The 57,671-nt window shown below is 51.5% G+C and carries 43 protein-coding genes; 25 read left to right on the top strand and 18 right to left on the bottom strand.

The window, feature by feature from the left end:
- Window positions 1-243: 243 nt before the first annotated feature.
- The 3 genes from H6G21_RS18645 to H6G21_RS18635 all read left to right on the top strand — a co-directional run bounded on the left by H6G21_RS18645 (window position 244) and on the right by H6G21_RS18635 (window position 5,018).
- The gene (locus H6G21_RS18645; protein ID WP_190574918.1) at window positions 244-2,478 is read left to right on the top strand and encodes a glycoside hydrolase; all 2,235 of its coding nucleotides are present in this window, start codon (window positions 244-246) and stop codon (window positions 2,476-2,478) included.
- A 172-nt stretch (window positions 2,479-2,650) separates the two neighbouring features.
- Complete coding sequence (locus tag H6G21_RS18640; protein ID WP_190574917.1) at window positions 2,651-3,541, top strand: pantothenate kinase; 891 nt, start codon at window positions 2,651-2,653, stop codon at window positions 3,539-3,541.
- Between the two features lie 184 nt (window positions 3,542-3,725).
- A complete protein-coding gene (locus H6G21_RS18635; protein ID WP_190574916.1) occupies window positions 3,726-5,018 on the top strand; it encodes a PRC-barrel domain-containing protein in 1,293 nt (430 codons plus the stop codon).
- 236 nt (window positions 5,019-5,254) lie between these two features.
- Here H6G21_RS18635 and H6G21_RS18630 read toward each other — a convergent pair whose 3' ends face one another.
- Together H6G21_RS18630 and H6G21_RS18625 are read right to left on the bottom strand one after the other, a co-directional pair.
- Complete coding sequence (locus H6G21_RS18630) at window positions 5,255-5,491, bottom strand: hypothetical protein (protein ID WP_190574915.1); 237 nt, start codon at window positions 5,489-5,491, stop codon at window positions 5,255-5,257.
- Between the two features lie 254 nt (window positions 5,492-5,745).
- Window positions 5,746-6,444 (bottom strand): pirin family protein, encoded by a 699-nt coding sequence (locus tag H6G21_RS18625; RefSeq protein WP_190574914.1) that lies wholly within the window; start codon window positions 6,442-6,444, stop codon window positions 5,746-5,748.
- 199 nt (window positions 6,445-6,643) lie between these two features.
- On the opposite strand from H6G21_RS18625, the gene H6G21_RS18620 reads away from it, so the two are divergent.
- Window positions 6,644-7,978 carry a site-2 protease family protein gene (locus tag H6G21_RS18620; RefSeq protein ID WP_242041928.1) on the top strand — a complete coding sequence of 445 codons (1,335 nt, stop codon included), beginning with the start codon at window positions 6,644-6,646 and terminating at the stop codon, window positions 7,976-7,978.
- 20 nt (window positions 7,979-7,998) lie between these two features.
- Here the strand turns inward: H6G21_RS18620 and H6G21_RS18615 are convergent, their stop codons facing one another.
- The 4 genes from H6G21_RS18615 to H6G21_RS18600 all read right to left on the bottom strand — a co-directional run bounded on the left by H6G21_RS18615 (window position 7,999) and on the right by H6G21_RS18600 (window position 12,779).
- Window positions 7,999-8,847: a fatty acid desaturase gene (locus H6G21_RS18615; protein WP_190574913.1), complete on the bottom strand. Its 849-nt coding sequence runs from the start codon at window positions 8,845-8,847 to the stop codon at window positions 7,999-8,001.
- Window positions 8,848-8,993: 146 nt separating this feature from the next.
- Window positions 8,994-10,082, bottom strand: coding sequence for a photosystem II q(b) protein (gene psbA, locus H6G21_RS18610; protein WP_190574912.1), 1,089 nt, complete (start codon window positions 10,080-10,082; stop codon window positions 8,994-8,996).
- Between the two features lie 369 nt (window positions 10,083-10,451).
- A complete protein-coding gene (hemN, locus tag H6G21_RS18605) occupies window positions 10,452-11,849 on the bottom strand; it encodes an oxygen-independent coproporphyrinogen III oxidase (RefSeq protein ID WP_190574911.1) in 1,398 nt (465 codons plus the stop codon).
- Window positions 11,850-12,023: 174 nt separating this feature from the next.
- Window positions 12,024-12,779: a heme oxygenase (biliverdin-producing) gene (locus H6G21_RS18600; protein ID WP_190574910.1), complete on the bottom strand. Its 756-nt coding sequence runs from the start codon at window positions 12,777-12,779 to the stop codon at window positions 12,024-12,026.
- A gap of 325 nt (window positions 12,780-13,104) precedes the next feature.
- Between H6G21_RS18600 and acsF the strand changes: the two genes are divergently transcribed.
- Window positions 13,105-14,172: a magnesium-protoporphyrin IX monomethyl ester (oxidative) cyclase gene (gene acsF, locus H6G21_RS18595; protein WP_190574909.1), complete on the top strand. Its 1,068-nt coding sequence runs from the start codon at window positions 13,105-13,107 to the stop codon at window positions 14,170-14,172.
- A gap of 149 nt (window positions 14,173-14,321) precedes the next feature.
- Here the strand turns inward: acsF and H6G21_RS18590 are convergent, their stop codons facing one another.
- From H6G21_RS18590 to H6G21_RS18575, 4 genes are all read right to left on the bottom strand, one after another.
- The gene (locus H6G21_RS18590; protein ID WP_347278040.1) at window positions 14,322-16,472 is read right to left on the bottom strand and encodes a penicillin-binding protein 1A; all 2,151 of its coding nucleotides are present in this window, start codon (window positions 16,470-16,472) and stop codon (window positions 14,322-14,324) included.
- A 520-nt stretch (window positions 16,473-16,992) separates the two neighbouring features.
- Entirely contained in the window at window positions 16,993-18,000 is a 1,008-nt protein-coding gene (chlG, locus tag H6G21_RS18585) for a chlorophyll synthase ChlG (RefSeq protein WP_190574908.1), read from the bottom strand.
- A gap of 74 nt (window positions 18,001-18,074) precedes the next feature.
- On the bottom strand, window positions 18,075-19,154 hold the full coding sequence (locus H6G21_RS18580) for an ArsA family ATPase (RefSeq protein WP_190574907.1): 1,080 nt from the start codon (window positions 19,152-19,154) through the stop codon (window positions 18,075-18,077).
- 270 nt (window positions 19,155-19,424) lie between these two features.
- Window positions 19,425-19,619, bottom strand: a complete 195-nt coding sequence (locus H6G21_RS18575; RefSeq protein WP_190574906.1) for a cytochrome b6f subunit family protein — start codon at window positions 19,617-19,619, stop codon at window positions 19,425-19,427.
- 229 nt (window positions 19,620-19,848) lie between these two features.
- Between H6G21_RS18575 and H6G21_RS18570 the strand changes: the two genes are divergently transcribed.
- The 3 genes from H6G21_RS18570 (at window position 19,849) to H6G21_RS18560 (ending at window position 22,669) form a co-directional block, all read left to right on the top strand.
- Complete coding sequence (locus H6G21_RS18570; protein ID WP_190574905.1) at window positions 19,849-21,363, top strand: DnaJ domain-containing protein; 1,515 nt, start codon at window positions 19,849-19,851, stop codon at window positions 21,361-21,363.
- A 91-nt stretch (window positions 21,364-21,454) separates the two neighbouring features.
- The gene (gene hisF, locus H6G21_RS18565; protein WP_190574904.1) at window positions 21,455-22,222 is read left to right on the top strand and encodes an imidazole glycerol phosphate synthase subunit HisF; all 768 of its coding nucleotides are present in this window, start codon (window positions 21,455-21,457) and stop codon (window positions 22,220-22,222) included.
- A gap of 135 nt (window positions 22,223-22,357) precedes the next feature.
- Complete coding sequence (locus H6G21_RS18560; protein ID WP_190574903.1) at window positions 22,358-22,669, top strand: hypothetical protein; 312 nt, start codon at window positions 22,358-22,360, stop codon at window positions 22,667-22,669.
- Window positions 22,670-22,890: 221 nt separating this feature from the next.
- Here the strand turns inward: H6G21_RS18560 and H6G21_RS18555 are convergent, their stop codons facing one another.
- A complete protein-coding gene (locus H6G21_RS18555; protein ID WP_242041927.1) occupies window positions 22,891-24,057 on the bottom strand; it encodes a peptidoglycan recognition family protein in 1,167 nt (388 codons plus the stop codon).
- A gap of 342 nt (window positions 24,058-24,399) precedes the next feature.
- Entirely contained in the window at window positions 24,400-24,606 is a 207-nt protein-coding gene (locus H6G21_RS18550; protein WP_190574902.1) for a hypothetical protein, read from the bottom strand.
- Window positions 24,607-25,227: 621 nt separating this feature from the next.
- Between H6G21_RS18550 and H6G21_RS18545 the strand changes: the two genes are divergently transcribed.
- From H6G21_RS18545 to glgA, 7 genes are all read left to right on the top strand, one after another.
- Window positions 25,228-25,896: a MotA/TolQ/ExbB proton channel family protein gene (locus H6G21_RS18545; RefSeq protein ID WP_190574901.1), complete on the top strand. Its 669-nt coding sequence runs from the start codon at window positions 25,228-25,230 to the stop codon at window positions 25,894-25,896.
- A 514-nt stretch (window positions 25,897-26,410) separates the two neighbouring features.
- Window positions 26,411-27,841 carry a form I ribulose bisphosphate carboxylase large subunit gene (locus H6G21_RS18540; RefSeq protein ID WP_190574900.1) on the top strand — a complete coding sequence of 477 codons (1,431 nt, stop codon included), beginning with the start codon at window positions 26,411-26,413 and terminating at the stop codon, window positions 27,839-27,841.
- 135 nt (window positions 27,842-27,976) lie between these two features.
- Window positions 27,977-28,369, top strand: a complete 393-nt coding sequence (locus H6G21_RS18535) for a chaperonin family protein RbcX (RefSeq protein ID WP_190574899.1) — start codon at window positions 27,977-27,979, stop codon at window positions 28,367-28,369.
- A 35-nt stretch (window positions 28,370-28,404) separates the two neighbouring features.
- Window positions 28,405-28,752, top strand: coding sequence for a ribulose bisphosphate carboxylase small subunit (locus H6G21_RS18530; protein ID WP_190574898.1), 348 nt, complete (start codon window positions 28,405-28,407; stop codon window positions 28,750-28,752).
- Window positions 28,753-29,061: 309 nt separating this feature from the next.
- The gene (locus tag H6G21_RS18525) at window positions 29,062-29,721 is read left to right on the top strand and encodes a Coq4 family protein (protein WP_190574897.1); all 660 of its coding nucleotides are present in this window, start codon (window positions 29,062-29,064) and stop codon (window positions 29,719-29,721) included.
- 184 nt (window positions 29,722-29,905) lie between these two features.
- Window positions 29,906-30,619: a hypothetical protein gene (locus H6G21_RS18520; RefSeq protein WP_190574896.1), complete on the top strand. Its 714-nt coding sequence runs from the start codon at window positions 29,906-29,908 to the stop codon at window positions 30,617-30,619.
- A gap of 174 nt (window positions 30,620-30,793) precedes the next feature.
- Window positions 30,794-32,242: a glycogen synthase GlgA gene (gene glgA / locus H6G21_RS18515; RefSeq protein ID WP_190574895.1), complete on the top strand. Its 1,449-nt coding sequence runs from the start codon at window positions 30,794-30,796 to the stop codon at window positions 32,240-32,242.
- Window positions 32,243-32,337: 95 nt separating this feature from the next.
- Here glgA and H6G21_RS18510 read toward each other — a convergent pair whose 3' ends face one another.
- Window positions 32,338-33,348, bottom strand: a complete 1,011-nt coding sequence (locus H6G21_RS18510; protein WP_242041926.1) for a M23 family metallopeptidase — start codon at window positions 33,346-33,348, stop codon at window positions 32,338-32,340.
- Between the two features lie 922 nt (window positions 33,349-34,270).
- Here H6G21_RS18510 and H6G21_RS18505 point away from each other — a divergent pair.
- From H6G21_RS18505 to H6G21_RS18495, 3 genes are all read left to right on the top strand, one after another.
- On the top strand, window positions 34,271-35,230 hold the full coding sequence (locus H6G21_RS18505) for a glycosyltransferase family 2 protein (RefSeq protein WP_190574894.1): 960 nt from the start codon (window positions 34,271-34,273) through the stop codon (window positions 35,228-35,230).
- 261 nt (window positions 35,231-35,491) lie between these two features.
- A complete protein-coding gene (locus H6G21_RS18500) occupies window positions 35,492-36,076 on the top strand; it encodes a 2OG-Fe(II) oxygenase (protein WP_190574893.1) in 585 nt (194 codons plus the stop codon).
- A 69-nt stretch (window positions 36,077-36,145) separates the two neighbouring features.
- Complete coding sequence (locus H6G21_RS18495; RefSeq protein WP_190574892.1) at window positions 36,146-36,730, top strand: hypothetical protein; 585 nt, start codon at window positions 36,146-36,148, stop codon at window positions 36,728-36,730.
- Between the two features lie 38 nt (window positions 36,731-36,768).
- On the opposite strand, the gene H6G21_RS18490 is transcribed toward H6G21_RS18495, so the two are convergent.
- Window positions 36,769-39,366: a U32 family peptidase gene (locus H6G21_RS18490; RefSeq protein ID WP_190574891.1), complete on the bottom strand. Its 2,598-nt coding sequence runs from the start codon at window positions 39,364-39,366 to the stop codon at window positions 36,769-36,771.
- A 321-nt stretch (window positions 39,367-39,687) separates the two neighbouring features.
- Here H6G21_RS18490 and H6G21_RS18485 point away from each other — a divergent pair, with 321 nt between their 5' ends.
- The 3 genes from H6G21_RS18485 (at window position 39,688) to H6G21_RS18475 (ending at window position 46,041) form a co-directional block, all read left to right on the top strand.
- Window positions 39,688-40,263, top strand: a complete 576-nt coding sequence (locus tag H6G21_RS18485; RefSeq protein WP_190574890.1) for a hypothetical protein — start codon at window positions 39,688-39,690, stop codon at window positions 40,261-40,263.
- A gap of 114 nt (window positions 40,264-40,377) precedes the next feature.
- On the top strand, window positions 40,378-42,324 hold the full coding sequence (locus tag H6G21_RS18480; RefSeq protein WP_190574889.1) for an SIR2 family protein: 1,947 nt from the start codon (window positions 40,378-40,380) through the stop codon (window positions 42,322-42,324).
- Between the two features lie 21 nt (window positions 42,325-42,345).
- Window positions 42,346-46,041, top strand: coding sequence for a hypothetical protein (locus tag H6G21_RS18475; RefSeq protein ID WP_190574888.1), 3,696 nt, complete (start codon window positions 42,346-42,348; stop codon window positions 46,039-46,041).
- On the opposite strand, the gene H6G21_RS18470 is transcribed toward H6G21_RS18475, so the two are convergent.
- The 3 genes from H6G21_RS18470 to H6G21_RS18460 all read right to left on the bottom strand — a co-directional run bounded on the left by H6G21_RS18470 (window position 46,008) and on the right by H6G21_RS18460 (window position 49,223).
- Window positions 46,008-46,433: a hypothetical protein gene (locus H6G21_RS18470; RefSeq protein WP_190574887.1), complete on the bottom strand. Its 426-nt coding sequence runs from the start codon at window positions 46,431-46,433 to the stop codon at window positions 46,008-46,010. The genes H6G21_RS18475 and H6G21_RS18470 overlap by 34 nt on opposite strands.
- A 217-nt stretch (window positions 46,434-46,650) precedes the next feature.
- Entirely contained in the window at window positions 46,651-47,574 is a 924-nt protein-coding gene (locus tag H6G21_RS18465) for an isoaspartyl peptidase/L-asparaginase family protein (RefSeq protein ID WP_190574886.1), read from the bottom strand.
- A 20-nt stretch (window positions 47,575-47,594) separates the two neighbouring features.
- Window positions 47,595-49,223 carry a transglutaminase domain-containing protein gene (locus tag H6G21_RS18460; protein ID WP_190574955.1) on the bottom strand — a complete coding sequence of 543 codons (1,629 nt, stop codon included), beginning with the start codon at window positions 49,221-49,223 and terminating at the stop codon, window positions 47,595-47,597.
- Between the two features lie 407 nt (window positions 49,224-49,630).
- Between H6G21_RS18460 and H6G21_RS18455 the strand changes: the two genes are divergently transcribed.
- Window positions 49,631-49,864 carry a DUF2283 domain-containing protein gene (locus tag H6G21_RS18455; protein ID WP_190574885.1) on the top strand — a complete coding sequence of 78 codons (234 nt, stop codon included), beginning with the start codon at window positions 49,631-49,633 and terminating at the stop codon, window positions 49,862-49,864.
- Between the two features lie 206 nt (window positions 49,865-50,070).
- On the opposite strand, the gene H6G21_RS18450 is transcribed toward H6G21_RS18455, so the two are convergent.
- Window positions 50,071-50,292, bottom strand: a complete 222-nt coding sequence (locus tag H6G21_RS18450) for a DUF4327 family protein (RefSeq protein WP_190574884.1) — start codon at window positions 50,290-50,292, stop codon at window positions 50,071-50,073.
- Window positions 50,293-51,109: 817 nt separating this feature from the next.
- On the opposite strand from H6G21_RS18450, the gene H6G21_RS18445 reads away from it, so the two are divergent.
- The 3 genes from H6G21_RS18445 to cphA all read left to right on the top strand — a co-directional run bounded on the left by H6G21_RS18445 (window position 51,110) and on the right by cphA (window position 57,481).
- Window positions 51,110-53,251: a TIGR00300 family protein gene (locus H6G21_RS18445; RefSeq protein ID WP_190574883.1), complete on the top strand. Its 2,142-nt coding sequence runs from the start codon at window positions 51,110-51,112 to the stop codon at window positions 53,249-53,251.
- Window positions 53,252-53,791: 540 nt separating this feature from the next.
- Window positions 53,792-54,607, top strand: coding sequence for a cyanophycinase (locus H6G21_RS18440; protein ID WP_190574882.1), 816 nt, complete (start codon window positions 53,792-53,794; stop codon window positions 54,605-54,607).
- A gap of 147 nt (window positions 54,608-54,754) precedes the next feature.
- Window positions 54,755-57,481 (top strand): cyanophycin synthetase, encoded by a 2,727-nt coding sequence (gene cphA / locus H6G21_RS18435; RefSeq protein ID WP_190574881.1) that lies wholly within the window; start codon window positions 54,755-54,757, stop codon window positions 57,479-57,481.
- Window positions 57,482-57,671: the final 190 nt, after the last annotated feature.

Raw genomic sequence — 57,671 nt, 5'->3', positions numbered from 1 at the left:
GGAAAATTCATGGGGTCACATCCCTCGCATTCCGGTTCCTGGTTAATAGTCTATCGCTCAGTCTATCGCTCCGGCGTCCCCAGGCTGGACTCTCTCCAATTTCACGGCCATCATTCCCAGCACCACAAATTAAAACAACCCATAGATCATGGGAACCGTCACCATTGAGCTGTTACGATCGCAGGAAAGTAGCACAATAGAACACAGCACCTTATTCATTAACGTTTCGTTGCTCACATTGCCATGCCACATCCTCTCTACGTTGCCTTCATTTGGCACCAACACCAACCGCTCTACAAAAGCCGTGCCGCTGAAGGGGAATACCGTTTGCCTTGGGTGCGCTTGCATGGCACCAAGGATTATCTAGATTTGATCTTATTACTAGAGAAATATCCGAAATTGCATCAAACGGTGAATCTTGTGCCGTCGTTGATGCTGCAAATTGAGGATTACGTCAAAGGCACAGCGCTCGATCCCTACCTAAAACTGACGCTGACGCCCACGGAGCACCTAGCGGTAACCCAAAAGGAATTTATCATCGAGCATTTCTTCGATGCCCACCACCGCACGATGATTGATCCCCACCCGCGCTACTCCCAACTCTACGCCCAGCGGCAGGAAATGGGTCGGGGCTGGTGTTTAGAAAATTGGCAAGATGCAGATTACAGCGATCTGCTGGCTTGGCATAACCTGTGCTGGATTGATCCCCTGTTCTGGGGCGATCGCGACATTGCCGCTTGGTTGGAGCAGGGCAAGGGCTTTACCCTGGGCGATCGGCAGCGCATCATCAGCAAGCATCGGGAAATCATGGCCAACATCATCCCGCAGCACAAGAAAATGCAGGATGCGGGCCAGTTGGAAGTGACCACCACGCCCTACACCCATCCCATCATGCCGCTGCTGGCGGATACGGATGCGGGTCGCGTGGCCGTGCCCGAAATGAAGTTGCCCAATGCCCGGTTCCAATACGCTGAAGATATCCCCCGCCACCTGCGCAAAGCTCGGGAAATGTACGAAGAGCGCTTCGATCGGCCCCTGCGTGGGTTATGGCCCTCGGAACAGTCCGTGAGTCCCGCGATCCTGCCCTACGTCGCCAAGGAAAATATTCGCTGGATTTGTTCCGATGAAGCGGTTTTGGGTTGGAGCATTAAGCACTTTTTCCACCGCGATGAAACGGGAACGGTGCAGGATCCTGAACTGATTTATCGCCCCTACAAGCTGGAAACCCCTGCGGGGGATATTTCGATCGTCTTCCGGGATCACCGGCTGTCTGACCTGATTGGCTTTACCTACAGCGGTATGGAACCCAAGAAAGCCGCTGCGGATTTAATCGGGCATTTAGAATCGATTTCCCGTGCGTTGAAGGATAAGCAGGACACGACTTCCACCACCTTGGATGAACCCTGGCTCGTTACGATCGCCCTAGATGGTGAAAACTGCTGGGAGTTTTACCCCGAGGACGGTAAGCCGTTCCTAGAGGCGCTCTATTCCACCCTGAGTGCAACCTCGGATATTGAACTCGTCACCGTCTCGGAATTTATTGAAAAATTCCCCACCACTGCCACAATCCCCGCCGCAGAACTGCACAGCGGCTCCTGGGTGGACGGCAGCTTTACCACCTGGATTGGCGATCCGGCTAAAAACAAAGCCTGGGATTTACTAACAGCAGCGCGGGACACCCTCGCCCGCCATCCCGAAGCCACGGAAGACGCGAATCCGGAAGCCTGGGAAGCCCTCTATGCGGCGGAAGGGTCGGACTGGTTCTGGTGGTTTGGCGAAGGGCACTCGTCCAACCACGATGCCATCTTCGATCAACTGTTCCGAGAGCACCTGGTGGCGCTGTATCAAGCCTTGGATGAACCGGTGCCGGAAGAGGTGCTGCGTCCCGTGGAAATCCATGCCGCTGCGGGCGATCGGGCACCCCAGGGCTTCATCCATCCGATCATTGATGGTCGGGGAGATGAGCAGGATTGGGATAAGGCGGGTCGCTTTGAAGTGGGGGGTGCGCGAGGGACGATGCACCAAAGCAGTGCCATCCAACGCCTGTGGTATGGGTTTGACCACTTGAATTTCTATCTCCGCCTCGATTTCCGGAGTGGCATTAAACCCGGCATTGACTGCCCACCGGAGTTTAATCTGTTCTGGTTCTACGCGGACAAGCCGATGTTTAACAGTCCGCTGCCGTTGGTGGAACTGCCGGACGAAGCGCCGTTGACCTACTTCTACCACCACCATTTGGGAGTGAATTTGTTGACGCGAACCCTGTGGTTCCAGGAGGCTCAGGAACATTTGCGCTGGCAAAATCGGGTGAGTCGCGCCCAGGTGGAAATTGAGCAGTGCTTGGAAATTTCCATGCCTTGGGTTGATTTGCAAATGGAGCCGGATTCTAAATTGCGGATTTTGGCGGTGATGTCCGATGGGGGGCGCTATCGTCAATACCTACCGGAAAATGCCCTGATTCCGGTGACGATTCCGTAGTGGAGATCCCCCTAAATCCCCCTTAATAAGGGGGACTTTGAAAGCGAAACAGGAAATTTTACAAAATTCCTAATTCTTATTCCCCCCTTAATAAGGGGGGCTAGGGGGGATCGAATCTGGGGCACGATCGCGTAAATTTCGATTCTCCGACTTTGACTCTCTAATAATTTTTGTGTCACAGGTATTTGAACAACTTGCGATCGAGAATCCCGATCGTCGTGCTTGGTTGGCGTTGGCGATCGGAAATTCTCGGTTGCATTGGGCTTGGTTCCAGGCGGGGGAATTACAACAGGTTTGGGATACGTCGCACTTGAATTTGCAAGAGATTCAGCATTTGGTTAGCCATGGATTTAATTTCCAGGAATGGGCTGGCCAGATTGATTTAGATGTATCACCCTCGATTCAATCGAGTATTTCCGATTCTGCTGATCAAAATAATCTAGAACTATGGTTGACTTCTGTTGTTCCGCAGCAAACAGATGATTGGCAGAAATGCTATCCAATCTACTCGATCGAACGTTCTCAAATTCCCATCCCAGGACTCTATTCAACCTTGGGCATCGATCGAATTGTAGCGTTGTGGGCCGCAATGGAGATTTATGGCTCCCCAGTGTTAGTCATTGATGGCGGAACTGCGTTAACCTTGACCGGGGCAACGGTCGATCGAACCTTTGCAGGGGGCGCGATTCTACCCGGACTGCAATTGCAATTTCGATCGCTAGGACAGTCCACGGCAGCATTGCCGAAATTGGATGCGGTGCAGGCTGCGTTACCAACCCGCTGGGCGCACAATACCCCCGACGCGATCCAGAGTGGCATTCTCTACACCGTGCTGGCGGGTTTGGAATCGGCTATTCAGGACTGGGATCGCCAGCATTCTACCCAGGGTAATTGTGCTACCCAGAGTCATTGCGCAATTTGCTTAACTGGGGGCGATGGAGCGGTTCTAGCCAACCTGTTGCAGCAACGTAACCCCCACTGGCACGATCGCCTGCATTACGATCGCGCTTTAATTTTTCGAGGGATGCAACTTCTACGCGATCGACGGTCTGGGATGCGGTAGGCCCGATCGGCCAGAAATGCACGATCGGTAGAGTCGGACAGGAGAGTCTGACGGGAGAGTCGGAATCCCGATCTGTCCGAAAGGATCCTAAAGTCTCTACAATGAATGCAGTCTCTTCGACCACCGGAGAGGCTAGCCTGGTTACGATTAGCCCCTTCTGATTGGCATACCCTCCGATCGTCCTATGACTGCACAGCCCGATTACATTAAGCAGAGCGAATTGTTGGATCAGTTAGTTCTCGATCGCGCCAGCATGGAAGAACTGGGGCGGGTGGAGGTGCTGTGGAGCTACCCGAAACTCCATCGGGTATTGGGATTTATCTGTAAGTCGGGGTTTATGGATCGCCGCAAAACCGCCTTCAATCTGGATCAACTGGATCGGTTTGGCACCAATGGGGTGTTGGTGAATTCCGCGCCCGTGGAAACCGATCGCGATCGGGTCCGCCAACTGGAATCGCTGATTAATTGCGAAGTTTGGACGGATGAAGGCAATAAAATCGGCAAAATTGTAGATTACATGTTTGACCTGAAAACGGGGAATATTCGCCAATACTTGATGGCGGGAAGTGGCCTCCAGGGTCTGACGGGCAAAATTTATGCGTTGTATCCCAGCCAAATCCTCAGTCTCGGCAGTACGCGCGTCATGGTATCCGAGGCGATCGCGGATGGTCTAGATCTTTACAAACCGGGCTTAGAGCAGAAGCTTGAGGAAAAACTGAAGCGGGCCAATGAGTTATTAACGGAAGAGAAATCCCAGGCGAAGGAAGGGTTACAGTCATTATTCCAAAAGGCGAAAACGGTGACTTCCCAAGTCAAAGACCAGGTGACAGATCAGGTCAAGGAACGGGCCAAGGATCTGCGGGAAGTGACGGAACAAGTGCGGGAAAAGGCTCAGGATCTCTTAGAAGAAGTGCCGCCGCTGCTGGATGAGTTGGAACCGCAGATCGATCGCTGGCGATCGGGGACGCGGGGTACTCGCTCTGAGGGCAATGAACGGTACGAAGCAGGTTCTCGGTATGGAGATCGAGACGATCGCTCTGAAGGTCGATATCCTGATCAATATGACGATCGGCGAGACGATTTTGAAGACGAGATCGAATTTGATTTTGATGCGTGGGTTGAGGAAGAACAACAGCAACGACAACCGATTCCCCAACGGCAACCCTCACGCCAGCAACCACAGCAACCCTCCCGTCAACAATTTAACCCGCAATCTGAACCGCAATCCTATCAACCACCCCAGCGACAACCGTCTAAGCCATCGGATCAGCAATCGAATCCGCAACGGCGAGAAACTGCTGCACCTACCCAAGGACGATCGGATCAGCAGTTTACTGCCCAATCTCGATCGAATACGGAGTCAACGTTTACCGCCCAACCCAGACCCCAATCCCAAGCCTTTACTGCAAAACCGCAACCTAGACCCGATCGTAAACCGGATGCTTGGGATGATGACGATTCTTGGTTAGATGATTAATTGCTGCTTTGACGCACAAAAAACTCATTTGTCAGAATCAATACGCCCTCTTTTCCCTAGGTTCTGCGGAAGGCATTTTTTTGTTGCAAAAACTCACAAATCAAAAGCCCCTTCTCTCAAACTGAGAAAAGAGGCAGGGCAAGCGGTTGCCCTCAAGTTATGCGTTAAGTGAATCGTCACTGGGTCGTAGCCTTTCGGCGAAATTTCGCACGATTATCGCTGCACGTTTGCGGCAACTATTGCCCCGTGAAGAAGGTCGCCAGAAGGACACCACTCACTCCGATCGCGATCAGCGCATTGGTAAAGAAGCGGCCAATTTCGGGATTGAAACCGAGGGCCTTATCTTCCTGACTGCCGGTGAAAAAGAGCGACCAAGCTTGGGCGGCATTGATTTCTTGGAAAGCGTTGAATTCGGGACGGAAGACAACGGGGCCAAAGAGTTCGGGACGACGGAATTCTAAGTCAGTTCTCATGATTGTTACCTGTGGATTGATTGAGATAAACGGTTGATTGAGATTCAAAGGTTGGTTGAGAGAGGGCGTTACATCAAGTTAGGTGCGTAACCAGGAATGCCTTGCTTCAACCACCCTTGATTAACAATGTAACGAAATATTGCGAAGATGTAAACATTTGTTACGTCGTTTTAGATTCGGATGTCCCTACAGTTCTCTGTCGTATCTCTGTCGTAGGGAAACTTACTTAGGTCAGATCTCAGGTCAGATCGAACTTAGGCCAGATCAAAAACTAGGAATTCCGCGTCGGCCTGGGCGATCGCGCCGAGGGTGGTTACGTTGTCGATCGCGGCAGCATCCCCCGCCTCAAGGACTTCGCCATTGATTTGCACCGTGCCTCGCGCCACCTGTACCCAGAAATGCCGATCGGCGGAAACAGGGTGTTGGATCTGCTCCCCAGCCTGCAAAAGAGCCGCATAGAGGTTCATATCCTGGTGCACAACAACGGAGCCATCCCGCCCATCCCGTGATGCAATCAGCCGCAATTTGCCCGATCGCGCCTCTGGGGGGAAGTATTTCTGTTCGTAGCTGGGTTCGAGGTTGGCTTGTTCCGGCAGAATCCAGATTTGTAACAAATGGGTCGGTTCTTCCGCCGAGGGGTTGAATTCGCTGTGGACAATGCCAGTCCCTGCGGTCATGCGTTGGACATCGCCCGGTCGCATGATGGCTCCATTGCCCAAGCTGTCTTTATGTTCCAATGCCCCTTCGAGGACGTAGGTCACAATTTCCATATCCCGGTGGGGGTGGGAACCAAAGCCCATGCCTGCGGCGATGTAGTCTTCGTTGATGACGCGCAGGCTGCGGTACTGCATGTGGGCAGGGTCGTAGTAGTTGGCGAAGGAGAAGGTGTGGTAGGAGTCCAGCCAGCCGTGGTTTGCGTGGCCGCGATCGTGGGAACGGCGAAGGGTTAACATACTCAATCCTCTTGCTTTAGAAAGGTACTAACTCGAACTTTCTGGAAACATTTTAACATTCTCAATGGTTTGTGTACAAACAATTTTCGGGGGCAAGCCCTACAGGTTCCTGCGGGGTTTCCGCCTGAGTTTCCGCCTGAGTTTTCTCAAGCCGCCGTTTACACTAGAGAAAACAGCACCTTAAATCCCCCGAAATCCCATGCAAACTGGTTGGCGCATTGGCTCTCTCTTTAAAATTCCGCTTTACATCGATCCCTCTTGGTTCCTCATTGTCGGGTGGATCACCTTTCGCGATGGCCTCGTTTGGCAGCAGAGCCATCCGAGTTGGAATGCAGGGGTTGCCTATGGCGCAGGATTTGTCATGGCGTTGTTGCTGTTTGGCTCTGTCCTGCTCCATGAATTGGGCCATAGCCTCGTCGCCAAGTCCAAGGGCATTGATGTCACCTCGATTCGCCTCTTTCTCTTTGGGGGCGTCGCCTCGATCGAACGGGAACCCGCCAAACCCACGGACATGTTGCAAGTGGCGATCGCGGGGCCGTTGGTCAGCTTTGGACTTTGGCTAATTTTCACCGGGGCGGGATTATTTTTACCGTTCTCCACAAACCCGCTGTGGGTGGTGCTGTCGATCGTGCTGTCCAGTCTCGCCACGCTGAATCTCACCTTGGTGATGTTTAACCTGATTCCGGGCTTGCCCCTCGATGGCGGCCAAATGCTGAAAGCGATCGTGTGGAAATATAGCGGCGACTATCTGACTGGGGCTCACTGGGCTGCCAAAACGGGGCTGTGGCTGGGCTGGGTGATCAGCTTAGTGGGCTTTGCCGATGTTCTGGGCATTACCGCAGAATTAGGATTGCCCTCCGTCATCGGCATTTGGGGAATTTTAATTGGCTGGTTCATGCGCCGGAATGCCTTGAATGCCGATCGCTTTACCGATGTGCAGGAAACGTTACTCAAGATCGAAGCGCAAACCGTCATGACCCGTGATTTTCGGGTGCTGGATGCAGACATGAACCTGCGGCAATTTGCGGAGGAAATGGTCTTAAACGAAAATCCCAAAGGCATGTTATTTGCGGCATCCGATGGGCGATATCGCGGCTGGGTCAGTGCCGATATGCTGCAATCGGTGGAACGGAGCCAATGGGATCACCAAACCCTGCGGGACATTGCCATTCCTCTGACGACGATTCCGTCAGTAACCGAAAAAACATCGCTAGCAGAAACGATTCACAAAATGGAAACGCAATCACTGAACCAAATCACGGTTCTGACGCCTGCGGGGGCGGTTGCGGGTGTGATCGATCGCGGTGATATCACCCGAACCGTGGGAGAACGGCTCGGGTTTGCGGTGTCTCCCGTGCTGATCAAGCAGGTGAAATCGTCGGGAACCTATCCCCCAGGGCTGCCCCTAGGGGCGATCGCGGCCACGGTGATGACGCTGCAAGCAGAGCATCAAGTGGGCGACAAAGTGGATGACCAAGTGGGCGACAAAGTTGCCGATCGCCCCGCCGCAGATTCCACCGAAGAACCGCACTAGTGGATTTTTAGCAATCACCCTTAGCGATAACGGTTGTAAACCGGCGGCATAACAACTTTTTGCGCGAGTCCCAATCCCCGCAGGACTTGGATGACCCACCAAGTGGGATCAATTTCCCACCATCGCCAACCGGCTTTGGCTACGTTGGGATAGGCGTGGTGGTTGTTATGCCAGCCTTCGCCATAGGTGAGAATGGCCGCCCACCAGAGGTTACGGGAATTGTCTGCGGTATTGAAGGTGCGATAGCCCCAGCAATGGGTTACGGAATTGATAAACCAAGTGCTATGCCACAGACAAACTGCACGAACAAACACGCCATAGATGACAAACGGCCAACCCCCTAGCCAATACAAGCCGATCGCGAAGGGAATTTGCAGAAGAATGTAGTAGCGATCGAGCCAGCAATAGAAGCGATCGCGGGCGAGATCTGGGGCAAAGCGTTCGTACTGACGGTTTTCAAAGAATTCTGGACGGGGGTATAAGATCCACAGCATATGACTCCACCAAAACCCGCGCCGTGCGGAGTAGGGATCCTTCACCTCATCTTCCGTAAAGGCGTGGTGCAGACGGTGACCACTGACCCAAAAAATCGGCCCCCCTTGCAGGGCTAAAGCCCCAATAAATCCAATGAGATATTCCAACCACTGCGGCACTTGAAAACTACGATGGCTCAGCAGCCGGTGATAGCCCAAACAAATACCAACACTGCCTAGCAGCCAATGTAAGAAGATCAGCAGTCCCAACGCCTGCCAAGTGAAAAACCAAGGGGCCAGCAAAGCCACCCCATGAACCGCCGCAAAGAAAACCACCGCCCGTCGATCGAGCTTTAGGGGTTTTTCCGGTTTTTCCGGCATTAATTCTGCGGTCATAACAACTCCTCCACACCTTGAAAATTAATGAACAACAACCACCGCAGGAATGCGAGTTGATACCGAAATACCAACTCGCGGGAGTCATTAGGTAGTTATCTCGCCAAACCGATAACCTAAGGAAACTCAACGTCAGAAGCAATCATCTAGGAAACACTAATCGTTGGAGCAGACAGCGCGATCGGTTCTCCAGATCCCGTCGCCGCTAAATCCAAGGGGAAGTTGTGGGCATTGCGTTCGTGCATCACTTCAATTCCCAAGTTGGCACGGTTTAACAAATCAGCCCAGGTATCCACGACTTGACCCTGACTATCCAGAATCGAAGCGTTGAAATTAAACCCATTGAGGTTAAAGGACATGGTGCTGATCCCGAGGGATGCGAACCAAATCCCCACCACGGGCCAAGCCGCTAGCAAAAAGTGCAGCGATCGACTGTTGTTAAACGAAGCGTATTGGAAAATCAAGCGACCGAAGTAGCCATGGGCGGCCACGATATTGTAGGTTTCCTCTTCCTGACCAAATTTGTAGCCGTAGTTGAGAGATTCCACTTCGCTCGTCTCACGAACTAGGGAAGACGTTACCAACGAACCGTGCATTGCAGAGAACAACGCTCCCCCAAACACTCCAATCACACCCAACATATGGAACGGATGCATCAAAATATTATGCTCCGCTGTAAATACGATCATGAAGTTAAACGTCCCGGAAATGCCTAGCATTAACCCGTCGGAAAAACTGCCTTGACCGATCGGATAAATCAACAAGACCGAGGTTGCTGCGGCCAAGGGGGCAGAGTAAGCCACTGGAATCCAAGGCCGCATTCCCAAGCGGTAACTCAATTCCCACTGCCGACCCATGTAAGCATAGATGGCAATCAGGAAGTGAAACACAATCACTTGGTAGGGGCCACCGTTGTACAGCCATTCATCCAAGCTGGCCGCATCCCAAATGGGATATAAGTGCAACCCGATCGCATTGGAAGACGGAACAACGGCGGCAGTGATGAGGTTATTTCCCCCCAGGAGAGACCCCGTGACGGGCTCCCGAATCCCGTCGATATCCACGGGAGGGGCTGCAATAAAGGCCAGAATAAAAACAATGGTTGCAACAAGGGCGGTTGGAATGAGCAGAACCCCAAACCAGCCAACGTACAGTCGATTTTCGGTACTGGTCACCCAGTTACAAAACCGATCCCAGAAACTTCTCTTCTGGAAATCATTGAAAGTGGTTGTCATGATTTCTGTGCTCGTTGAAGTGAATTCAGCCTGAAAGTCGAAATTGCAAAGAGTGCAATGGCTGGGGTCCGCAGTGATGGAGGCTCTTGTACTGCCAGCCTACGGCTTCAATTCGTGGATCTGTGAAGGGATTCGATGGCTGCAATCTGGACGATCGTGTTTATCGAAATCGCAATCACAAACTCAGCTTTTTGGAGAGGATCGGTCATGAAGGAAGGGAATGAATTGAAGACCGCAGTCGCTTCAGACTGAATATATAACTATTTAACGATATAACACATTAGAAGTCAAGATGGCTGATGGTTAATTTGCAGGGGCGTTAGGGGGCTGCTACGAGTCTGCGCGATCGCGACTGCTAGATCGCGTTTGCTAGATTGATCGTGAGAAAGCCGCCTTATTCTGACGACGCAGGTAGGCATCAAACACCGATGCGACATTGCGAATCAACAGCCGTCCCGCTGGGGTGATTTCCAAGTGGTTGGCCGATCGCACCAACAGGCCATCGGCGGCGAGGGCATCCAGTTCTGCGCTTTCCTGGGCAAAGTATTCATCAAAGTCGTGGTCAAAATGCAGGCCGTATTTTTCCTCTACAGCCACCTTGTCTAAGCGGAACTGACACATCAATTCCATGATGATCGCCCGCCGCAGGACATCATCCCGATCGAGGGTGACGCCCCGTTCGATCGGCAGTTCCTTGGCATCGATCGCTTTGTAGTAATCTTTCAGTCGCTTGTGGTTTTGGGCATAGACATCATGCAACATGCTGATTGAGGTGACCCCAAAGCCCAACAGATCGGATTCCGGTTTGGTGGTGTAGCCTTGGAAATTGCGATGGAGTTGGCCATTGCGCTGGGCGATCGCCAATTCATCGTTGGGTTTGGCAAAGTGATCCATGCCTAGGAAGACATAGCCCTGGTGGGTGAGCTCATCGATCGTCATGCGCAGGATTTCCAATTTTTCCGCTGCCACGGGCATGGCGTCCAAGGGCATCCGCTTTTGAATGGGCTTCAACCAAGGCACATAGGCAAAGTTGAACACTGCAATGCGATCGGGGTTGAGTTGAATGGTTTTGGCGATCGTTTCCCGGAATGTCGCCAGGGTTTGGAAGGGCAAGCCGTAAATTAAATCAATATTGACACTCTCAAACTGCGCTTCCCGCATCCAGTCCATGACCTGGAACAGCATTTCTTCCGGCTGCACCCGGTTAATGGCTTCCTGCACCTGAGGATTGAAATCCTGAATGCCAAAGCTGATACGGTTAAAGCCCAGCGCTTTTAAGCCATGGATATAATCCCGATCGAGGTAACGGGGATTGACTTCAATGGAAACTTCCGCTGCCGGATCAAAGGAAAAATGCTCATGCAGCGCATTCCACAGCCGTTCAACTTGATCGAGGGACAAATAGTTCGGCGTGCCACCGCCCCAGTGCAATTGCTGGACCCGTTGTTCGCCTTTGACCAGTGCTCCCGTTTGGGCGATGTCGCGAATTAAGTAATCCAAATAGGGTTCAGCAACGGCTTTGCGCTGGGTGATGATGGTGTTGCAACCGCAGAAGTAACAAGGGGTTTCACAAAAGGGAATGTGACAGTAAATCGATAAAGGGGATTGTTTGTGATTACCAACGGCGATCGAAGTTACTAAGTCAATGGCATTAAAGTCCGTATCCAATTGCGTCGCGGGTGGATAGCTGGTGTAGCGGGGTAGGGGTCGATCGTACTTCTGGAGTAGGTTGGCGTCGAAGGTGACATCTTGGGACGTAAGCTGCATTGGACTTAATGTTCTCCTTTCTGTGACTATAGTGAGGGGATGAGCGATGTTATAGGCGAAGGGAATAACATCACTCAAGGCAATTCCCTAAGGTGGTGAATTGAAATGGGTTTACCGTCGATCGTAGGTTTTCGATCCCCCTAAATCCCCCTTAATAAGCAGGGTGGGCACAAATTATTCCGCTGTGACCAGTTCCGGGGCCGCATGACCTCTGGGATGGGCAGCGGTACTCCCAGGCCGATCCTGGCGCGTCAACAGTTCAAACACATGGTCACCAATGGCCGCTTTGACCTCGGGTTCCAGCTCATGGAAAATGTCGCGGTTGAGGCTAAAGGCCAGAATCGCTTCGTTGACGATTTGCTCTGCTAACGCTTCATCCACGGGGAGCTCATTCAAACGATCGCGGTAGGTAAACTTAAAATTGCGCCGCGCCTCCACCGTTGGCAGTGCTTTAAATTCATGCAAACTGGTGCCCCGATCGGCGGGTAAATTCAGGGCCGATCGAATGATGCTCTTCAGCCCTTGCCCCCCGGATAGATCCCCCAGGTAGCGCACATAGGCATGGGCAACTAATAGCGCAGGTTCGGAATTGGAGACTTCATAAATGCGGCTGACGTAGGTTTGGGCAGCAGGGGAAATCCGGATCTGCTCCCACCAGTTTTGGCCGTAGTAAAACGTCAAATCCTCTTCCAAGGCCGCTTGACGGTTCAGCTCTGAAAACTGGATCAACCCCACGATCGGATGCTCCGCGTGCTTTGCCAGCTCTTCTTCCAACGCAGAATAAACAAAATATAAATCCGACAGCAACTTACGCAGGGGCTGAATCTCCACAATGCCCTTCAAAAAACATTTCATAAAGGCTGAGTTTTCGGCGGCGGTATGGGCTTGTTGGGTTCCTTCCCGCAGGCGTGAGGCAAGATCAACAGTCATGGCCATTCCCTTAGTATCAGGTAAAGTTCTATAAACGTTTCATTACCATATGGCGATTAAAGGATTAAATAAAGAGGGTATTCTCATAACTTAACAAATGGCTGACAAATGGCCCGGAGGTGAACTTTTGTAAGAGGATTGCCAAGTCCTTGAAAATCTGAGAAAGTTACTAACTTGAAGGGATTGAGCGACTGTTGACCGCACTCCTGCCAAGACTCTCTTTAACTCTTTCGTTAAATCACGATATTGTTGTCTGACCCTCTTCTAGTTGTCCGACTCTCTTTTAAACGCTTCATAACCCTGCATTTATTTTTTTGAGGAAACCATGGTTGAAACACCCACCAAGCCGATCGCAAGCAGTCGTGGCTATGCTGAGATTCAGGAAAATCTACTGACCCCTCGCTTCTACACGACGAACTTTGATGTCGCAGCTCAGTTGGATCTCTCCGCCCAGGATGAGGAGATTCAGGCCATGATTGCGGAAATGCGGGCGGACTACAACCGGCACCACTTCGTCCGGGATGAGTCCTTTGAGCGATCGTGGGAGCATCTGCAAGGGGAAGATCGGCAGGCGTTTCTGGATTACCTGGAGCGATCGTGTGTTTCGGAATTTTCCGGCTTTTTGCTATTTAAGGAACTGTCCCGCCGCTTGAAGGATCGCAACCCGGTCTTGTCGGAAATCTTCCATCTGATGGCACGGGACGAAGCCCGCCACGCCGGATTCCTCAACAAGGCCATGGGCGACTTTAACCGATCTATGGATTTGGCGAAGTTAACGAAGGCGCGCACCTATACGTTTTTCCCGATCGAATGGGTGATTTATACCGTTTACCTATCGGAAAAAATTGGCTACTGGCGCTATATTCTGATCCATCGTCACCTGCAAGCCCATCCCGAAAATCACTTCTACCCCCTCTTCCGCTACTTTGAACCCTGGTGTCAGGATGAAAATCGCCATGGGGATATTTTTAAAGCCTTGCTGCGATCGCAGCCGCAGTTGTGGCAGACTTGGCAATCGCGGCTCTGGAGTCGGTTTTTCCTACTCACCGTCTTTGCCACCCACACGTTAACGGTGCATGAGCGATCGGGGTTCTATGGCCTTTTGGGTATTGATCCAACGGCGTTTGATGAAGATGTGATCCGGCGGACGAATGAAACTGCCGCCCGCACGTTCCCGTCAGTGCTGGATACGGAACATCCAGAGTTTTTCCAACGCTTGTCTGAATGTTCCGAACTCAATCTCAAGATCACCGAAGTCAACCAGTCCAACCAACCCCAATGGGTAAAAGCCCTGCGCAAGCTACCGTTGCAACTGGGGATTTTGGGGCACCTGTTGAAAATTTACCTGCTAAAACCGATCGATGCGGAAGCCCTACGGGGGACGGTGCGTTAATCCCCAGCCACTTCGTGAGTTTCACTAGACTTGAGCGATCACCAGGCATAGCAAACGCTATGCCTTTTCTTTTCTACCCCTTTTCCTTCTGTCTTGCTCTTTGAACTCAGTCCTTTGAACTAAGGTGTCTGAACTAAGGTGTCGAAGAACTAAGGTGTCGAAGGAGGCAAGGGATCGGGTTCTGCCGGTGGGGGTGGATCGGCTGGGGCGGCTGGGGGAGCAGCCTCGATCGGATCAGGCTCCGGCGGTGGATTGTAGGGCGCAGGAGCCTCATAGGCCGAGGGCGGTGGAATATCATCCGGTGGGGGAGGTGCGTCCTCCGCAGGTCTCGATCGATTGTCCTGCGAATCCTCAGGGGTGCTCTCCTGCCGATCGCGCCAACGATCGGATTCCTTTGGATCCGGTGCAGTTCCTTTAGAATAGGCGCTGTTCGGCTCCACGGGCTTGGCTTTGATGCTGCCTTTCCGGGTATCGATATTCTTGGGCAGGTCTGGAAACTTCTCGACAGGTAAGTCCTTGGCCACCACCTTCATGAATTGCTTCCAAGTAAAGGCAGCGGTGCCACTACTGCCTCCCGTCGGGTAATTGTCATCATTACCTAACCAAACCCCGGCCACCATCTGGGGAATATAGCCAATAAACCAGAGATCGCGAGCCTGTTCAGAGGTTCCCGTTTTCCCCGCCACTTGGCGATCGGTCAATGCAGCCGGAGAACCCGTTCCCTTGGCAACGACATTTTCCAACATCCAAGTCATGATCGAAACGGTGCCGGGATCGAGAACTTTGCGGGATTTAAAGTCAGATTTATATAACTCCTTGCCCTTGTTATCCGTCACTTTCAGAATGGCGTGGGGAGGTGTGTATTCCCCATTATTTGCCAACGGGCCATAGCCACTGGTGAGTTCTAGTAGATTGACTTCGTAGGCTCCTAAAGCCAGGGAGTAGGTATCTTGGAGGGGCGATTTAATCCCCATTTCCTTCGACAATTTGATGACGGGTTCAAACCCCACATCCATCAAAACCTTCACCGCCACGACGTTGAGGGATTTAGTCAGTGCGGTACGCATATCCACAGAGCCAGAATACTTATTGCCAAAGTTTTTTGGCTCGTAACCATCTACGACATAGCGCTCATCCACGTAGCCACGATAGGGCGAAAACCCTGCGGCGATCGCGGCGGCATAGACGAATACCTTAAAGGTCGATCCGGGCTGCCGTTGGGCCTGAGTGGCGCGATTGAACTGGCTTTCCTTGTAGTAATCCAAGCCCCCAACCAAGGCCCGAATGGCTCCATTCCGAGGATCGATCGCCACCAAAGCCGCTTGCTCAAAGCCCTGGGCTCGACCATCAATTTCGACCGCTTCTTTCACCGCTGTTTCTGCGGCTTTTTGCCACTTTGCATTCAGCGTTGTTTCGACCGTTAGCCCACCGTATTCGATCGCTTCCTTCGAGATATATTGGGCCAACTGTTGCTGGACAAAGGAGGTGAAGTAGGGACTGGCACTGTAGAGGTTTTTAGGAATCGCGGGTTTCAACGCGATCGGTTCTGCTTTGGCTGCATCAGCTTCACTTTGGGAAATAAATCCCTGTTCTGCCATGCGTTCCAGGACAATATCCCGCCGTTGTTGCGCTTTCTTGGGATCAACTAAGGGCGAATAGAGACTGGGGGCAGGCGGCAACCCCGCGATCATCGCCGTTTCTGAAAGGGTTAAGTCCTTGACGGATTTGCTGAAGAATACCCAGGCGGCATCGGTCACGCCGTAGGCTTCCGAACCCAGGTAAACCAGGTTGAGATAGTTTTCTAGCAGTTTATCCTTGGATAATTCCCGCTCCAGCTTTTGTGCCAGCATCGCCTCGCGAATTTTGCGCACGAGGCTGCGGTCTTGATTGAGGAAAACCATGCGGGCCAGCTGCTGGGTAATGGTGCTGCCCCCTTCAACCATTTCCCCCGACGTGACGTTGCGGGCGGTGGCTCTGACAATCCCCCAGTAGTCCACGCCGCTATGTTGATAAAAGCGGCGATCTTCAGCGGCAATAAAGGCGTCTTTGACTCGCTTCGGCAATTCATTGATGGACATGCGCTCGCGGGTGGCCGGCCCACTTTGTAACAGAACGGTGCCATCCTCCGCCTTGATGGTCAAGGTTCCAGGCCGCACAAAGATGCCCAGCGTAGACACATCCGGAAGTTCGCGCTCTAGTCTGACATACCCGATCGATAACCCAATCGCGGCCACGCCGACAGCCGCTAGGCCGAATTGATTTCTCCGTCGTTTCAGCGGCGCAGGTATCCGTTGCGTCATCCAAGTCCATTGCGCTGAGACCTGATGACCTGCACTCACTAAAACATGACGCAGTTTGGGTGGGAGTTTAACCCTGCGTTGCTTTTCTCTTCTACGCGGCGTCTGTTCCTCCTGCTTACCTGTCATGGGATCCATTCCAGGAGGTTTGGATGGTTTCGATCGCCGGAAGCCATACTTAGCCACACAAGAAGCCTCTTTAAGTATCTAGCGGGAATTGCCGAGCCATGGAAGTGTCAATTGTTGAACCACTCCAACGGTTTACATCATAAGGTGCACCCAGAGCCTGAACGGTTCGCGTAGGTTAGAACCACGGACTAACCAAACCATAGACTAACCCAGAAGTTAATCGAACAGTTTACAGGAAGGATGGGGAAAATTTGTAGTCTTTTTAGAGTTTTTTCGTTCAAACTGTGCGATCGCTGGTCTTTTGCCATTCTCAGATCGCCCGGACGATCGCACAGTTGACTATGATTAGCGGCGATTAGCGGCGATTAGCGGCGATTAGCGGCTTCTTGCCGACCTAGGACAAGCCGGAATGCCCTAAGGCAATCCCTGTGATCAACATCCCCAGCACCAGGAACGGTTGGGCACTCGCTTGGTATTTCACATCATTTTTCAGCGGATCCCGCAGGAAATACATGTCCTGGAAGGTGATTTGAGGAATCACAAACAGCAACAGAATCGTCGCGTAGAGATTTTGGTGGATCGACATTAAGTAACCCGCCACGCCGATTTGAAAGATGTCAATCATCAAGACGCAAATCCAAGCGGCGGTGGTAATGCCAAACATCACAGGCAGGGACTTCAGCCCCAAGGCCCGATCGCCTTCTACACTTTTGAAATCGTTAACCACGGCAATCCCCAGACCCGCCAAGCTATAGAACAGGGTCAGCACCACGATCGTCGGATTCAAATCGCCAAACAAAGCATGACCTGCCCACCAAGGCAGCGCAATGTAACTCGCCCCCAAGGCATAATTCCCCAGCCAACCGTTTTGCTTGAGCTTGAGGGGTGGGGCGGAGTAGATATAGGAAATGAAGGAGCCGCCGATCGCCATGACGGTAATCGTCGGAAAGGCATGGCCCGCCCACTGATCCAATAGGTAAGACACCCCAATGCCCGCCGCCAGCAAAATCAAAATCTGCGCTTTGACTTGGCCGAGGGAAATGGCCCCGGAGGGAATGGGACGATAGGGTTCGTTAATGGCGTCGATTTCCCGATCGTAGTAGTCATTAATCGTTTGGGTGTAGCCCGTCAGCAACGGCCCCGACATCAACATACAAGCCAGGGAAATCAAGACATTTTCGATCGACCAGGTGTAGTTGCCCGAGGAGGCCGCCCCACAGAGAACACCCCACATCAGGGGAATCCAGGTGACAGGCTTCATCAGTTGCAGCCGAATTTTCCAAATCGACTTCTCCTCCACCTCTGCCCCTTTCATGCCCAGCAGTTGGCGGGCTTTGGCCGATCGAGTCTCTTTGTCTTCAACGGGTTCAGTCAAAATTTCCGTAGATTTGGATTCTGTCATAGGGTTAGGTGCAGGTGGATATTAAAGGGTAAATTTCAGGGAAAGGGGCCGCCACCAGAGCGCCCACCGCCCGACTAAAACGAAATGACCAGGGAACTGTTTTGAAATTTGGCCCCTTTGACGGGTAAACCACTCAGTTCCGGCGGCAGAAAAATATTCCGTCGCTGATCGCCCGCCTCGATCGTGATTTCGGGCCCGTACTGGGTTAGCTTAACTTGCTTTTTGTCAAAGCTGGGTAGAAACAGCGTCACGGTGCGATCGCCCACGTTAATCGTAATCGGACGGGGGGCCTGTACCGCTTGACTAAAGTCGGGCAAGGCTTCCATGAGGGTTAGCCAGTCCTCCCCGATTTTTCGGGGTACCGAGGTGATGGATAACGGATGGAAGGCATCCCCGGCATAACGGCTTTGGTTGGCAATCACGCCCCCGATCGTCAAGCCAATCTGCTGGGCACTGCCCCAGAGATACTGCGCCGTACTGACCGCTAAGGGATCATCCGTCGTGACCAGGTAAGCCACGGTGCGCTGGGGATCTGCGATCGCGGCTTTGCCTTTTTCCAAGAGACTATTCATCTCGGCGGTGGGCTGGGCAAAGTTATCCGCCGCAAAATTGACACTCAGGATGGCCGTGGCGATCGGTGGGATAAAGGGGGCGAGGGTTTTGCCCAGGTCAGAATCGATAAACACCTGACGGAAACGCCGAATGTACCAACTAACGATTTCTGGCATTCCCAACATCCGCAGGGTTTCGGGACTACTGCCACTGTCGTAGACAATCACGTCATAGCGGCTGTCCCATTGCCGAATCGCATTTAAGGCCAGGGCGCTGTCCATGCCCGACAACACCCCTAATTCCTGGCCATAGACATTGCGAAAGAACGGGGTACGGACATACTGGGCTTCCAGTTTTTTCAATTCTTCCCAAGCCCGCTCTAGCAATACAGCGGTGTGGAGTTGGACGGCTTCTAGGTTGTGGGCGATCGTGGTTGGATCAGGCCCTACCTCAGCCCCCAGAGCAATCCCCAACGCAGGACTACAATCCTGGCTGGCCAGCAGCACTCGTTTGCCCTGGGCCGCCAATCGCTGGGCAGCGGCGATCGCTAACGTTGTCCGCCCTGTGCCGCCCTTGCCTAAAAACGTCAGAATAAACGCCATAGTAAATTTGCTGTGACTCCGATGCCGGGTTTACCCATTCAATTTATCGAGTTCCTGCCAAGATTGCTGGCGCATTAAACTGCTCAGAAAACTGCTCAGGTTCCTATCCAGACTATTGCTCAGCCCATTCTGCGCTCCACCCAACGATCGGCCCCAAAACAAGAAGGCAGTCAATGATTAACTCACTCACTGCCTCACTCAAGCTTTCCATCGCAGATGCTAGCGCACTAACTAGCTCACTAATTACTAGATGACTCAGTTACTAGCTGACTAATTAGAGGCTTCCAGTTCGTCTTCAAAAAACCAGGTGGCATACTGGTCATCGAACTGAACGAGACGGCCTAGACCTTTTCCATCTACGACTTTGAAGTCCTTGACGGTACCGACTTTACCCAGCTTACTGACCACTTCTTGGGGAACGCGATCGCGCAGACGACGGACACGCACTTTTTGACCGATTTCCATCACAGCAACATTGATACAGACCACTTCAAAGTGTACCAGCAGTTGGCTCGTGGGATCGCAGTGGATTTGTTCCGTAGTGGAGTATCAAGGGCATGTTGAAAAAGTAAATGTGGGCGAACCTGTGTAGGCGAAACCTGTTGAGGTGGAACCTATTGGGGGCGAACCCTGTGGGTGCCCAATATTAGGAATCGCCAGAATTTAACGGTTTGCGGGAAGCGTCACGAATTCAATGAGGCATTACTACGAAATCCTAGGACTGGAATGGGGCGCTTCGCCGGAAGCGGTCAAGCAAGCCTACCGTAAATTGGCCAAGACCTATCATCCCGATCGCTATCAAGATCCCGCAGAACAGCAAGCGGCGAAGGAAAAGTTTCAGACCATTCAGACCGCCTACGAAGCGCTAAAGGGATTTTCCCCCAGTTCCGCGCGATCGACGCAATCAGAGGCTCACCCTTCAGGGGTTTCCATCCGCACAAAATCCCGGCGAGAGGCAGGCCCCCGCAAACCCTCAGAGGCAGAAATTGCCTTGAAAAAAGGCATCGAACAGTTCCAAGCCCAGCAGTACATGGCCGCCTTGGATTTCTTTTCCTTTGCGATTCACCTCCAACCAGATTTCGCGGAAGCTTACTGGTACCGGAGCCAACTCAGACAGGCCAAGGGCTGGACAGCCTCTGCCCAGGAGGATTTAGCTAAGGCCAAGCAATACGGCTGGGTTCCTAAGCAAGAGCCATCGCAGGCACAACAGGCTCAGACGCACCCAACTCAAACCCAACAGGCGGCGCGATCGACCCAATCGACCCAATCGACCCGCTCTACTCACGCCGCTTCAACTTCTCCATCCTCCGCAACGTCCGGTCATTCTCCCTCGACTTCCTGGAGGTTGCACCAAACTTGGCAGAGCCACGGGGAAGCGATTACGGGCCTAGGTTGGGCTAAATCGACTCTGATTAGCATTAGCACTGATACAACCTTGCGATTATGGCACTGGCCCACGGGTGGGGAAGCGGTTTTGACCAGCCATCGTGTGCCCATTACCGCAATTTCGGTGGCGGCTCAGCGTGGGTTGCTGGTCACGGGTGGTAAGGATGGGCAGATGAAAATGTGGAACCTGTCCAATCAGCGGCTGATTAGAACCGTGCCCCTTCACCAAGGAGCCATTCAAGCCTTAGCGATGGACGCTACAGAACAGTTACTAGCCAGTGCCGGGGCAGATGGCCAAGTCAAGCTGTTTCGGCTCAATCCAGCCACGCTGTTAAAAACCTTGATCCATCGATCGATCGTGTGGTCGGTTTTGTTTAACGCCAGTGGGACTCAGCTCATCACCACCAGTGCGGATCAATGCCTGCGTCTGTGGCAATGTCAAACGGGTGAACTGCTGCGGGAAATGGCACTCCCTTCGCCCTGTTGCTACAAAAGTGCCGTCAGCCCCGATGGACAAACGTTGGTAGTCAGCGACGATCAGGGTAATTTGCATCTCTGGTCGATCGGCGGGGACTGGTTAAAAACGATTCCTGCCCACGGGGTTGGCGCGATCCAGGGCCTGCAATTTAGTGCCTGCGGAACTTTACTCTTTACGGGGGGAACCGACGGTGAAATCAAACTCTGGGATGCTCAGACCTGGCAGCGCATCACCCATTGGTCTGCGGAACAGGGGGCCATCCAAGCCTTCACCTGGATTCCTGACGCAAACTGGTTAGTCAGTGCAGGCAGTGATGGGTCGATTAAAGCTTGGCAAGCTGAGTAATTTGGCAAGCGCACTAACTTGGAAAGCCCTGTAAATAGCGATATACTACGGCGTCTACGGTTCTTTGTGTTATCCATTCTGAGTTCAGCCTATGCTCGCAAAACGAATTCTTCCCTGCCTAGATGTCAAAGCTGGTCGTGTGGTCAAAGGCGTGAATTTTGTCAATTTGCGGGATGCGGGCGATCCAGTGGAGATGGCGCAGATTTATAACCAAGCGGGGGCGGATGAGCTTGTATTTCTGGATATCACAGCCACCCACGAAGACCGAGACATTATCTATGACGTGGTGTACCGCACAGCGGAACAGGTGTTTATTCCCCTGACCGTCGGGGGCGGGATCAGTAACCTCGACACCATTAAAAAATTGCTGCGGGCCGGGGCCGATAAGGTCAGTATCAATTCTGCGGCGGTGCGGGACCCGGATTTCATTAACCAGGCCGCGCGGCAGTTTGGCAATCAATGCATTGTGGTGGCGATCGATGCACGGCGACGCACTGACCCGGCCAATCCTGGTTGGGATGTTTACGTGCGGGGGGGCCGGGAGAATACGGGCATTGATGCGATCGCTTGGGCTAAGGAGGTCGTCAGTCGGGGAGCAGGCGAATTACTGGTCACCAGCATGGATGCCGATGGAACCCAAGCGGGCTATGACTTAGACATTACGCGGACGATCGCGGAAACGGTGGATGTCCCGGTGATTGCCTCGGGGGGTGCGGGTAACTGTGAGCATATTTATGACGCCTTGACAACGGGGAAGGCGGAAGCAGCTCTGCTGGCCTCGTTGCTTCATTACGGACAGTTAACCGTCTCTCAGATAAAGACATACTTAAGCGATCGTAGCCTAATTGTGCGTCAATAAGCGGCTCAAGCCCTTTGCTAATCAGTCTTCCAGATGACCGCCCTGGGGAATTTGGGGCGGTATAGTTAAGTTATCTTGCGATTTTTGCCTCGCAATGGGGCACTTTTAATAAGAATCTGTTACAATCTTTAACATATGCTAATAGTAATTTTGCTATTTGTAATTGCTTTGGTGGCGTGGGCCTTGCATCTGATGCAAGAGGCTGTGACGCGGCAGGAGTTCTCCCTGATGTTGGCAGGGACGCTAGTGGCTTCTGCGGCGGCAGGACTTGTCTCGGTCTACTGCATCATGGGGAATTACATGGGATTTATTACCCGGATGGATCGCGATCCGGAGGTTTTAGAGCAGGTTTATCGATCGGTGCAAAGCTATCTAGAAGCGGAAAGTTTGGAAGCTAGTCAAGTTTACCTTAGTGATTCTTCGACCACTCTGTCTAGCAATCCCTAGCGATTCGATGCAGTTATAGGAAATCTGTAGCTGGGCCATTGCTTCTGTGAGTTGACCACTATTTCAGGGTTGCTCGTTTAGAAATAGATTTGTGATTTTAAGCTGATTGATCAAACTGATGCCTGCTTTACTCTTCCAATGAAGTTGATAGCGTCTAATTTTGATCTGAACTAATTTTGCGTCAACTGATTCTGGCTTGACTGATTTAAGTTTTGGGTGCTTTAAGTTGTGGGTGAATTGGCTGGATTTCCATTGCCGGGGATGGTGCATTGAATCGAAATCTCTGTGGTCAGTGGGTATTGGCTAAATCGATCGAGAAAATAGCGCACGTTAAAACTGCGAGGGTCAACCCGCTCCCCAGACCGATCGACCAACTGATGGGTGGTAATGCGATCGGCGGTAACCCCTAGCTTGGAGATCAACCAGGCCAACGATTCGTATTGTGCTTGAGAATAACCACTATGGTTTCTGCGGCGACTGCCCCGACCATCACGGGGGGTGACTAAGGAGATGTGGTAGGCAAAGTTATTGACTGAGGGCGGAAACTTAGGATTGGTTTTCACCGCTTCCTTTTGTCGATCGTTGTTGACAAAGACCGAATTTCCGGCCCCAAAGGCTCGCTTGTCCGGTGGAACAATGTAAATCACTTTGCCATCTTCCGCAATCAAGGCATGGTAGCTCACTTGATCGTCATCGTTGGCGTGGGGCGTCTGGAAGAAGTTCAACGTGGACTGACCGGAAGCATCGGTTTCATGGAGCACGACGATCGGGGCATTATTGACAGGCTGTCCTGCAATGTCTTGCAGAAAACGATCGCCAAAATTGGTGGGATGGGCTAGGGCAACCACTTCCGTCGGTGCCTTGGCATCGGGCTGATTCGCGGTTGGGCGAAATCGGGTTAAGGGCAAAGAATCTCGTAACTGGGCTAATTCTTGGCGAGTGGGACGACGAGGTTTGGGATCGGGCCGGAGGGCACAATCGGTAGACAGGCGGGGATCGTTGGTGGCCGATTGCGCAATCGCCGGAGGAGTCCGCTGCTGGACACTTGGGATCGCTTTTGAAGCGGTAGTCTGTGACGCAGGTTTTTCTGAAGCGGACTTTTCCACTCCCAGGGTTTTGGCCTTAGCTGGAATGTCGGCTGCTGCTGAAGCGGGTAAAGGTGCCTCGCTTGCGTCCCGTTGATCGAGCCGGGAAATGGCTGAGGGGTGATCCGATCGTGCAATCGGTCGGCCTTCAATAAACTCAGCATCACTATTGCCAATACTGGCAAACAGCGCGATGACCCCGGCGGCAAAAATAGAGAGGGCGACCCAAAGTTGCTTTTTCATGCGGCTGAGTTGGCAATGAGCGATCGGACGAGGGGGAATCCTGCGAGGGGCTACTCGCATACCCTCTACTCAAGCTTAAATAATTAAGCCTCAATCATTTAGTCTTGAATTTTACTGTGCAGAGCCTTCATCCATCACAATCTTTTATCACCAATTCCAGAATTTTCAGCAGAAACACGTTGAATCTAGAGGAATTCGACCGTTGTTTCGACAGTTGTAAGGTCGGCAAAACTGACTAATGACCTGGGCTAACAGGCAGGATGCCTTAACAAGTCCTGGAACTACTGAAGGCTCTGCTTGGCGTTGAGCTAGTTGGGATTGAGCTGCTAGCTTGCTGAATCGTGGTTCGCCCTGCATCGGAACTTGCCTTAAGCCTTGGCCTGCTTGATTCTCAAGCCTGCTTTATTCTTTAGAAACTCGAACGAGGCCCATTTGCAAACGTTGCATGACCTGATTAATTTTGTCCTGCTCCTGAAAGCTCAAGGTACTATCCGAACAACCCATTTGCATTAAATACGTTCGATCGGCCAAGGTAATCCGCCCCGTTGCCAGAATTCGATCAATCACCACATCCAATCCCTGGGGGGAAGAAATATTGGACTTTAGCATAAGTCAATCAATCCCATTTCCTGAGAGAAATCTGGTAGTACAAAAGGGTAGATACAGCACCGATTCAATGAGTTCAAATCAATGAGTTCAAATAGATCGCTTCAATGACATCACTTCAATGGGTCGTATCGCATCATGGTCATTATGCTTGACCAAATCCGGAGATATTCTGAGGTGAATACCCTGATTTGTCATGAACAATGCATCTACTTGATTTGAAGCTCACAAGAACTTGAAGCTCACAAGAATTTGAAGCCCAAATTTGAAGCTCAAAGTATCTTAATTCGATTATTGAGTAGCGTATTCTCCGTATCTTCGCGTAATCCGAAAAAAATGGTCAATTACATCTCCGTTTTTTTACGGAGATTTCGGAATCATAGAGCTGGAATTTACGGACTCCTCATAAATCAAGTCCGGGCTTCCCCTTAGACCTTGTCTATCGGCTGGAACCCTAAGCTCTCTGAAACCTTCCTTGCCCGTGCTGATAGGCCATTCCGTTCTCCCACTTCATCCCCATTTACGGATCCAATTCCCCCATAGGATAGATTGACCTGATATGCTGGTCGATCGATTAATGATGACGTTCGATGGGATAGGCATTACACGATGGCATCACAGTCTATGGCATCACAGTCTACTGACTGGTTTTCTGCGGGGGGAGAGGTCATGGTCCCCCTCCTGGGATTCTCGATTCTAGGAATTGCACTAGTTTTGGAGCGCTTAATTTTTTGGGGAAAAGTCCTCAAGCGAACCGATCGCCTTGTGCAAGAAACCTTACATCTCTATCGACGTAACCCCCGCGCTGCCTTTGGATTATTGGAAAAGAATTCGGATATTCCGATCGCCCGTATTTTCCTAGCGGCCCTGGAACTGGAGCAGGCGACTCCGGAGGAATTTCGTCTCGCCCTAGAAAGTTCTGCCCAAGCTGAAATTCCGCTGCTCAAGCGATTCAACACAATTTTCGAAACCATCATCAGCCTATCGCCGCTCCTGGGGCTTCTGGGAACCGTCTTGGGCTTGATTCGATCTTTCGCGGCATTGCAGCCGGGAAACGTGGGGGGTACGAATACGGCCAATGTGACCGGGGGGATTAGTACTGCTTTAATTTCTACGGCGGCAGGGTTAACCGTTGCGATCGTCACCTTAATTTTTGCCAACAGTTTTCGCGGGTTGTATCTCCGGCAATTAGCGTTAATCCAAGAATACGGTGGCCAGCTAGAACTCCTCTATCGGCGACGGTTTGAACGACGGATGGGCACCTATATCCCCAGCAATGAGCCTCACCCTTGACCCAATTTCTTCACCAAATTTCTTAATTCAATTTCTTAACTCAACTTAATCTTTCGATCTTCGACACCCCACCCCACCCCGCTAACGCTTCAAACTCCAAGGGGCCGTGGGTTCCAGGGTATCGTGGGCTTCAGGATGTACTGGCCCCGCGCTGGTTTCAGTGGCCTGAAGCTGGATCTGATTTCAGCTTGCTTTTTTGCAGCATCAATGCATTTCAGCCTAGGTAAAGCGCTGCTTAAGCATTCCTTTAGATTTCGCTACAAACCATAACAAGGATTAATCATTCGCTACAGGATCTCTAAAGTAAAGCTTATTGAGATCCTGATATTATGCTTAAGAACTCGTCCCTGGCTCGCGAGATCAAGCAAATTTGTTAGCTTTGCTACAGTCGAAGGTAAGCAGGTTTTGTGGACCTCAGCGGGTTTGGACAACAGATTGTACTCCGGAACTTCAGAGTTTTTCTGGTCTTCTGGAACCGCTCGTGAAGATTTTCACATTTCACAGGAAGGGAGATATGTCTTACGCGCAAGCTAGAACCCAAGCGAAAGCTGGGTACGACGCAGGGGTAAAGGACTACAAATTAACGTATTACACCCCTGATTACACCCCCAAAGACACGGATGTCTTGGCGGCGTTCCGCATGACTCCTCAACCAGGCGTTCCGCCGGAAGAGGCTGGGGCAGCAGTTGCGGCTGAGTCTTCTACCGGTACCTGGACCACCGTGTGGACGGACCTGCTGACCGATCTCGATCGCTACAAGGGACGTTGCTACGACATCGAACCCGTTCCCGGCGAAGATAACCAATATATCTGCTACATCGCTTACCCCCTCGACTTGTTCGAGGAAGGTTCCGTGACTAACTTGCTGACTTCCTTGGTCGGTAACGTGTTCGGGTTCAAAGCGTTGAAAGCTCTCCGTTTGGAAGACTTACGCATTCCTGTTGCATACCTGAAGACCTTCCAAGGGCCTCCCCACGGTATCCAGGTTGAGCGCGACAAGCTGAACAAGTACGGTCGTCCGATGCTGGGTTGCACCATCAAACCCAAGCTGGGTCTGTCTGCGAAGAACTACGGTCGTGCAGTGTACGAATGTCTGCGCGGCGGTTTGGACTTCACCAAAGACGACGAAAACATCAACTCCCAGCCCTTCCAACGCTGGCGCGATCGTTTCTTGTTCGTTGCGGATGCAATCCACAAGGCGCAAGCTGAAACCGGCGAAGTTAAAGGTCACTACCTGAACGTGACCGCTGCGACTTGTGAAGAAATGCTGAAGCGGGCTGAGTTCGCAAAAGAACTCGAAATGCCGATCATCATGCATGACTTCTTGACCGGTGGTTTCACCGCCAACACCTCCTTGGCGCACTGGTGTCGTGATAACGGCGTTCTGCTGCACATTCACCGTGCAATGCACGCGGTGATTGACCGTCAGAAGAACCACGGGATCCACTTCCGCGTCCTTTCCAAGTGCTTGCGGATGTCCGGTGGTGACCACATCCACACCGGTACCGTTGTAGGGAAACTGGAAGGGGACAAGGCTGTTACCCTCGGTTTCATCGACCTGCTGCGCGAAAACTACATCGAGCAAGACCGTTCCCGTGGGGTTTACTTCACCCAAGACTGGGCTTCCATGCCTGGTGTGATGGCAGTTGCTTCCGGTGGTATCCACGTATGGCACATGCCTGCGTTGGTGGACATCTTCGGTGATGACTCCGTCCTACAGTTCGGTGGTGGTACCTTGGGTCACCCCTGGGGTAACGCGCCGGGTGCAACGGCTAACCGGGTTGCCCTGGAAGCTTGCGTCCAAGCACGGAACGAAGGTCGCGACCTCATGCGTGAAGGCGGCGACATCATCCGTGAAGCTTGCCGTTGGTCTCCTGAACTGGCTGTGGCTTGCGAACTGTGGAAGGAAATCAAGTTCGAATTCGAAGCTCAAGACACCATCTAATTGCGCTTTGTGTCCTAATCCCCTTCTGTGACGGATTGTGAGGGATGGGTGACTCAGGGTGAAGAAATTTAAATCCTGGGTTAATCTCAGATTAACGTCTTCACCTTTCCCGTTCCTCTTACTTCCACGCCAGATATGGATCTCAAGCAGATTGCGAAGGATACGACCAAGACGCTGATGAGTTACTTGACTTACCGGGCAGTGCGGGTGGTTTACGAGCAACTCGATGAAACGGAACCCAAACGCGCCTACTGGCTTCATCAGTTTGCCTCTCGCGAAAGCATTAAAGATGGTGAACTGTTTATGGAGAAGCTGTTTCAGGAACGGCAAGATTTAGCCTTCCGGATCCTGACGGTACGGGAACACTTGGCTCAGGAATTGGCCGAGGGGTTGTCCGATCGCCTGTTAGCGGAAATGCAGCAAGCGAATCTCAAGCAGCGATCGCAGCAATTGGAACGTATGACCCGCGTGAGTGTGGAAGGAAACCATCCAGAGCAGCGAGAAATTTCTGAGTCAGAAGACTCTTAATTAGAATTCTTCACTCAACGATTACTGAGGAAACCATGAAGACTCTGCCCAAAGAGCGTCGTTACGAAACTTTTTCTTACTTGCCTCCCCTTACGGATGCGCAAATTGCTCGTCAAATCGAGTACACGATGCAGCAAGGCTACTTCCCCTGTGTGGAATTTGACGAAAGCCCCGACCCCGCTCAGTCTTACTGGACAATGTGGAAGTTGCCCCTGTTCAAGTGCAACTCTCCCCAGGAAGTGTTGACCGAAGTGCAGCAATGTAAGTCGGAATACCCCAACTGCTACATCCGCGTTGTGGCATTCGATAACATCAAGCAGTGCCAAGTGATGAGCTTCATCGTGCACAAGCCCAACCAAAACAACAGCGGCTACCGTTACTAAGTTGGAAGCGTTTGATTAGATTCAAGGATAGGGTGAGCGATCGCTTACCCTATTTTATTTTTTAAATTTAAAAATATCCTATTTGTGCGTGACTGCTGACGTTTGGGTTAGACGTTTGGGTTAGACGTTTGAATTGAATATAAAAAGTTGCTTTGAATTTGCGATCGCAATGCATGGGGGATGCGTTTCAAAGAGTTATTGGCGATGGCTGTTTGCGATCGAGATTGCATTGATTGCCTTGCTCATCGCGATCGCCCCCCATTATCCTCGCTAGAATCCTGGTGTTGTTATTGGAACCATCTACCCACCATGCCCCACCCTCCCATCGATCTGGCTCCCCATCTGCTCCAAGCGGCCCAGGGATTTATCAACCTCGTGAATAATCCGAGTCAGACCGAAGCCGTCTTTGACCTGGCCGATGGTCTACGACCGACCGACCTTTACCAGCAGTTTATCGACTATGCCTACGCCCAGCCGGAAGTCGCCGCGATCGTGCAGACTCGCTACAAACCCCCTGCGATCGATCTGGAACAACTCCTAACCTATTCTGCTGACTCCTTAGGGTATGGCTATGCCTCAACCCTCAAGGCCATGAACCTCGACCCCAATTTCTATCGCCAAATTCCGATCGAAGATGACTATAGTTACCTCGCGATTCGGATGCGGCAGACCCATGACATTTGGCATCTGATCACCGGATTTGGTACCGACTTAGCTGGAGAAATGGGACTCCAAGCCTTCACCCTGGCCCAAACCCATTCTCCCCTTTCCGTCACGATCCTAGCGGCTACCCTGCTGCATACCCTTAAAATGACTGGCCCCTTGAATCAAGTAGTCGAAAGTTTGCAAAGAGGCTGGCAGATGGGCTTGCAAGCGAAACCCTTTCTGGCCCAAACCTGGGAAACCCAATGGGAAAAATCGATCGCGGACTGGCGATCGGACTTGAACATCACCCTTCCCTGTGGCTGAACCGGATCAGATTCAGACCCCTCAGAACCAGTGGACTCACCCAAAATTGGCACAGAATTCCCCCTGTCCTCGATTGGGCCTGGGCTATCTTAGGAAGACTGTCCGTCCTATAACCAGTTCACAATCAGCAACCTCAGATTCACTAGGCAAAAGGCTCTGGGGTTTGCGAACCAAGGAGACTCCGATGTCACAACAGGTCTTAGAACTCGCACAACAGGGAAATGCAGACGCGATCGCTTTTCTGCTGAACCGTACCCTGAAGCCCCAAGGGATTGAAGCCAAAGTCGCCAACAGCGATGCTCGCCTCCAAATTCTCTTGGAAGGACTCGATACTCCGGACGAAACCCGTATGGTCAACCTGGTGACCCAAGGGGTACAAAAACTGCAAATTGCCACGATTAATCAACTTCATATCTACGGGAAACAAACAGGTGTCAAGGAAGCGGCTTGGAAGCGATCGTTTCAGCAGCAGGATATGGGTTTAACAGAAGTCAGCCTCGGAGAAGCCGCCACCGATGATTTTGGCCAAGGGAATCTACTGGCCCTCGCCCGTGAAGGCGATCGGACTGCGTTGCAAACCTATGTTGAACAGGTGGTGACTGCACTGCTCACCCAGGCTCGGGAACAACGGCCTGCCCCTCTGGAAGGTGAAGAGGTGATTGTCCATGCCGATCCTCAGGTCTTTCTGGAATTACAGGAAACGTTGCTCAAAGTAACGATCGAAACTACGGAATTCCTGGATGGCCCTGCGTTTTCCGCTGACTTAGGCAAAAAGTTAAACCTAATTGCTTCCCCTACGGTCAAAGCCTTTGAACTCTACAAACGCAAACATGCTGCGGCTCAGCCTTTCTTTATCCAGCGGCTAGTCCTCGATCAATCGCTCCAGAGCCGTCTGTAGGACTGGAATTTGGCCTAATTTACCGAGTGGTTGATGTCGAATCAATCCAAGCCCGAAAAATTGATCTTTGGAGGGAGATTGACAATCTGACCAATCTGCCAAAATCGACACTGCTCCGATCCCCAAAGTCGGTATGATGGCTCTTATGTCAGCCTGACCAGGATAGCAAGCAGTATGCGGATTCTATTTGTCTCAGCAGAGGTAGCCCCGATCGCGAAAGTCGGAGGAATGGGCGACGTGGTGGGTGCATTACCCAAGGTGCTTCGGCAAATGGGCCATGATGTCCGCATTTTCATGCCTTATTACGGCTTTTTGAACGATAAATTAACCATTCCCAAGGATCCCATCTGGTCGGGCAGTGCGATGTTCAATCGCTTTGCGGTCTACGAAACCCAGCTGCCCGGTACCGATGTGCCCTTATATCTCTTTGGCCATCCGGCCTTTGATCCGCGCCGCGTCTATGCTGGGGAAGATGAAGATTGGCGGTTTACCTTTTTCTCCAATGGTGCAGCGGAATTTGCTTGGAATTACTGGAAACCTCAAATTATCCATTGTCACGACTGGCATACGGGGATGATTCCCGTGTGGATGCACCAGGACCCCGATATTTCTACTGTTTTCACAATTCATAACTTAGCCTATCAAGGTCCCTGGCGCTGGAAATTAGAAACCATGACCTGGTGCCCCTGGTACATGCAAGGTCATAACACGATGGCCGCCGCCGTGCAGTTTGCCGATCGCGTCACCACCGTTTCTCCCACCTACGCTGAGCAAATCAAAACTGCCACCTACGGGGAGACGTTAGAAGGATTATTGTCCTTCATCAGCGGCAAAACGTCTGGATTGTTGAATGGGATTGATACGGAAGCCTACGATCCTGCCGTTGACAAAGCGTTGGCTCAGCCCTTTACGGCTGAAACCTTGGAAGATCGCGTTAAGAATAAAATTGCGCTTCAGGAAGAAGTGGGCCTAGAGGTCAATTCCCAAGCCTTTATGATTGGTATGGTCTCCCGATTGGTTGAACAAAAGGGGTTAGATCTTGTTCTGCAAATTCTCGATCGCTACCTAGCCTATAACAATGCCCAGCTAGTGGTCTTGGGTACGGGCGATCGTTACTATGAAACGGCCCTCTGGCAACTGGCGTCCCAATATCCTGGACGGATGGCCACCTATCTGCTCTATAACGATGCCCTGGCTCGCCGGATCTATGGCGGGGCCGATGCCTTCTTAATGCCTTCCCGCTTTGAACCCTGTGGCATTAGCCAAATGCTATCCATGCGCTATGGTTGTGTGCCGATCGTCCGGCGTACCGGGGGACTCGTGGATACCGTATCCCACAATGATCCGGTGGCAGGGGTGGGTACAGGGTACTGTTTCGATCGCTACGAGCCCCTAGACTTGCTGACCTGTATGGTGCGGGCCACGGAAGCCTATCGCTTCAAACCCCAGTGGAGACTGCTCCAGCAGCGGGGCATGATGCAGGACTTTAGCTGGCGAAAATCCGCCCTCGCCTATGCCAAGCTCTACTGTCAGTTGCTGGGTTTGCCGGAGGAGGCAGCCATTGCTCAACCAACGTCCCAGGCAACTTCTCAGTCTGCGTCTCAGCCAACTACGGCAGCGTAGTCTAGGTGTAGGTCTAGGGCACAGGTAAAGGGCGCAGGTCTGGGTCAGCCTGGGTTAGCCAGTGCATTCATGGCCCAGTCTGGTGGATTGGACAGCTATTTGGGAGGCTGTAGGTAATTCGTGGGGTTTTCGGCCACCCACCCTAGTTTTGAATTCGATCGCACTTCAAAATGTAGGTGAGACTGGCTGGAACTCGGTTTACCCGTTTGACCTACAGTGCCGATCGTGGTGCTGCGTTTAATCTGCTGTCCTAGTTTGACTTGGATGCGATCGAGTTGAGCATAGCGGGTTTGATAGCCTTGGGCATGGTTAATCACCACCATATTGCCAAACGCGCCCTGACTTCCTGAAAAGGCGACGGTGCCATCCGCCCCCGCCAAGACTGGTGTTCCGATCGGAGCCGCTAAGTCCACTCCACTATGGGGTGTGACGGTTCCGCGATCGCGCAACTGGAAGCCAAAACCCATGAGGACTGCGCCCGCCTTGGGCAAGGGATAGGCGATCGGGAACTGGGCGGTGGTTCCCGTCGTCGGTTGGAGTGGAGTCCACACTATACCCGGTATAAAGGCAACGGAGGGTGCAGATTGACAACCATTCACCTCAAACAAAACATCCGATCGGACTTTGTACTGTGCAGCTAAATCCCGCAAGCTTGTTCCCGGTGGGACGTCCACTCGAATGCCATTAAACGGCGGAATGACAATGCTTTGACCCACGGGGGCTTGACGATTCCGCAGGCTTGGATTCAGCCCCATTAATGTCTCAGGTAGCAGGTTGTATTGGCGGGCAATACTCTCCAGGGTTTCCCCAGCCGCAATGCGATGGGTCGTCATTTCCTCAAACACAGACGGACAGAGGCTGTTATTCGCTGATGGGTTAGTTGATGGGTTAGCTGATGGGTTGGCTGATGAATTGCCTGCGGATTGCACCATCAGGAATGAATGCGGCTCTAACGAAGGTGACACATCGATCGCAGAACTTTGCCCGTGGCTCAGAATCCCACAACTGAGGCCCACACTGGTTAGAACCCCGATGATAGGCGGCCAGCGGCGGGAAGATTGCCCCGATCGAGGCGACTGGCAATGGGATGTTGGAGCGGTTGACATGACTGACCACCTATTCAAAGACACCATTGCTATCGTGAAGGATGAAATTAACCGATGGCAACAAGATTTAAGGCGAGTCCAACTCGATCGCCGTTAAATTTAAGTAGATAAAAATTGAAATTTGTAAAAAAATCTAGTTTAGATTTCGCTGGATTAATTGAAGTACATTGTACTAAATTATGTACTAAATCACATTGTTCGCACTAGTAACTTGACCGCTAATATGGAAGGGAAAAATCATGATTTCATCAATTTCTTGCATCTAAATTTCTCATATCATTGGTTCTATTTATTGCAACTTAAATACTCCTTTTGGGTTGTGCTGATAGGGCAAGATTCCAGTGCTTTCAGAAAGTGATTTCTGAATAGATCTTTGGTGCTCTCAATGGTATCCCTTCAGTGATTTCGATCTCTATCTTTCCATGCGCCTAGAGATAGAATCCGAGGTAGGAGAGTTTTATAACTTTATGATGATTTCATATGGCGATTTCAGTCGTACAGTTATAGGGGTATGCTCCAAACATAGGTCGGATATATAAAAATTAATCTAGTAATCAAATAATCTGGGTCCTTGATTGAAGTAGAGCTATCCCTACTTGACTAATTACATATTTAGATGAGGGCTACTGCTATCTCTGACAGCGCTTGCCATAGCAAGTTGGTGTTCTACAGACTAGTTAAACAGGCTAGTTAATCTATGGAGGAGCAGGTACAGCTACCAGTTTATGAAATTAGTTTGGTGCGCCGGAATTTATCTAGCCTTCACCCAGATCTTAAACTGGCATTTATATTCTTTCGCTCTACTAATTAGGTGATATATAACTAAGGTTTATGAAGGTTGCGATAGTGCAGCCTTGCGTTTGGATGCTGTGTTTCCTAGCAATTGATCTAGGTTGTCTGCTGTAGAGAGAGTTTAATAGTCATGAAAATTGCTGCGGTCGTTACTTGCTACAACCGAAAAGAAAAGACCCTGCGGTTCTTGAGATCCATGCAACAGCAGACCCATCCAGGTGTGGACGTGATCCTCGTTGATGCCAGCTCTAGTGATGGAACGGCTGAGGCTGTTCATCAACGCTTTCCCAAGGTGCGAATTCTACAAGTCGATGATCAGTGTTATTGGTCAACCGCAACCAATTATGGGGTGCAAGCCGCTCTGAAAGCAGACTATGACTATATTCTGACGATTAATGATGACTGCACGATCGCTTCGGATTATGTAGAACAGTTAGTGGACATCGCCCAACGGAATGATGTCAAAATTCTCGCGAGTCGTATTGATTATCTGGGTGTTCCTGGGTTGATTTGGGCCTTGGGGACTCAAGTTTCCTGGGGGGTTCGGATTCTGCAATTAGCTTGGCATGATGTACAGGCGGCTGATTTACCGACGGCCCTCCGCACCGCTGAGGTGATTGATGTAGATGCAGCTCCAGGAGATGGTGTTTTGATCCATCGGTCTGTGTTTGAGCAAATTGGTTTGTATGCTGCTAAATTTCTGCCCCACTATCATGCTGATTCTGAGTTGATTATGCGGGCACGTCAGGCAGGGATTCGGGCTTGTGTGACGCCACAAGTCGTAGTGTATGACGATTCTCCTCACCCAGAAATGCAGCGTCGTAATGCCCAACAAGCCTTTACTCGACCATTATTATCAGAATTTGCCTATACCTTTTTCCATCAACGATCGAGCTGGTTCTTACCGACCCGGGTTTATTTGATTTGGCAGTACTGTCCCTTCCCGCAGAAGATCCTGGCCCTGTTCAAAGTAACGATCGTGGCAATGGTGGGATGGTTAGCCAAACGGCAACTAAGATTTCTCATGCTGGTCATGGCCTCTCTTAAATCCAATTCCAACAAAGTTGCCAAACTGCTCGGTATTGTCTAGTTGGTGCTGTCTAGTCGTGCTTGGGATGAGAACTGAGTACCATAGACGATTTGACGATGTGCTTCTACCACAACCCTGTTGAAGGCTCGGTCTTCTCTGTCTTCTCGTACATGCTACGCTTTAGGTGGTCTAAGCTTTGGTTTGTCTATTCCTTGGAGAAAAGCCCCAAGTGGACTGCGGCATATTTTCTCTCTCCAGCATGCTGTTCCAAATTCAAATTTCTGTGGAACGATAGAAGAGCTATGGGTTGGGATTGCTGCTGTGACTTATTCTATTCGGGATTTAGGGGCTGATGTTCTCCTCATTGAGAACCTGGTAGAACTGGAGCTCTGCACACAAATTATTGATGTCGCAGAATTTTGTCACTTTGAGTCCGCTACCATCCTACTCAGTGCGATCGACTCTGATGTGCGCAACAGTGGTATTTTGCCCCTTGATCTCCGCAATCCAGTCCAAAAATCGACAAATGACTTGTTAGTCAAAAAAATTGAAATTGTTCAGGAAATGCTGTACAAGACCTATGGTATTCGGTTTCCCCATGCTGAAACCTGCTCCATTTTGCGGTATTCCCCGAGCCAACAGTACAAACGTCACGTCGATAATATTTTGCTCGCGAGTCGCTTCCAAGAAGTGGATCAAGGAATTCCCACCCGTGATGTCAGTATTGTTGGTTATTTAAATGAGGATTTTCAGGGGGGAGAAACCTTTTTCGATCGCCAAAACATCAAAGTAAAACCTAAAATGGGCAGCGCGATCGTCTTTCCAGCCTACTATACCCACCCCCATCAAGCTCTCCCAGTAACCCAAGGCCGTAAATACGCTTGGACTAGTTGGCTCTATCATTGAGCAGAATGAGCCAGGATAGCGCAGTTGCTATATGATGGCTTCTAGCGATCGCTATTTTACGGGCTAGAGATGCAAAAAATCGCTCAAGTCATTTCTGATATTTTTAATCCCTTAGTCATCGCATCGATGACATTTTTTTTGTTGGTGACCGCCAGTAGTGAATTGAATTGGTTATTGAAAATCTTAGCGTATGTCATTACGCTGCTATTTTCTAGCTTAATTGTCTTTGGCTATGTCTTTTATCTCAAGTACCTTGGCGTTGTGAAGTCTACCGAACTCGTCCAGCGAGAAGAACGGATCATTCCGCTGACGGTCGCCCTCCTGAGCTATGCCCTCGGCTATGTGCTGTTGACGATGCTCAAGATGCCTTTGATGCTCCGGGGGCTGATGTTGTGTTACGCGGCTAATACATTAATGATTTTGATCATTACTCGTCGCTGGAAAATCAGTCTTCATACCACGGGAATCGCAGGCCCGATCGTGGCATTGACCTATCAATTTGGCCTTGTGATGATACCGTTCTACTCACTCATTCCTCTCGTTGGCCTGTCCCGTATTGTGTCCCAACGCCAGCAAGTGCCCCAGGTCGTTGCGGGCGGATTGCTGGGTTTAGTGATGACTGCGTTGCAATTGCACTTTTTCCTAGGACGGTAAGCTGCTAGGACGGTAAATTGCTCGGGCGAGGATCCCGATTACTGCACCATCACACCCGTTTTTTCCAGGGAACCGCGAGTGACCCCCAGTTGATTTTGCAGTTTCAATTCACGCCACAGTTGCGCCCCTGTAATGTCACCCTTGAGAAGTTGCTGATAGCATTCGATCGTCCGTTTAACTTGTTTCGGTGATTCGTTGACAAATTCAATGCGGAATCGCTGGACGCCCAGATCCATGAGGTGGGTTACGTATTCTGCCCCCGTCTGTGCTGTGCCGTTAAATACGGTATTGCGACACCCCGCATCGGCTTGCAAAATATGCTCGGTACCGACCCGATCGCGCAACTTGACTGAGTGTTTTTCGCAGGGTCGTCCGCAGTTGGTAAAGTCGGTGCCTTCCGAGAGGAACGCGCAGAATACACAGTGCTCCATATGGAACATTGGCATATGTTGGTGAATGGTGACTTCCATCCACTCCGTGGGCACTGCTTGCAACAAATCCTGTAACTGTTGCACGTTGAGGTCGTAGGATGCAGTTAACCAAGCTAGATTAAATTGCGTTTTGAAATAGTTGGCTGTAATGGGATTGGCTACATTGAGGGAAAAGTCACCCACACAGAACCGATCGACAAAGTATTCCAACTGATCATAATTACGAATCAGATATCCGTCAGCGTTAGATTTCTGTACCTGTTGTAGAATCCAATTTTCGCTCGGTTTGGTAATGCGAGGTGGCGCAACTAAAAGCCGGGGTGTCGTGACCTGTTCTCCGCGATAGACTGTGACTAACTGCATCGCATCCTGGTATTTACAAGGATCTTCAAATTCACAATATAGCGTTGTAATTCCAGATTCTAATGCAGCTTTTAGCTGCTCTAAATTACGGGAGAGAATGATTAACTCTGGTGATACTTTCTGTGATGGTTCAGCCGACAATTTACCGTGATCTTTTACGGATTGGTAGACAAATTTTGGGGTTCGATCGCGCGTACTCTCTGGCAGTAATTCATGCCACTGGGCTGAGGGATGTAATTGCCAGCGCTTCGGTTGAGCCCGCAGAGTTTCTAACTGTTCCACCAGCGATCGTCGTAACCGATTTAGCTCACTGACGGGAAGCATTGTGTCTCCCACGACGTGATTGTCTAATCGATCGAGCTGAAAGGGCGTATTCCCCAACCGTGCAAACTGTTCCTGGAGGCGTTCCGGGGTCAGTGGCTTGCTGTGGGCGGCTACCAGCGCCATGGTGGATTCCACCTGCACCGTATGACCTTGCTGATCTCGCCCGATCGCCACGAGCGTTTCCCCTACCGTTCCATGGAGCTCGATCGTGATGGGTTGCTGAAATTGGTATTCTTTTTCGTAGCTTTGCCGTACCTGTTTATCAAATTCTGGATCGCTGGTTTTCCACACCCGATCGCCCACATACACGCGCCGAAAATTCACCGCATCCCGACCAAAGGTCAGCGTGGCTTCCTTGCCCTTGCGGTCTAAGGTGTACACCCGTCCGCCCTCTTCCTTGCCCGCCGGATGGCCATTGTCAAACACCACCCCATTCCCCGGTTTCAACGGGGCCTCTAACCGCACCGTCACGCGATCTTTCTGCACCCGAATCACATCGCCTAAATACACCCCGCGCTTTTTCCCGAAGCGAGCATGAACCAGTTCCTGGTTATTAATGCCCTCAAACCAACCCGTGTAAAGTCCGCGCGAAAAGGACATTTCCAAGCTGTAGCGATCGCGATCGCTCGCAAGGGTCTCCAGGGTCTGGGCCATTACGCGATCGAGGGCTTCCCGATAGACCCGCGTCACACTGGCCACATATTCCGGAGCCTTTAAACGACCTTCAATTTTCAGACAACTAATGCCCGTTTGCACCAGTTCCGGCAATACGGCTAAGCCTGACAAATCCTGGGGACTGAGCAAATATTGCCGATCGCCCAAATCCACCCGCTTCCCATCGGCAATCAACTCGTAGGGCATCCGGCACGCCTGGGCACATTCACCGCGATTGGCCGATCGGCCCCCCAGGGATTCACTGGTTAAGCATTGCCCGGAATAGGCCACGCACAACGCCCCATGGACAAATACTTCCAACGGTAACGCCACTTGCCGATCGTGGATTTGGGTTTGGATTTTACGAATTTCCTTTAGCGAACATTCCCGCGCCAACACCACCAGTTGACAACCCAGCTTTTGCGCAAATTCCACCCCAGCGGCACTGGTCACCGTCATCTGGGTGGAAGCGTGAATCGGAAAATCCGGTGACAGGTGACGAATTAACCGACAAATCCCGATATCCTGGACAATCACCGCATCCACGCCAGCGCTAATCATGCTGCGGAGATACTGGCTGGCGTCGGCGAGTTCCTGGGGGAAAATGAGGGTATTCAGCGTTACGTAGCCCTTGACGCCACGACGATGGAGATAGGCCATGAGCTCCGGCAGATCGGCTTCGGTGAAGTTCTGCGATCTCATCCGTGCGTTAAATCGATCGAGGCCAAAATAAATGGCATCGGCTCCATTTTCCACCGCTGCCCGAGCGCATTCCCAATTGCCCGCTGGAGCCAAGAGTTCTGGCCTCTGGAGGGAACCCGATCGCTCAGAGGTTGGCACAGACTGGGAGGACGACTGGGACATAGGAGGAGTAGCAGGGGAAGAGTAGCGGGAGTTTACCCAGTCATCATAGCTCGTTGATTTACGCGCCTCAACCGGCCATCACTCTCTGTCTGCGCACCTGCTACTTCTGTCTGCTACTTCTGTCTGCTACTTCTGTCTGCACGTCTGCCACCTCTGTCTACGCACCTACCACCGATTTCCCGCCGTTCTGCCAGGGGCAACTCTCTTTCTTTAATCCATCTCGTGGAGAGATATCCTTCATAACTTCCTCAACTTTGAATTTTATACTGAAGCCAAAGAATTTGAAGGGCTTTCGGATCCTGTCAGGGGCAAGGGGGCTACATGAAAGAAGACGAACCCAGGCTGAATGTCTATCTCCAAGAATATAACCAGTTAAAGCAGGAGCAAACCCAGCGCATTGGTTGGCGGGATAATTTGCTTTATGTGACGCTGAGTTTGTATGGCGTCGTTCTGGGGTTAGCCCTCGGTGAGACCTTGGGGGATAAGGCTAAGAATCCTTACGCTTTATTAATTTTGCCGTGGGTAAGTTTAGTTCTAGGTTGGAATTACCTGGTCAATGATCAAAAAATTACGGCGATCGGTCATTATATTCGCCACACTTTAGTGCAGAAAATTAGCCACCATCTTGGTTCAGAGCATCCCAGCACGGACTCTATCCTAGGGTGGGAACTGGCCCATCGCAGCGATCGCCATCGGCAACACCGTAAGTTCAAACAGATGATCGTGGATGAGATTACGTTTGTCATCTCTGGTATTGCAGCCCTTGTAACCTTTAGTGGTTTCGTTTCACCGTTCAAGCACTGGCTGATTGCAACGTTGTGTGTGCTGGAATTGCTGCTCTTGCTGGGACTGGGTATTGAGATTGTGCGCTATGCCGATCGGTCGAAGGGACACTAGATTCAGGGCCGCTAGATTCAGTTGCCCATCCCCAATCATTGCAAGGGGCAAAAGATGACAAGGGGCAAAAGATGACAAGGGGCTAGGCCAGAACAGAGACGGGGGAGAGGAACGATGGGAGAACTTAAGGCTGATTTTGCAGGGGATGTGGCGGTTGATTTTGTCGTTGTGACCGCGATCGAGGTTGAGCGGCGAGCCATTTGTGCAGGGTTTCAGATCGGTGATCGCGATCGAATCTCTAAGGAATCCCGAGTTTACTGGCGCAAGTCGATCGATCTCAATCATGGCGAGTTTTACAACCTGATTGTGGCCCAATCTCCCGATATGGCTGGGGTAGATGCCGCCGTTCTCGTTTCTGATATTCTGCACCACTGGCATCCCGCAGCCATTTTATTGGTGGGCATTGCGGCGGGTGTCAATCCCGATAAGCAGCAGTTGGGCGATGTGGTGATTGGCCGAGATATCTATTACTACGAACGCGGCAAACTCACCCCCACCGGTAAACAGCCGGAACCCATTATGTACCGCGCAGATGCCACGTTGTTGAATCATGTGCAAGCGCTACCGGAGTGGAGCTTACCCCCCAACTTACTCAGCCCCGATGGCACGCCCACCCAACCCAAAATTCACTACGGGGTCATCGCGTCGGGGGAAAAAGTGATTGCAGATAGTGCTGTCCGCGATGAGATTACGGCCAGCGATCGCAAAATTGCTGCCATTGAAATGGAGGGCTATGGGTTCAGTGCAGCCAGTTGGCAAAGTTTCGATCGAGTGCGGCACTTGGTTATTAAGGCTCTTTGTGATTTTGGGGATGCCAGTAAGGGCGATCGCTGGCAGGCGTATGCGGCGGCGGTTGCAGCGGACTTTACGAAACATTTTTTGCTCGATCGTCCGTTAGAACCCCGGAACCCACCCCGGCGCGCCATGCCAACACCAGGGCAATACAAACCCATCATCGATGAATTGAAATTTGGCAATATTGTGCCGTTCCTAGGGCCTGGGATTAATCCAAATTTTTATATTCAGCTTGCTTCCCATTTAACGGAATCCATTGAGGCCGATCTGCCCCAAGAACCCAATCAGAATGCCGCTGGACGGAATCTGATTCAACGGTTAATTGGTGTTCCCTGCCAGATTTGTCACTATTTACCTGATGAAAGACCCCAGCAATGTCCCATGCTCCAGGGAATCGAGAGAGCGGATAACTGTCCGGTCTACCTAGAACAACGATTAGCAGTCGCCAAAACTAATCTGCGCTATCTCTCGCAATATTACAAACTCATTAACAATTTAGATACGTTTTACGACAAGCTCTATGAAATTTTAGAATCCCTAGAAAGTGGTCGTCGTCCCAATCCTGTGCATTGTTTCTGGGCAGGACTGCCCCACCAAATGCTGGCTAAAAATTACCCCAGAAGTTGTCCTGGATTGCCCTATCAACTGATTGTCACGACCAATTGCGATAATTTACTGGAACAGGCGTTTGACCAAGCGCAGCAGCCCTACGATGTTATCTATTACGTCGCCGATGGGTCCGATCGGGGTAAGTACAAGCATTGGCGCTATCAATCCCAAACGGCACAGATTATTGATGATCCTCAAAACTATGATGATCAATTGCCGCTGCGACGGGCGGGTGGCACGATGGGAATCCGGGAGCAGCATTCTAGTTACCCTATTATCCTGAAGCTGTATGGGACGCAGGAGAACCGTTTTGTGGTGACGGAGGATCACCTCAATTCCTTAGTAGGGAGCCCGATTAAGAATCTGCCCTCGGGCTTAAAAAGAATTCTGGGGGAAGCGGGCATTTTGTTCCTGGGATACAGCCCCAATGACTCCGATCTCCAACAGTTGGTGAATTGGTTATGGCCTGATCAAAAGCTACCGAGTGTCTCGCGGTTGGTGCACCAATCCGATCCCGGTGATTTGGAGAAGAAGATTTGGAAAGACCAGAGAAATGTTGAGTTGCTGTCGATCGCGTGCACTCCAGAGGAGTTTGTGGCGTCCCTCCAGCAGGAGTTGGAAGGGTTAAAACCTAGGGTTGTGGAACCGATGCGATGAGAGATGCAGGAGTGAACCGTCATGAAATCTGACTCAAGGAAGCCCCAAGCTTTGCCCCCAGCGATCGGTGAATCGGTGCCGCCGCTGACCTATGCCCCATCCCCCAGCAGCCCTGCCGAGAGCACTGTAAGCCCCATTCCCGACCAGACTCCCTACAAGGGCTTGCGTCCCTACACCGAAAAGGATGCTGATATCTTCTTTGGTCGCACGCGGGATATTCAGCGGATTGTGAATAATCTGTTGGCGTGGCGGTTGACGGTGCTCTATGGCGAAAGTGGGGTGGGTAAGAGTTCCGTTTTGCAGGCTGGGGTAATCCATGCTTTGCGGGAAGAAGCCCAGGAAAATCTGGAGGATTATGGGTTGCCTAAATTGGCAGTGGTGCTGTTTCCGTCCCAGCAGGGGGAGCGCTTTTGGCAGCAAGATCCCCTGCAAAGTCTGATGCAACAAATTGCTGCTGATATGCAGGCCAGTGGTTTCCCGATGCAAATGCCGGAGCCGGGAACTTCGTTGCTGGAGATGCTGCAAGCGGTGACGGCCCGGTTGGGGGGGGAGAATCTGGATGGGCGATTTTTTATTATTTTGGATCAGTTTGAGGAGTATTTCCAATATCATCCGACTCCGGAACCGGAGGGGGGATTGATTGCGGAGATTGCGCAGGTGTTGAATTCTCCGGATCTGCGGGTGAATTTTCTGATTTCGCTGCGGGAAGATGCCTATGCCAAATTGAATTTGTTGAGACGGTATCTGCCGAATATTCTGGATATTTGTTTGCATATTGAGCATTTGGATCGGGATGCGGCCCGTGAGGCGATCGTGCTGCCGATCGAGCAGTACAACCAAAAAGTGGATGCGGATCAGCGGGTGACGATTACGCCGGATTTGGTGGATGCGATTTTGCAGGGGATTCCTCGGGTGGGGCGCGGGGGGGAGGGCCGTGCGGGGCTGGAGAAGTTGGAAGCGGTGCTGGGGAATCAAATTCTTGCGCCTTATTTGCAACTGGTGATGACTCGTCTGTGGGATGAGATGGTGCAGGAGCATTCCTATGGTTTAAGTCTGGATAGGCTGACTCGCATTGCCGATCCAACGATTGAGAATGAGGATGAAAGAGTCACGATCGCGATCGATCGAATTGTCCAAGAACATGTGGCGCAAACGTTGCAGCATTTGTCTGTGCAGGAACAGGACATTGCGGCGCGGAGTTTCCAATATTTGGTTACGCCATCGGGGACGAAGTATGCCTACTCTACGGCGGATTTGGCGAATTTGGTGGGGTGCGAGGCACGGGATCTCGATCGCTTGTTCAATCAACTGACGAAGGAGCAACGGATTATTCGTCGGATTGGCTGTTTGCCCGATCGTCCTGATGTGGAGCGCTATGAAATTTTCCACGATGTCTTGGCTACAGCAATCCTAAAATGGCGGATGCAATACGTAGATAAACAACGGAAGGCACAGGAAAAAAAGGAACGGGAAAAACAAGAGCAAGAACGGAAAGAGAAAGAAAAAAGAGAGCAAGAACAACTTCGAAAGCAACGAAGAAAAAAACAACTGTTAATCTTAGGAACCTTTGTGGGTACAGCCATCATTGCTCTCTTCGGCTGGCAAACGGTGGATGCTTATCGAAGTAAGGTGGATCTATTGATCAAGCAATCCCAACAGTCACTTCAGCAATTTAACAATGGCCAAAAACTGGAGGGTCTACAACAGGCGCTACAAACTGGGCAAACGGTGAACCATCGGGTGCAAAATAGTCCATTCCGTTGGTTACTGGGTAATCAACAAAATCAGGCCATTCAACAATCCACAGCCACCCTGCAACAAATGCTGATGCAAATCCAGTTGCAAAATCAACTGGAAATCCCCTCTGGCCAGTTAACTAGTTTGGATCTCAGTTCGGACTGGAAAATTGTGGCCCTGGCCTTTTCTGATGGCACGATCGCCATCCGTGAGATCCAAACGGGCAAACCACTCAACCAATTTGCGGTCAAAGGCAAAATTTTGGATCTGTATATAGATGGGCTAGATCTAGTTGTGATGTTAGACAATGGCACAGTGCAGCGGGGAAACTGGCAAACGGGGCAAATGTCTCCTCTGCCGAAGATTTCCCAGCAATCCCCCGCTAATTTTCGCTTTAGCGCCCAGGGAAGCACGATCGCCCTGTTGATGAGCAATCCGGATATTTCTAAGCCCTTCCGAGTCGAGGTGTGGGATTGGAAAACCGATCGTAAACTCACTACACTTCCATCGGTGAAGGATTTTTTGGACTTTGCCCTCAGCCCAGACGGCAAAATCTTGGCCACCGCGACCGGAGCGGGCACCGTGCAGGTCTGGAACAGCCAAACGGGGCAAGCCCTCGCTAAAGTCAAAACTTCTCACCCAATCGCAAGTCTTGATCTAAGTCCGGATGGCAAAACCTTGGCTGCAATCACAACCGATGGCTTTTTACAGCTCTGGAACTGGCAGACCCAAAAGCCCCCCGCCCAGTTATCAGGGTTCAATTCTGCCCTCAGTCTGCACTTCAGCCCCCAGGGAAACACCCTCGCGATCGTCAGTACGGATGGCAAAATTCAACTCTGGGATCCCAAAAAACAACAAAGCCTTACCCCAATCCCCCCAACACCCAACAGCACCTTCCTAGGCATCAGTCCCGATGGGCGACAACTCGCCATACTAGCGGATCAGAATACCCTGCAACTGTGGGCCTTGGGAATCCGGGCAGCAAGTTCCCAGATCCAGTTAGACGGCTCGGTTTCGTCCCTGTGGTTTAGCCCCGATGGCCAGCAGGTCGGCATGGTGGCAGATAACGGCCTTGTCCAACTTTGGAAGCCCCAGCAGAAGTCGTCGATCGTACCGCTCAATCAGCCAGATTCAGCCAATCCCAATCCGGTGATGAGTCTGTCTGTGAATAATTTTGCTAGCCTCAGCCTTCCGCAAAGTTCTCCAAAGAAGACTGATCAACTTATCATCACGAAAAATGTAGATGGAACAATGCAATTCTGGAATCAGCAAGGTACACCTCTCAAACGTCTTTCAATCATTGATGGGGTCAATGGCATCTATGTCAGTCCCGATGGCCACACGATCGCCACCACTTCTGATGACAATGCTGTGCGGCTTTGGGACATCGAGGGCAAACCCTTGGCCACCCTCCTGAGCCACAGGGATAAGGTGAATCAAGTAAGTTTTAGTCCCGATGGCCAAACGATCGCCACCGCATCCGACGACAAAACCGTTCGCCTCTGGGATTCCCAAGGCAAATTGCTAACAATCCTGCAAGGGCATCGGGATGTCGTCACCAGCATCCGTTTCAGCCCCGATGGAAAGATCATTGCCACCGCGTCCGACGATGCCACAACTCGCCTCTGGAACACTGAAGGCCAACTGCTGGCCATCCTGCAAGGGCGAGATGCCATCAGTAGCGTTAGTTTCAGCCCCAACGGGCAACAAATCGCCACCTTGTCCAAAGACACCCTCCAGTTCTGGGATCTTCAGGGGAATCTGCAAACCACGCTCTCCGGCATTAGCAGCTTCGCCTTCAGCCCCAACGGCCAGCAAATCGCCCTCGCCACCCCGGACGGCGTTGTCAGCCTAGTGCCCACGGATCTGCCCGCCCTGCTGGCCCAAGGCTGCCAATGGCTCCAACCCTACCTCCAGAGCCACCCCCCAGCCGCCCAAGATCGTTCCTATTGCAGCCAAAGATCTTCTAACAGCATGTAAAACTTGCCATAGATCCGACCGCCATCGCGCCGTGCGTCATAGCACTGTCTATCGGAATATCGTAGCTTGACCGATCTCCGCCGATAGTAGGCTACATTGACCCGATCTAACACAATGGGGCTAGATTTCTTATTCCAGGCAAAGGTGCGCTTGACACAGGCTCTAGTCCCTGGCGCAGTTTGATGATCTTTATTAATCGTCAGTGTGCAGGTATTGGTATTTGGGAAACAACGCAATGAACTAATTTTGGCACCTCTTAACTCCTGGGATGCCTCCGCATTGCTCACAGTGCCCACAACCCCCAACATCCCCACCCCGATCGTCAGACCCAACCCCAGGAGAGGCTTCACCAGATGCTTGACAACAGAACTCATCCGCACTGTCCGTGGCATAGCCTTGCCCCTCCTTGCCCTAGGCCAACTTTTATAGCCCGATCGCGAGCCCGATCGTCATGACGCTAAACCATTAGCTCATTGTGTTTTAATCCTGGCATGAATTCTGATCAACAGGTCTAAATTGACGTAATTCTTAAGCACAGTTAGAATTGCCGTTGCCGTTGTAACGGACATTCATAATCCCATGCTCGATCTCATTCCCTCAACTGACCCATTACCCCAACTTACACACGGCCTCTCCCCCTAACTCAATCCAGCCGTGAATCAATCCGGAAGTGGACTGCGCCGCGCCACAACGCCCTGCGGCATCAATCACGATCGCGCCCCCATCCCCATTCACCTTCCGCACCAGCTCATCAATCCCCGCCTGGGCCGCCGCCGCCGCATCCATACCCTTAAACTGCACATAACCGGCGATCGTCTTAGCAAACACCGTTCGTAAAAACTGCTCCCCATAGCCCGTTGCCGACACCGCACAGGTTCCATTCTCCGCAAACACCCCCGCCCCCACGATCGGGGTATCCCCCACCCGGCCCCAGCGTTTATTCACCAGACCGCCCGTGGAGGTTGCCGCCGCCAAATTTCCCGACAAGTCCCGCGCCACAGCCCCCACGGTGCCCAGCTTCTGTTTAATCCGTTCGTGGTCTAGGGTCATCCGTCCCGCTGCCTGCGCCTCCTGCAACTGCTGCACCCGAGCCGCTGTAATGAAATAGGCATCCTCGCACAGTTCCACCTGCCGTGCCTTGGCAAACTCTAACGCCCCCTCAGCGGCCAGCAAGACATGATCCCCCTGTTCCAAAACCTGCCGCGCCAGGGCGATCGGATTCTTCACCCCTTTTACACAGGTCACGCCCCCCGCTTTCAAATCCTGGCCATCCATCAAGGCCGCATCCATTTCCACTTGGCCTTGGGCATTTAAAACCGATCCTCGCCCCGCGTTGTAGAGGGGATTATCTTCCAGGAGCGTGACGCAATATTCCACCACATCCAACGCCCGATCGCCCCGTGCCAGCCGTGATCGCCCCGCTCCTAAAATCTCTAAAACACTGCTACGAAACTCCGCTTCTGTCGCTTCGTATTTCAGATCCTCCAACGCCCCTGCGCCGCCGTGAATCATTAATGAATAACCATTCGTCATCGCTAAATGAATCCTTCCGTTTATGCTGTGGGTGATAGTTCATCGATAATCGTAAACCGAATGTGGTTCAACGCTAAATCACCTAAAGCAAAATTCTCGGGTAAATTCTCAGCGGTCATTTTCTCAAATCGTACCCCTTTCCCCAGCTCAGCATGGTACCACGCTAACCCCATAAAAAAGCGCGTTGGATAGGGTCCCCGATCGATGACATCATCCACGTTGGATTCCATGGGTAACCAACCCACACCGGGCACATAAAATTCCAACCACACATGGTTAAAATCTGGCTCTAGGGGAAGGTTGCGGCGATCGGGATGGGGGGGACATTTATACCGTCCCACCGTGCGACAGGCAATACCATTCAGCCGTGCTAAGGCCAGCAGGACACCCACGTATTCCCCACAGGACGCAATTCCTCGATCTAAAGCAATATCCGGCGTATCAATTTTTGGTTGAATGCCATAGCTTAAACGATCGTAAACATAATTCCGAATTTTTAGCATCTTGCGTAAAATATTCGTTTCCGTTCCGACTGCTTCCTGAGCTGCTTGCTGAATCGTCGGCGTATCCATCGCTAATTCATCGTTGTCTACTAAATACTGTTCCTTTAGTGCTTTCGGAATACGTTTCCTAGTGTGAATTTCTACATCATCGGGCGTGAGGTAGGACTTGAAACTGTAGAGTTCCACCAATGCCTTCCACCCCAGCAAACCATTTTGATAGGGCTGGAGTTGGTCAAACTTGAACACCGCAAATTTTTGTCCATCCACCTCTTCGATCGTAAAGGGATGGCCGATCGGTTCCACTTGGCGTACCCGTTGCCGCACCGTTTCCGAGGGTAAGGCAATCCGCCACTCCACTTGATTCAGCGTTAACGCATCCAACGGCTGCAACTCTTCGACATAGGACAGTTCTACCAAGTAGCCATTGGAGAGGGTGTAATGGTCCTGCCAATTGTGGGCCACTTGCAAGGCATGAATCCAAGTGCGATCGCGAAAGGTCAGTTGATAGGGAAAACGCGCGTTGGGATCATCCCGCACGTAGGGTTCTTCCTCGACGTAGGCCACGTAACAAATCGGATCCGGATCCGCAGGGTAGAGGGCGATCGCTGTAGGCGATTTATAGGGTGTCAAAGCACTCCAGCGCAATTCCCCCGTGGCCCGATCGAGGCAAAACACCGTTTGCTCCTCCCGATCGCAGACCCACAGCGCATCCGCCGTCGCCACCAGATTGGCGACCCCAATACCGGGTTGGGCAAATTTTGTTAACAACTGCTGGGTTGTTTCATCAAAAACATGGATATATCCCGATTTTTGGCAGGTGACGTAAACGAGGCCATCCCAAACCGCCACCCCATCGACATCGTAGGGCAGCTCAACCCAACCCGTCTGCTTGAAGGTCTGCAAATCGCACTGCACAACCCACCGCCGTTTACCAAACCAAGCCACTCCCGAAGCAATCGCCAAACCCGCTGTATTGATCCATTCCTGGGCGTGGTGGGGATTCAAAATGGTCGTATTGTCGTTGCGGGGATCGACCTGTACCAGATAACCGCGCACCCGATCGACCGCCAATAGCCGATCGCCCTCCACCGCCAATCCAGACAGGGCATACAGGCCGATTGGTTGAATCATAGACTGTTGAATCATGGACTGACGGAACCTAGTAGAACCCGTTACCTGCTGATCAGCCAACTGACCAATCAACGGACGATTATCCTCGGACACGTCATCTTTGGACACGATATCCTTAGACACATTATCCTTGGATGAAGGCAAATCAGCATCAAACATAGAAAATAGCGAAATCGTCTAATCCCGCAGTAGAAAACAGTCCAGAACCTTCTGGACAAAACCAAATGACTGGAGGACGGGCAAGGTTTGAGGGCAGATGGGATTAGGAATTGCCTTAACCGTAATCCGATCCATTTCTGCATTTTGTGACGGATGATGCAGTTTTGATAAGTATTGCTCTTTACAATTACAGTCATTCAATCCCTGGCAAACCCTGTTCTGGGAAGTCTGCCAGGGGGAAGACGACTGAGGGCAGCGATTGAATGAAAGTGGTTTACGATCCCCAACAGGATATTTTGCAAATTTCTTTCATTGATAGCCCGATCGATGAGACAGCACAAATTGCACCAGGGTTAATTCTGGACTATGACGAAGATGGGCAAGTGATTGGTTTAGAGGTGCGTAAGGCATCTCAAAGAATCGACGACCCGAAGTCAATCGATTATTCCATTGGCGAAGCCAACGTCGAAAAACCTGATCCTAAGCCGACCTCGTAGGGGGCGTATAAGGTCTACTTAGTTAGAGGGTGGCCTGATGGGGATCGCGCTCGTTTCGATTTCCGCTGCAGAGCATGGGGATCCAGGTTGGTTATCCAACGCCAGTTTTTTGAGAACGAGTTTGCCCAGCACTAGCTTGTCCAGCGTTAGTCTGCCGAACACGAGTTTGCCGAACACGAGTTCGCCCACTATTAAAGTGCTCAGTTCTAATCGCTCAACCAAGCTTCTTTGCCCAAGAGATCAATGACGCGATCGCGCAGTAGGTAATCGTTATCTTCCAAAACGCGCTCAACATTGGGCCATTCCTGATCACTGAAATGCTTGATCAGTTCGTAGATATAGTGTTGGCGTCCAACTAAGCCACGGTCAACCAGCGATCGAACTTCATTCTGTAAATCGTCGATCGAGTACAGGCGCAAGGTATACATGATTGTCCTCTGAGTATTCAAGTCAAGTAATTTGACTGTTTCAAATCAAAATGGGTCAAAGTTTAGGACATTTACCATTTTCATTTGACTAAATGTTTGCTAGTGATACCGTTTGGTATTTTGCAAAGACAGTACTAATTAAGGTGAGTGAACTAGCACTATTAGTATCAGCTATTCAGGGGGAAGATTGCTATAGGAAATTGATCTTTTTGGAAAAATTTGAGTTTTATCGAGATTGGTCAAACTTATCTTTATGATTGGCTAACCTTATCCGCTGATCGGTTCGGGACGCTCGTCATTTCGCCTATCTGCTCTAGTCACAGGGTTAGGACAACTCGTAAAACGGCGTTAGACCTAGGGATAGTGCGATCGTTGGAACAGACTTAGAACGGGCCTGCATCTAGCGGGTAAACAAGGGGATTCAATTGCTTGAAGGAGGATTGAGAGAGTTGTTCCAAACGGAGAAAATTGGGTTAGACCGGCCTCCTCCAGATAAGTCGTTCTTGCAAAATGAAGTTCATGGATTCATGACATTTCTGCGAATGCGCCAAAATTAATGGTGCAGTCAACCCATTATGCCAATGAAATTATGTATGCTGAGAAACAATGAATTCTAACGAAAAACAGGCTCGATTCTGCGTTGGAATTTGTTTCAATACTATACCTTTTAATAAATAATTAAGAGTTTGAAAAGACCCTGAAAGCCTTGGCGTATTTTGGTTGAATGGTGGCTTTTAAAAGGGTAGCAAACGCTTGATTTCAACTGATTTCAGCAGGTTTTGCTTTTTATTGTTGACAGACGTTTCAGGAAGACGACATGACTCAACCCGTGCGGATTTTGATGTGTGCACCGCACCACTATGATGTGGACTATGTGATCAACCCTTGGATGGAAGGGAATGTTCATCGATCGTCCCGAGACTTGGCCGAAGAGCAATGGAATAAGCTCTACCAAGTATTGAAAACCTACGCCACTGTGGATCTGGTGCCCCCCCAACAAGGCTGGCCAGATATGGTGTTTACGGCCAATGCTGGCTTGGTGTTGGGAGATGTGGCTGTGTTGAGCCGTTTTTTCCATCCTGAACGGCAGGGGGAAGAACCCTATTTCCAAAATTGGTTTGCGGAAAATGGCTTTCAGGTGCACACTTTGCCGAAAAGCTTGCCCTTTGAAGGGGCGGGAGATGCCCTCTTCGATCGGGCTGGTGGCTGGTTGTGGGCTGGCTATGGCTTTCGATCGGAACTAGACGCCCATCCCTATTTAGCCAAATGGCTTGATGTGGAAGTGTTGTCTCTCCGGTTGGTCGATCGGCGGTTTTACCATTTGGACACCTGTTTTTGTCCCCTGACCGATGGCTATCTGCTCTACTATCCTGAAGCGTTTGATACCTATTCCAATCGCCTGATTGAGTTACGGGTTCCCGCTGAAAAACGCATTGCCATCGATGAAGTGGATGCGGTGAATTTCGCCTGTAATGCTGTCAATATTGATCGTTCCCAGGACGGCCAGGTGGAACGAATTATCGTGATGAATCAGGCCAGCGATGGGCTGAAGCAACAGCTCAACGATCGGGGCTTCACGGTGATTGAAACGCCCCTAACGGAATTTCTCAAAGCAGGCGGTGCAGCCAAGTGCCTGACCCTCAAGGTTACGGAACCCCGCCATGCTGCTCCCAACGGGTCACCCCTACAAAGCCGGGTGATCCGCCTAGAAGGCCATTTACTCGACTCCGGCTTGGTCAGCCGTGCCCTGGATACGATCTTGGCCAACGGCGGCAGCTTCCAGGTCTTGAACTTTGATCTAGGGGAACAGCGGCAGGATCAGTCCCGTGCCGAAGTCAGAGTCTCTGCGCCCGATGCCAGCGTCATGGCTGATATCATGGGGCAACTGATTGATCTGGGGGCGATGAGTCCGCCGCAGCAAGCCAGTAATGCGACGTTGGAACCCGTGGAAAAAGCGGGGGTGGCACCGGATGATTTCTACGTCACGACCATTTATCCTACGGAAGTCCGCATTCAAGACCAATGGGTGAAAGTCCAAGGACAACGGATGGATGGCGCGATCGCCATCACCCAAACCGCAGAAGGCCCGATCGCCCGGTGTAAAATTCTGCGGGATCTGCAACTGGGGGAATCCGTGGTGGTGGGAAGCGAAGGCATTCGCACCCTGCGCAATGAAAGCTCCCTCAAATCCAGTAAAACCGAAGAATTTAGCTTCATGGGTGCGGGGGTTTCCAGCGAGCGGCGCGTGGAACTGGTGGTGGAACAAATTGCCTGGGATCTACGGCGGATTCGCGATCGCGGTGGCAAAGTCGTCGTGACCGCTGGCCCAGTGGTGATTCATACCGGCGGCAGTGAACACCTCTCCCAACTGATTCGTGAGGGCTACGTGCATGCGCTGCTGGGCGGCAACGCGATCGCGGTGCATGACATGGAACAATCCATGCTGGGCACTTCCCTGGGGATGGATATGAAACGGGGCGTTTCCGTCCATGGGGGGCATCGCCATCACCTGAAGGTCATCAATGCCATCCGGCGCTGCGGTAGCATTGCCCAGGCTGTTGACCAAGGGATTTTGACCAGCGGCATCATGTACGAATGTGTTAAAAATAACGTTCCCTTTGCCTTAGCCGGTTCCATTCGCGATGACGGCCCCCTGCCCGATACCCAAATGGATTTGCTCACGGCTCAGGCGGATTATGCCCGCTTGATTGACGGGGCGGATATGATTCTCATGCTGTCCAGTATGTTGCATTCGATCGGGGTTGGAAATATGACCCCCTCGGGCGTCAAGATGGTGTGCGTCGATATTAATCCGGCGGTAGTGACTAAGTTGAGCGATCGGGGTTCGATCGAGTCCACGGGCGTGGTCACCGATGTGGGATTATTCCTCAGTCTGTTGGTTCAGCAACTCCATCGCTTACAAGGTCAGTATGGCTCTGGACAAGCGGTATCGGTGTAAAGCTATGCCAATTGCTCCTGTAGAAACAATCTCTTGTAGAAACAACCTCTTGTAGAAACTAATGTCACTGTAAAAACAATGCCAACGTAGAATGGTTAGGGTAATTCATGGTTGGCAATGGATTGCTTGAGATCAATGATGGGTAATTCATTGCTGAAAGTGAATTTTTCAGGTTAATTTTTCGTTAAATCTGAAGAAAGTCTACCCTTAGCCAATCTAGACTAACGAAACACCACTAGATTGAAGCAGTTGACCTTGTAACCCGGATATTACAACCTGTCTTCTTCTAGCGCATCTCAGTCACTCAGTCACTTATTTCAGTCACTTATTTCAGTCACTCATCTCAGTCACTCGTCTTATTCACTCATCGGATTCCCGCTGATCATTGTGATCCTCTAGTTTCGACAAATCGTCACATCGCATACAGAACAATGTTACGGTTTCTTGATAATTTACCGGCTAAGTTTGTTCTGTTGGGCATCAGCCAGTTTAGGATAGGCGTTTATATTGGAACTAGAGCCAGGGTTAGTGCAAAAGTTTATGATGATTCCTTACCAGTACCCAGTCATGGTGATTGGGGGCGCGGAAGATAAGGTCAATGATTGCAAAATTCTCAATGCGTTTGTTGCCAGCGCAGGTGGAGAGGATGCGGTCATTGGTGTTGTACCCTGTGCTTCCCGAGAACCAACCATTGTTGGCGATCGCTATTTCCAACTGTTTACTGGTATGGGCGCTAAACGGGTGGAAATTCTGGATATTCGCCATCCCCAGGAATGCGATGAACTGCGGTGGCTCGATCTCTTGGCTCAATGCACCGGCGTATTTGTGACCGGAGGGGATCAAATTCGTCTCTGCAACTTGATCGGCAACAGTCATTTCATTGAAATGATTAAAGCCAATGTCTATTTGGGCAAGTTGGTGCTGGCCGGAACCAGTGCCGGAGCTGCCATGATGGGCGAAAAAATGATTGCAGGCGGCAGCAGCGGAGAGTCCCCCAATCGATCGTTAGTCGATCTCTCGGAGGGGCTCGCCGTGCTGCCAGAGTTGCTGGTCGATCAACATTTTCACAATCGCAATCGCATGGCGCGTTTGTTAAGTGCGGTGGCGGCCTTTCCCGACCTCGTGGGGATTGGCATTGACGAAGATACCTGCGCGGCTTTGGATGGGCAGGGAACGTTTCAAGTGTTAGGCAAAGGCACCATCACGGTGGTTGATCCCGGTGATTCCGTTAGGACAAATTATTCAGTTGCAAGTGAGATCTCTCCGCTCAGTTTGCACAATCTAAAGTTACATGTGCTAACAGCAGGCGATCGATATGACTTTCACAATCGTGTCGTGCTTGAGTCGTGCCCTTGAGTGGTCTACTGAACTTGAGTGGTCTACTGAACTTGAGTGGTCTACTGAAGTTGTGTACTTGAGTTGTGCTTGAGCTTAGGTCTAATTTTGACTTGAGCGGGTTGTTCTCACTTCGTTCCAGACGAGTGCCGTGTCTCTAGAAATGTTATGAAAATCCTCAAAACTCAAACCCTCCGTGGCCCCAACTATTGGAGTATTCGCCACGGTCAGCTAATCGTGGTTCGTCTAGACTTAGAAGACCTAGCCGATCGGGCATCGGATGATATTCCTGGGTTTTATGATGGACTGGTCAAAGCATTGCCGAGCCTGGACGACCATTTCTGTTCACCCGGTTGTCGAGGGGGCTTTTTGAGTCGGGTGCGCCAGGGCACCATGATGGGACACGTCGTGGAACATGTAGCGCTGGAATTGCAAACCTTGGCAGGGATGCCGGTGGGCTTTGGCCGAACTCGGGAAACCGCAACCCCGGGTGTCTACCAAGTGGTGTTCCAGTACGAAAATGAGCGGGCAGGACGCTACGCAGCAAGGGCAGCGGTGCGCCTCTGTGACAGTATCATTGAAACCGGACGCTATCCCCAATCCGAACTGGATAAGGATTTGCAGGATTTGCGAGAGTTTAAGCTCGCTGCCTCCCTCGGCCCCAGTACGGAAGCCCTCGTGCGGGAAGCGGAACTGCGGGGCATTCCTTGGCAAGCCGTGGGAGCCAGGGATCTGCTGCAATTTGGCCATGGGAAGTATCAACAGCGGGTACAAGCCTCACTGACCAGCCTAAGCAACGTCCTGGCCGTGGAGTTGGCTTCTGACAAGGAAAGTACGAAGCAGGTGTTGGATAACGCAGGCATCCCGGTGCCCAAGGGATTAGTTATCTACGATTTAGAGGAATTGGAAAGCGCGATCGATACCCTAGGGGGATATCCGATCGTCCTCAAACCACTGGATGGCAATCACGGGCGAGGCATCACCCTAGACATCCGCAATTGGGATGAGGCGGAAACGGCCTACGAAAAAGCGCGGGAAGTCTCTAAGGGGATTATCGTCGAGCATTACTACGAAGGCCATGACTTCCGAATTTTGGTGGTGAACCACAAAGTTGTGGCGGTGGCAGAGCGGGTTCCGGCCCATGTTGTGGGCAATGGCCGAGATAGCGTTGCGGAATTGGTGCGGCGGGAAAATGAAGATCCCCGGCGGGGACGCGGTCATGAGAACTTACTCACAGAACTGGCCCTTGATCAAACGACTGCGGAAATGTTGCAGCGGCAATGCTGTGATTTAGATTCGGTCTTGTCGGAGGGTGAGGTCTGCTATTTGCGGGCAACAGCGAATTTGAGCACTGGGGGCATTGCCATCGATCGCACCGATGACATTCACCCAGAAACCATTTGGCTGGCGGAACGGGTTTCACGGTTGATCGGTTTGGATGTGGCGGGGATTGATGTCGTCACGACCGATATTAGCCGTCCCCTGCGGGATGCCAACGGGGTGGTGGTGGAAGTCAATGCGGCTCCGGGCTTGCGCATGCACCTAGCGCCGAGTCAGGGGATTCCCCGCAATGTGGCCGCGCCGATTCTGGACATGTTGTTTCCAGCGGGAACCCCAACGCGCATTCCCATTATTTCTGTGACGGGGACGAATGGTAAAACGACGACCACACGACTGATTGCCCACATTTTCCGTCAGGTGTATGGAACCGTTGGTTTTACGACCACCGATGGGATTTACATTAACAATCACCTGATTGAGAAAGGAGACACCACGGGGCCCTACAGTGCGCAGGTAATTCTGCGCGATCCAACGGTGGAGATGGCCGTATTGGAGACGGCACGGGGTGGCATTTTACGATCGGGTCTCGCGTTCCAGCATTGTGATGTGGGCGTGGTGCTGAATGTGGCGGAGGATCACCTCGGTATTGGGGACATTGATACGATTGAAGACTTGGCCAGACTGAAAGCGGTTGTTGCAGAGGCGACCCATCCCGATGGTTATGCGGTTCTGAATGCGGATGATCCTTGGGTGTCTGCCATGGCCGATCAGGTCAAATCGAAGGTGGCTTATTTCTCCATGAATCCGGACAATGAGCTGCTGCGATCGCACCTGCAAAATGGCGGCATTGCAGCGGTTTACGAAGATGGCTATCTGTCGATCTTGCAACAGGATTGGATCTACCGTATCGAAAAGGCCGATCGGGTGCCGTTAACCATGGGTGGGCGAGCTCCGTTTATGATTGCCAATGCCTTGGCCGCTAGTTTGTCAGCCTTCGTGCAGGGCGTGGAAATTAAGGTGATTCAGTCGGCCTTGCGCAGCTTCCGAGCTTCGGAGCAGCAAACCCCCGGTCGCATGAATCTCTTTAATCTAGGCCGCTACCATGTGCTGGTGGACTATGCCCACAATCCAGCGGGCTATGAAGCGGTGGGCGGATTCGTCGCCAATTGGACAGGCCCCACGCTGGGCGTGGTGGGTGGCCCCGGCGATCGCCGCAATGAGGATTTGCAGGCGCTGGGTAAACTGTCGGCGACGATTTTTGGGCAATTGATTATTAAGGAGGATGACGACAAACGCGGTCGCGCTCCAGGCGAAGTGGCTGAGTTACTGGTGCAGGGCATTCAGCAGGTCACGGAAAAAACGCCACCCTATGAAATCCGCCTGAATGAAACCGAGGCGATTAACTACGCCCTCGACCATGCGCCAGATCATGGTTTGGTGGTGATTTTCCCGGAAAGTGTGACGCGGGCGATCGACTTGATTAAAGCTCGCAATCCGATTTCCGAGGCGATGGAAGTGACGCCCTTACCCGCTGCCCCCGCCAAGAAAGCTACCCGATCGAGTGCCCGGAAAACCAAAGTTTCAGCGGCGATCGATGTGGCGCAGTCGTCGTAGTCTCTCTGGGGGATGAAGGGCATCCCTCATGCAACGGATTCCAAGTCCCTCTCCCAAGTTGGGCTACCGTGTACACACAAGTCGGAATAAACTAGGAAAAAGCTATGAAAGCGCTATTTTCTATGAATAACCCGATTTTAATTCGTGCTGAGCAAACCAAAGACCGCAATACGGTCTTTGGTGATCCGCG

The sequence above is a fragment of the Alkalinema sp. FACHB-956 genome (assembly GCF_014697025.1).
Taxonomy (GTDB): domain Bacteria; phylum Cyanobacteriota; class Cyanobacteriia; order Leptolyngbyales; family Leptolyngbyaceae; genus Alkalinema.
Note: the sequence above shows the minus strand (reverse complement) of the source record. Positions and strands in the feature narration are given on the sequence as shown.

Excerpts from the sequence above, each read along its gene's own strand:
- H6G21_RS18645 (WP_190574918.1), top strand. The coding sequence starts at position 244 with ATGCCACATCCTCTCTACGTTGCCTTCATTTGGCACCAACACCAACCG.
- H6G21_RS18635 (WP_190574916.1), top strand. The coding sequence starts at position 3,726 with ATGACTGCACAGCCCGATTACATTAAGCAGAGCGAATTGTTGGATCAG.
- H6G21_RS18630 (WP_190574915.1), bottom strand. The coding sequence starts at position 5,491 with ATGAGAACTGACTTAGAATTCCGTCGTCCCGAACTCTTTGGCCCCGTT.
- H6G21_RS18625 (WP_190574914.1), bottom strand. The coding sequence starts at position 6,444 with ATGTTAACCCTTCGCCGTTCCCACGATCGCGGCCACGCAAACCACGGC.
- H6G21_RS18620 (WP_242041928.1), top strand. The coding sequence starts at position 6,644 with ATGCAAACTGGTTGGCGCATTGGCTCTCTCTTTAAAATTCCGCTTTAC.
- H6G21_RS18615 (WP_190574913.1), bottom strand. The coding sequence starts at position 8,847 with ATGACCGCAGAATTAATGCCGGAAAAACCGGAAAAACCCCTAAAGCTC.
- psbA (WP_190574912.1), bottom strand. The coding sequence starts at position 10,082 with ATGACAACCACTTTCAATGATTTCCAGAAGAGAAGTTTCTGGGATCGG.
- hemN (WP_190574911.1), bottom strand. The coding sequence starts at position 11,849 with ATGCAGCTTACGTCCCAAGATGTCACCTTCGACGCCAACCTACTCCAG.
- H6G21_RS18600 (WP_190574910.1), bottom strand. The coding sequence starts at position 12,779 with ATGACTGTTGATCTTGCCTCACGCCTGCGGGAAGGAACCCAACAAGCC.
- acsF (WP_190574909.1), top strand. The coding sequence starts at position 13,105 with ATGGTTGAAACACCCACCAAGCCGATCGCAAGCAGTCGTGGCTATGCT.
- H6G21_RS18590 (WP_347278040.1), bottom strand. The coding sequence starts at position 16,472 with ATGACGCAACGGATACCTGCGCCGCTGAAACGACGGAGAAATCAATTC.
- chlG (WP_190574908.1), bottom strand. The coding sequence starts at position 18,000 with ATGACAGAATCCAAATCTACGGAAATTTTGACTGAACCCGTTGAAGAC.
- H6G21_RS18580 (WP_190574907.1), bottom strand. The coding sequence starts at position 19,154 with ATGGCGTTTATTCTGACGTTTTTAGGCAAGGGCGGCACAGGGCGGACA.
- H6G21_RS18575 (WP_190574906.1), bottom strand. The coding sequence starts at position 19,619 with ATGGAAATCGGTCAAAAAGTGCGTGTCCGTCGTCTGCGCGATCGCGTT.
- H6G21_RS18570 (WP_190574905.1), top strand. The coding sequence starts at position 19,849 with ATGAGGCATTACTACGAAATCCTAGGACTGGAATGGGGCGCTTCGCCG.
- hisF (WP_190574904.1), top strand. The coding sequence starts at position 21,455 with ATGCTCGCAAAACGAATTCTTCCCTGCCTAGATGTCAAAGCTGGTCGT.
- H6G21_RS18560 (WP_190574903.1), top strand. The coding sequence starts at position 22,358 with ATGCTAATAGTAATTTTGCTATTTGTAATTGCTTTGGTGGCGTGGGCC.
- H6G21_RS18555 (WP_242041927.1), bottom strand. The coding sequence starts at position 24,057 with ATGCGAGTAGCCCCTCGCAGGATTCCCCCTCGTCCGATCGCTCATTGC.
- H6G21_RS18550 (WP_190574902.1), bottom strand. The coding sequence starts at position 24,606 with ATGCTAAAGTCCAATATTTCTTCCCCCCAGGGATTGGATGTGGTGATT.
- H6G21_RS18545 (WP_190574901.1), top strand. The coding sequence starts at position 25,228 with ATGGCATCACAGTCTACTGACTGGTTTTCTGCGGGGGGAGAGGTCATG.
- H6G21_RS18540 (WP_190574900.1), top strand. The coding sequence starts at position 26,411 with ATGTCTTACGCGCAAGCTAGAACCCAAGCGAAAGCTGGGTACGACGCA.
- H6G21_RS18535 (WP_190574899.1), top strand. The coding sequence starts at position 27,977 with ATGGATCTCAAGCAGATTGCGAAGGATACGACCAAGACGCTGATGAGT.
- H6G21_RS18530 (WP_190574898.1), top strand. The coding sequence starts at position 28,405 with ATGAAGACTCTGCCCAAAGAGCGTCGTTACGAAACTTTTTCTTACTTG.
- H6G21_RS18525 (WP_190574897.1), top strand. The coding sequence starts at position 29,062 with ATGCCCCACCCTCCCATCGATCTGGCTCCCCATCTGCTCCAAGCGGCC.
- H6G21_RS18520 (WP_190574896.1), top strand. The coding sequence starts at position 29,906 with ATGTCACAACAGGTCTTAGAACTCGCACAACAGGGAAATGCAGACGCG.
- glgA (WP_190574895.1), top strand. The coding sequence starts at position 30,794 with ATGCGGATTCTATTTGTCTCAGCAGAGGTAGCCCCGATCGCGAAAGTC.
- H6G21_RS18510 (WP_242041926.1), bottom strand. The coding sequence starts at position 33,348 with ATGTCAACCGCTCCAACATCCCATTGCCAGTCGCCTCGATCGGGGCAA.
- H6G21_RS18505 (WP_190574894.1), top strand. The coding sequence starts at position 34,271 with ATGAAAATTGCTGCGGTCGTTACTTGCTACAACCGAAAAGAAAAGACC.
- H6G21_RS18495 (WP_190574892.1), top strand. The coding sequence starts at position 36,146 with ATGCAAAAAATCGCTCAAGTCATTTCTGATATTTTTAATCCCTTAGTC.
- H6G21_RS18490 (WP_190574891.1), bottom strand. The coding sequence starts at position 39,366 with ATGTCCCAGTCGTCCTCCCAGTCTGTGCCAACCTCTGAGCGATCGGGT.
- H6G21_RS18485 (WP_190574890.1), top strand. The coding sequence starts at position 39,688 with ATGAAAGAAGACGAACCCAGGCTGAATGTCTATCTCCAAGAATATAAC.
- H6G21_RS18480 (WP_190574889.1), top strand. The coding sequence starts at position 40,378 with ATGGGAGAACTTAAGGCTGATTTTGCAGGGGATGTGGCGGTTGATTTT.
- H6G21_RS18475 (WP_190574888.1), top strand. The coding sequence starts at position 42,346 with ATGAAATCTGACTCAAGGAAGCCCCAAGCTTTGCCCCCAGCGATCGGT.
- H6G21_RS18470 (WP_190574887.1), bottom strand. The coding sequence starts at position 46,433 with ATGCCACGGACAGTGCGGATGAGTTCTGTTGTCAAGCATCTGGTGAAG.
- H6G21_RS18465 (WP_190574886.1), bottom strand. The coding sequence starts at position 47,574 with ATGACGAATGGTTATTCATTAATGATTCACGGCGGCGCAGGGGCGTTG.
- H6G21_RS18460 (WP_190574955.1), bottom strand. The coding sequence starts at position 49,223 with ATGATTCAACAGTCTATGATTCAACCAATCGGCCTGTATGCCCTGTCT.
- H6G21_RS18455 (WP_190574885.1), top strand. The coding sequence starts at position 49,631 with ATGAAAGTGGTTTACGATCCCCAACAGGATATTTTGCAAATTTCTTTC.
- H6G21_RS18450 (WP_190574884.1), bottom strand. The coding sequence starts at position 50,292 with ATGTATACCTTGCGCCTGTACTCGATCGACGATTTACAGAATGAAGTT.
- H6G21_RS18445 (WP_190574883.1), top strand. The coding sequence starts at position 51,110 with ATGACTCAACCCGTGCGGATTTTGATGTGTGCACCGCACCACTATGAT.
- H6G21_RS18440 (WP_190574882.1), top strand. The coding sequence starts at position 53,792 with ATGATGATTCCTTACCAGTACCCAGTCATGGTGATTGGGGGCGCGGAA.
- cphA (WP_190574881.1), top strand. The coding sequence starts at position 54,755 with ATGAAAATCCTCAAAACTCAAACCCTCCGTGGCCCCAACTATTGGAGT.